51 protein-coding genes (2 of these 51 cut by a window edge) are annotated in these 57671 nt (G+C 71.2%); 20 read left to right on the forward strand and 31 right to left on the reverse strand.

Annotated elements, in window-relative coordinates; genetic code table 11:
* Positions 1-138 carry the final stretch of a cupin domain-containing protein gene (locus tag ACH4ZA_RS24135; RefSeq protein ID WP_398431546.1) on the forward strand. The gene continues 273 nt to the left of window position 1, outside the view, so only the last 138 of its 411 coding nucleotides appear in the window; its start codon lies off the left edge, out of view; the stop codon is at positions 136-138.
* Positions 139-193: 55 nt separating this feature from the next.
* Here ACH4ZA_RS24135 and ACH4ZA_RS24140 read toward each other — a convergent pair whose 3' ends face one another.
* The 14 genes from ACH4ZA_RS24140 to ACH4ZA_RS24205 all read right to left on the reverse strand — a co-directional run bounded on the left by ACH4ZA_RS24140 (position 194) and on the right by ACH4ZA_RS24205 (position 14550).
* Entirely contained in the window at positions 194-1090 is an 897-nt protein-coding gene (locus tag ACH4ZA_RS24140) for a LysR family transcriptional regulator (protein ID WP_398431547.1), read from the reverse strand.
* Positions 1087-1695 (reverse strand): 3-isopropylmalate dehydratase small subunit, encoded by a 609-nt coding sequence (leuD, locus tag ACH4ZA_RS24145; RefSeq protein WP_398431548.1) that lies wholly within the window; start codon positions 1693-1695, stop codon positions 1087-1089. Before leuD ends, ACH4ZA_RS24140 begins: the two co-directional genes overlap by 4 nt.
* A 15-nt stretch (positions 1696-1710) precedes the next feature.
* Positions 1711-3111 (reverse strand): 3-isopropylmalate dehydratase large subunit, encoded by a 1401-nt coding sequence (gene leuC, locus ACH4ZA_RS24150; protein WP_398431549.1) that lies wholly within the window; start codon positions 3109-3111, stop codon positions 1711-1713.
* A gap of 339 nt (positions 3112-3450) precedes the next feature.
* On the reverse strand, positions 3451-4491 hold the full coding sequence (locus ACH4ZA_RS24155) for a TauD/TfdA family dioxygenase (protein ID WP_398431550.1): 1041 nt from the start codon (positions 4489-4491) through the stop codon (positions 3451-3453).
* A 5-nt stretch (positions 4492-4496) separates the two neighbouring features.
* Positions 4497-5636, reverse strand: coding sequence for an aspartate kinase (locus ACH4ZA_RS24160; protein ID WP_398431551.1), 1140 nt, complete (start codon positions 5634-5636; stop codon positions 4497-4499).
* A complete protein-coding gene (locus ACH4ZA_RS24165; RefSeq protein WP_398431552.1) occupies positions 5633-6676 on the reverse strand; it encodes an aspartate-semialdehyde dehydrogenase in 1044 nt (347 codons plus the stop codon). The genes ACH4ZA_RS24160 and ACH4ZA_RS24165 overlap by 4 nt, the downstream gene beginning before the upstream one ends.
* Entirely contained in the window at positions 6673-7665 is a 993-nt protein-coding gene (locus tag ACH4ZA_RS24170) for a DMT family transporter (RefSeq protein WP_398431553.1), read from the reverse strand. Before ACH4ZA_RS24170 ends, ACH4ZA_RS24165 begins: the two co-directional genes overlap by 4 nt.
* 115 nt (positions 7666-7780) lie before the next feature.
* Entirely contained in the window at positions 7781-8719 is a 939-nt protein-coding gene (locus ACH4ZA_RS24175; RefSeq protein ID WP_398431554.1) for a transporter substrate-binding domain-containing protein, read from the reverse strand.
* A 130-nt stretch (positions 8720-8849) separates the two neighbouring features.
* Positions 8850-10196 (reverse strand): methylaspartate mutase, encoded by a 1347-nt coding sequence (locus ACH4ZA_RS24180; protein WP_398431555.1) that lies wholly within the window; start codon positions 10194-10196, stop codon positions 8850-8852.
* On the reverse strand, positions 10193-10660 hold the full coding sequence (locus ACH4ZA_RS24185) for a cobalamin B12-binding domain-containing protein (protein WP_398431556.1): 468 nt from the start codon (positions 10658-10660) through the stop codon (positions 10193-10195). Before ACH4ZA_RS24185 ends, ACH4ZA_RS24180 begins: the two co-directional genes overlap by 4 nt.
* Positions 10661-10866: 206 nt before the next feature.
* Positions 10867-11766 (reverse strand): LysR family transcriptional regulator, encoded by a 900-nt coding sequence (locus tag ACH4ZA_RS24190; protein WP_398431557.1) that lies wholly within the window; start codon positions 11764-11766, stop codon positions 10867-10869.
* A 398-nt stretch (positions 11767-12164) separates the two neighbouring features.
* The gene (locus ACH4ZA_RS24195; RefSeq protein WP_398431558.1) at positions 12165-12728 is read right to left on the reverse strand and encodes a CGNR zinc finger domain-containing protein; all 564 of its coding nucleotides are present in this window, start codon (positions 12726-12728) and stop codon (positions 12165-12167) included.
* A gap of 184 nt (positions 12729-12912) precedes the next feature.
* A complete protein-coding gene (locus ACH4ZA_RS24200) occupies positions 12913-13341 on the reverse strand; it encodes a hypothetical protein (protein ID WP_398431559.1) in 429 nt (142 codons plus the stop codon).
* Positions 13342-13482: 141 nt separating this feature from the next.
* Complete coding sequence (locus ACH4ZA_RS24205; protein ID WP_398431560.1) at positions 13483-14550, reverse strand: alpha/beta fold hydrolase; 1068 nt, start codon at positions 14548-14550, stop codon at positions 13483-13485.
* 460 nt (positions 14551-15010) lie between these two features.
* Here ACH4ZA_RS24205 and ACH4ZA_RS24210 point away from each other — a divergent pair, with 460 nt between their 5' ends.
* The 3 genes from ACH4ZA_RS24210 (at position 15011) to ACH4ZA_RS24220 (ending at position 17702) form a co-directional block, all read left to right on the forward strand.
* Positions 15011-15208 carry a hypothetical protein gene (locus tag ACH4ZA_RS24210; protein WP_398431561.1) on the forward strand — a complete coding sequence of 66 codons (198 nt, stop codon included), beginning with the start codon at positions 15011-15013 and terminating at the stop codon, positions 15206-15208.
* A 252-nt stretch (positions 15209-15460) separates the two neighbouring features.
* Positions 15461-16180 carry a flavodoxin family protein gene (locus ACH4ZA_RS24215; RefSeq protein WP_398431562.1) on the forward strand — a complete coding sequence of 240 codons (720 nt, stop codon included), beginning with the start codon at positions 15461-15463 and terminating at the stop codon, positions 16178-16180.
* Between the two features lie 157 nt (positions 16181-16337).
* On the forward strand, positions 16338-17702 hold the full coding sequence (locus ACH4ZA_RS24220) for a glutamate decarboxylase (RefSeq protein WP_398431563.1): 1365 nt from the start codon (positions 16338-16340) through the stop codon (positions 17700-17702).
* A gap of 155 nt (positions 17703-17857) precedes the next feature.
* On the opposite strand, the gene ACH4ZA_RS24225 is transcribed toward ACH4ZA_RS24220, so the two are convergent.
* The 3 genes from ACH4ZA_RS24225 to ACH4ZA_RS24235 form a co-directional block, all read right to left on the reverse strand.
* Positions 17858-18916 (reverse strand): GDSL-type esterase/lipase family protein, encoded by a 1059-nt coding sequence (locus tag ACH4ZA_RS24225; RefSeq protein ID WP_398431564.1) that lies wholly within the window; start codon positions 18914-18916, stop codon positions 17858-17860.
* A gap of 223 nt (positions 18917-19139) precedes the next feature.
* Complete coding sequence (locus ACH4ZA_RS24230; protein ID WP_398431565.1) at positions 19140-19982, reverse strand: hypothetical protein; 843 nt, start codon at positions 19980-19982, stop codon at positions 19140-19142.
* Positions 19983-20272: 290 nt separating this feature from the next.
* Complete coding sequence (locus tag ACH4ZA_RS24235; protein ID WP_398431566.1) at positions 20273-21148, reverse strand: endo alpha-1,4 polygalactosaminidase; 876 nt, start codon at positions 21146-21148, stop codon at positions 20273-20275.
* Between the two features lie 249 nt (positions 21149-21397).
* On the opposite strand from ACH4ZA_RS24235, the gene ACH4ZA_RS24240 reads away from it, so the two are divergent.
* Both ACH4ZA_RS24240 and ACH4ZA_RS24245 read left to right on the forward strand, forming a co-directional pair.
* Positions 21398-21886: a hypothetical protein gene (locus ACH4ZA_RS24240; RefSeq protein ID WP_398431567.1), complete on the forward strand. Its 489-nt coding sequence runs from the start codon at positions 21398-21400 to the stop codon at positions 21884-21886.
* 41 nt (positions 21887-21927) lie between these two features.
* Positions 21928-22296 carry a hypothetical protein gene (locus tag ACH4ZA_RS24245; protein ID WP_398431568.1) on the forward strand — a complete coding sequence of 123 codons (369 nt, stop codon included), beginning with the start codon at positions 21928-21930 and terminating at the stop codon, positions 22294-22296.
* Between the two features lie 154 nt (positions 22297-22450).
* Here ACH4ZA_RS24245 and pip read toward each other — a convergent pair whose 3' ends face one another.
* Complete coding sequence (gene pip, locus ACH4ZA_RS24250; protein WP_398431569.1) at positions 22451-23419, reverse strand: prolyl aminopeptidase; 969 nt, start codon at positions 23417-23419, stop codon at positions 22451-22453.
* 348 nt (positions 23420-23767) lie between these two features.
* Here pip and ACH4ZA_RS24255 point away from each other — a divergent pair, with 348 nt between their 5' ends.
* Both ACH4ZA_RS24255 and ACH4ZA_RS24260 read left to right on the forward strand, forming a co-directional pair.
* The gene (locus tag ACH4ZA_RS24255) at positions 23768-24742 is read left to right on the forward strand and encodes a glycoside hydrolase family 11 protein (RefSeq protein WP_398431570.1); all 975 of its coding nucleotides are present in this window, start codon (positions 23768-23770) and stop codon (positions 24740-24742) included.
* A 78-nt stretch (positions 24743-24820) separates the two neighbouring features.
* On the forward strand, positions 24821-25801 hold the full coding sequence (locus tag ACH4ZA_RS24260) for a polysaccharide deacetylase family protein (protein WP_398431572.1): 981 nt from the start codon (positions 24821-24823) through the stop codon (positions 25799-25801).
* Positions 25802-25882: 81 nt separating this feature from the next.
* Here ACH4ZA_RS24260 and ACH4ZA_RS24265 read toward each other — a convergent pair whose 3' ends face one another.
* Both ACH4ZA_RS24265 and ACH4ZA_RS24270 read right to left on the reverse strand, forming a co-directional pair.
* Positions 25883-26341 (reverse strand): hypothetical protein, encoded by a 459-nt coding sequence (locus ACH4ZA_RS24265; RefSeq protein ID WP_398431573.1) that lies wholly within the window; start codon positions 26339-26341, stop codon positions 25883-25885.
* Between the two features lie 332 nt (positions 26342-26673).
* Positions 26674-27102, reverse strand: coding sequence for a hypothetical protein (locus tag ACH4ZA_RS24270; RefSeq protein WP_398431574.1), 429 nt, complete (start codon positions 27100-27102; stop codon positions 26674-26676).
* A gap of 366 nt (positions 27103-27468) precedes the next feature.
* On the opposite strand from ACH4ZA_RS24270, the gene ACH4ZA_RS24275 reads away from it, so the two are divergent.
* Genes ACH4ZA_RS24275 through ACH4ZA_RS24285 form a run of 3 tightly spaced genes read left to right on the forward strand, consistent with a single transcriptional unit; the run spans position 27469 to position 30614 of the window.
* Entirely contained in the window at positions 27469-27840 is a 372-nt protein-coding gene (locus tag ACH4ZA_RS24275) for a DUF4333 domain-containing protein (RefSeq protein WP_398431575.1), read from the forward strand.
* Between the two features lie 19 nt (positions 27841-27859).
* Positions 27860-28579, forward strand: a complete 720-nt coding sequence (locus ACH4ZA_RS24280) for an ABC transporter ATP-binding protein (protein ID WP_398431576.1) — start codon at positions 27860-27862, stop codon at positions 28577-28579.
* Between the two features lie 19 nt (positions 28580-28598).
* On the forward strand, positions 28599-30614 hold the full coding sequence (locus ACH4ZA_RS24285; RefSeq protein WP_398431577.1) for an FtsX-like permease family protein: 2016 nt from the start codon (positions 28599-28601) through the stop codon (positions 30612-30614).
* Positions 30615-30818: 204 nt separating this feature from the next.
* Here the strand turns inward: ACH4ZA_RS24285 and ACH4ZA_RS24290 are convergent, their stop codons facing one another.
* From ACH4ZA_RS24290 to ACH4ZA_RS24335, 10 genes are all read right to left on the reverse strand, one after another.
* Complete coding sequence (locus ACH4ZA_RS24290; protein WP_398431578.1) at positions 30819-31382, reverse strand: snapalysin family zinc-dependent metalloprotease; 564 nt, start codon at positions 31380-31382, stop codon at positions 30819-30821.
* 132 nt (positions 31383-31514) lie between these two features.
* Positions 31515-31868, reverse strand: coding sequence for a hypothetical protein (locus tag ACH4ZA_RS24295; RefSeq protein ID WP_398431579.1), 354 nt, complete (start codon positions 31866-31868; stop codon positions 31515-31517).
* Positions 31869-31996: 128 nt separating this feature from the next.
* The gene (locus ACH4ZA_RS24300; RefSeq protein ID WP_398431580.1) at positions 31997-32656 is read right to left on the reverse strand and encodes a DUF5825 family protein; all 660 of its coding nucleotides are present in this window, start codon (positions 32654-32656) and stop codon (positions 31997-31999) included.
* Between the two features lie 92 nt (positions 32657-32748).
* Positions 32749-34701: a RiPP maturation radical SAM C-methyltransferase gene (locus ACH4ZA_RS24305; protein ID WP_398431582.1), complete on the reverse strand. Its 1953-nt coding sequence runs from the start codon at positions 34699-34701 to the stop codon at positions 32749-32751.
* A gap of 92 nt (positions 34702-34793) precedes the next feature.
* Positions 34794-34916 carry a hypothetical protein gene (locus tag ACH4ZA_RS24310; RefSeq protein ID WP_266720057.1) on the reverse strand — a complete coding sequence of 41 codons (123 nt, stop codon included), beginning with the start codon at positions 34914-34916 and terminating at the stop codon, positions 34794-34796.
* Between the two features lie 76 nt (positions 34917-34992).
* Positions 34993-36843: an alpha/beta fold hydrolase gene (locus ACH4ZA_RS24315; RefSeq protein WP_398431583.1), complete on the reverse strand. Its 1851-nt coding sequence runs from the start codon at positions 36841-36843 to the stop codon at positions 34993-34995.
* Positions 36836-38302: an MFS transporter gene (locus tag ACH4ZA_RS24320; protein ID WP_398431584.1), complete on the reverse strand. Its 1467-nt coding sequence runs from the start codon at positions 38300-38302 to the stop codon at positions 36836-36838. The genes ACH4ZA_RS24315 and ACH4ZA_RS24320 overlap by 8 nt, the downstream gene beginning before the upstream one ends.
* A 544-nt stretch (positions 38303-38846) precedes the next feature.
* Entirely contained in the window at positions 38847-40775 is a 1929-nt protein-coding gene (locus ACH4ZA_RS24325; protein ID WP_398431585.1) for an SMI1/KNR4 family protein, read from the reverse strand.
* Between the two features lie 84 nt (positions 40776-40859).
* On the reverse strand, positions 40860-41966 hold the full coding sequence (locus ACH4ZA_RS24330; RefSeq protein ID WP_398431586.1) for a S8 family peptidase: 1107 nt from the start codon (positions 41964-41966) through the stop codon (positions 40860-40862).
* A 104-nt stretch (positions 41967-42070) separates the two neighbouring features.
* Positions 42071-43309 carry a glycoside hydrolase family 30 beta sandwich domain-containing protein gene (locus ACH4ZA_RS24335; RefSeq protein ID WP_398431588.1) on the reverse strand — a complete coding sequence of 413 codons (1239 nt, stop codon included), beginning with the start codon at positions 43307-43309 and terminating at the stop codon, positions 42071-42073.
* A 909-nt stretch (positions 43310-44218) separates the two neighbouring features.
* Here ACH4ZA_RS24335 and ACH4ZA_RS24340 point away from each other — a divergent pair.
* The 5 genes from ACH4ZA_RS24340 to ACH4ZA_RS24360 all read left to right on the forward strand — a co-directional run bounded on the left by ACH4ZA_RS24340 (position 44219) and on the right by ACH4ZA_RS24360 (position 49181).
* On the forward strand, positions 44219-45352 hold the full coding sequence (locus tag ACH4ZA_RS24340) for a sugar ABC transporter substrate-binding protein (protein ID WP_398431589.1): 1134 nt from the start codon (positions 44219-44221) through the stop codon (positions 45350-45352).
* Positions 45353-45682: 330 nt separating this feature from the next.
* A complete protein-coding gene (locus tag ACH4ZA_RS24345) occupies positions 45683-45982 on the forward strand; it encodes an N-acetyltransferase (protein WP_398431590.1) in 300 nt (99 codons plus the stop codon).
* Positions 45983-46122: 140 nt separating this feature from the next.
* Positions 46123-47040, forward strand: coding sequence for a hypothetical protein (locus ACH4ZA_RS24350; RefSeq protein WP_398431591.1), 918 nt, complete (start codon positions 46123-46125; stop codon positions 47038-47040).
* Positions 47041-47257: 217 nt separating this feature from the next.
* Complete coding sequence (locus tag ACH4ZA_RS24355; RefSeq protein WP_398431592.1) at positions 47258-47494, forward strand: DUF5302 domain-containing protein; 237 nt, start codon at positions 47258-47260, stop codon at positions 47492-47494.
* A gap of 472 nt (positions 47495-47966) precedes the next feature.
* A complete protein-coding gene (locus tag ACH4ZA_RS24360; protein ID WP_398431593.1) occupies positions 47967-49181 on the forward strand; it encodes an MFS transporter in 1215 nt (404 codons plus the stop codon).
* A 160-nt stretch (positions 49182-49341) separates the two neighbouring features.
* Here the strand turns inward: ACH4ZA_RS24360 and ACH4ZA_RS24365 are convergent, their stop codons facing one another.
* Positions 49342-51396 (reverse strand): alpha-L-fucosidase, encoded by a 2055-nt coding sequence (locus tag ACH4ZA_RS24365; protein ID WP_398431594.1) that lies wholly within the window; start codon positions 51394-51396, stop codon positions 49342-49344.
* 452 nt (positions 51397-51848) lie between these two features.
* Between ACH4ZA_RS24365 and ACH4ZA_RS24370 the strand changes: the two genes are divergently transcribed.
* The 4 genes from ACH4ZA_RS24370 to ACH4ZA_RS24385 form a co-directional block, all read left to right on the forward strand.
* Entirely contained in the window at positions 51849-52292 is a 444-nt protein-coding gene (locus ACH4ZA_RS24370) for an Lrp/AsnC family transcriptional regulator (RefSeq protein WP_398431595.1), read from the forward strand.
* 65 nt (positions 52293-52357) lie between these two features.
* Positions 52358-55315: an aminotransferase gene (locus ACH4ZA_RS24375; RefSeq protein WP_398431596.1), complete on the forward strand. Its 2958-nt coding sequence runs from the start codon at positions 52358-52360 to the stop codon at positions 55313-55315.
* Positions 55316-55449: 134 nt separating this feature from the next.
* Positions 55450-57216, forward strand: a complete 1767-nt coding sequence (locus ACH4ZA_RS24380; RefSeq protein WP_398431597.1) for a diacylglycerol kinase family protein — start codon at positions 55450-55452, stop codon at positions 57214-57216.
* Between the two features lies 1 nt (position 57217).
* Positions 57218-57671: the 5' portion of a YihY/virulence factor BrkB family protein gene (locus tag ACH4ZA_RS24385; protein ID WP_398431598.1), read on the forward strand. 500 nt of this gene lie beyond the right edge of the window; the window shows 454 of its 954 coding nt (coding positions 1-454); its start codon is at positions 57218-57220; the stop codon falls past the right edge of the window.

Consider the following 57671-nt stretch of genomic DNA (forward strand, 5'->3'; position numbering starts at 1 on the left):
CTCCTCAACGACAACGGCGACTGCTACCGCGCCGGCGACCTCGTCATCGAGCGGCCCGGCAGCGTCCACCGGGTCAGCACCGAGACCGGCTGCACCGTGCTCGGCGTCCGGCACGCGCCGACCCGTCTCGTGACCTGACGATTCGCCCGGCGACCCCGGCGACCCCTGCCCCCGCGGCCCGCGCGCACCCCGGCTACCCGGCAACGGGAAGCCTCCTCCAGTCACTGCGCAGCGCCAGGGACCGCGCCGCGTGCACGAAGGCCCCCACCACCGCGGACTCGTCGGCACCGGGACGCGTTCCGATGCCCAGATGCCGCACCACCGCCGGGGACAGCGGCACCAGCCGCACCTCCGGCAGAGCCGGCGGGAGGGCCAGCCAGGGAACGATCGTCGTGCCGAGCCCGGCGGCGACCATCGCGAGCAGCGCGTTGACGTCCCGCACCTGATGGGTCACCTCGGGCTCGAGCCCGGCCGTGCGGAACGCGGCGCGCACCATCGCCTCGACCCCTCCGACCGGCATCAGAAACGGGTCCCCGGCCAGCTCGGCGATGCGCAACCCGGGCCGGGGAGCCAGCGGATGGTGCACCGGCAGCACCGCGAACATCTCGTCCTGCAGCAGCGGCGCCGTGGCCAGGCCCCGCTTGGGCAGCGACACGATGCCCAGATCGACGCCGCGCGTGCGCAGCCACTGGGCGATCTGCGCGTCGCCGCCCTCGCGCAACTCGATCCGCAGCCGGGGATAACGCAGGTGCAGCTCCGACATCAGCGCCGGAAGCAGCCGTGCCGCGAAACTCTGGCTGGTGCCGATCCGCAGGGTGCCCTCAGGTTCGGCGTCCGTGCCGTGCACCGCCCGCCGCACCCGGTCCGCCTGCGCCACCACGGCCCGGGCGGGCTCCAGGGCACGCCGTCCGGCATCGGTGAGTTCCACGCCGGACCGGTCCCGCACCATCAGCGTCACCCCCAGCTCGCTCTCCAGGCCCGCGATGGCGTGACTGACGGCGGACTGGCTGACGCCCAGCGCACGCGCGGCGTTGGTGAACGTTCCGGTGTCGGCGATCGCGACGAACGCGGCGCACTGGTTGAGCTTCACGGCGCCACCGTCGCCGCGGGGCGCGTCACCGGCAGCGCCGGCCGGCGTCCGGCCTCGTAGCGGGCGATGTCCGCCTCGTGCCGCAGGGTGTCGGCGATGGCGTCCAGGCCGCCCAGCAGCCTGCGCCGTACCTCCGGGTCGATGTCGAAGGCCTGGACGAGACCGGCGCACCGCACCTCCCGGCGCTCCAGGTCGACGGTGACCGCGACCCGCGGATCACTCTCCGTCAGCTCCCACAGCCGCTCCACCGTCCGGGCCGGCACGACGACCGTGAGCAGTCCGTTCATCAGCGCGTTGCCGCGGAAGATGTCACCGAAGCGAGGGGCGACGACGGCCCGGAACCCGAAGTCCTGCAAGGCCCACACCGCGTACTCGCGCGACGATCCGGTACCGAAGTCCTGACCGGCCACCAGAACGCTGGCGCCCGCCCGTTCGGCCCGGTCCAGGACGAAGCCGGGCTCGGCCCGCCAGTCGGCGAACAGCGCGTCCGCGTGCCCGGTGCGGCGGGTGCTCGCGCAGAACCGGACGGGGATGATCTGGTCGGTGTCGACGTCGGTGCGGCGCAACGGTACGGCCGTCCCGGTGTGCACGGTAAACTTCTCCATGGCGGGCCCTTCGTCTCACAGGTCGGCGGGGGAGGACAGGCGTCCGGTGACCGCGGTGGCCGCGGCCACCGCGGGCGACACGATGTGGGTGCGCGAGCCACGGCCCTGTCGGCCCTCGAAGTTGCGGTTGCTGGTGGAGGCGGCACGCTGCCCCGGCAGCAGCCGGTCCTCGTTGAGGGCCGCGCACATCGAACAGCCCGCGCCCGCCCGGAAGTCGGCGCCCGCCTCCGCGAACACCCGGTCCAGGCCCTCGTCGACGGCCTGCCCCCGTACCCGCGCCGATCCGGGCACGATCAGCATGTGCAGGCCGTCGGCCACCTTCCGGCCCCGCAGGACCTCCGCCGCGGCCCGCAGGTCCTCGATACGGCCGTTGGTGCAAGACCCGAGGAACACGGTGTCCACCGCGACGTCGCGCAGCGCCGTTCCCGGCTCGAGACCCATGTAGTCCAGCGCCCGTCGCGCCGCGTCCCGCTGGGCGCCGGGTGCGAAGTCGGCGGGCGAGGGCACCCGTCCGTCCAGCGGGACGCTCTGCGCGGGATTGGTGCCCCACGACACGAACGGACTCAGGGTGCGCGCGTCCACGGTGACGGACCTGTCGAAGACGGCGTCGGCGTCGCCGGCGAGCGAGCTCCAGTACGCGACCTCGCGCTCCCGGTCGGGGCCGTGCGGCATGCCCGGGCAGCGGGCGAGGTAGGCGAAGGTCGTCTCGTCCGGCGCGACCATCCCGGCCCGTGACCCGGCCTCCACCGACATGTTGCACAACGTCATCCGTGCCTCCATCGAGAGCGCCCGCACCCCCTCGCCGCGGTACTCGACGACGTGCCCCTGCCCGCCCGCCGTGCCCACCTCGGCGATCAGCGCGAGCACCAGGTCCTTGGCGCTCACTCCCGCCGGGAGGAGACCGTCCACCGTCACCGACATCTGCTTGGGCGGCCGCATCGGCAGCGTCTGGGTGGCCAGCACGTGTTCGACCTGACTCGACCCGATGCCGAACGCCAGCGCGCCGAACGCGCCGAGCGTGGTGGTGTGCGAGTCGCAGCACACGATCGTCATCCCCGGCCGCACCAGGCCGAGTTCGGGCGCTATGACATGCACGATGCCCTGGTCCCGGTCCCCGAAGCGGTGCAGCGGAATCCCGAACTCGGCACAGTTGGCACGCATCAGCTCCGCCTGCCGGCGGCCCTCACGGTCCGCGATGACCCGGTCCAGCGCCAGCGTCGGCGTGTTGTGGTCCTCGGTGCCCACCGTCAGGTCCGGGCGGCGCACGGTGCGCCCGGCGGCGCGCAGCCGGTCGAACGCCTGGGGCGTGTTCACCTCGTGCAGCAGCTGCAGATCGATGTACAGCAGATCGTCGCCGCCACCGGAACGCCGCACGACATGGGCGTCCCACGTCTTCTGCGACAGTGTCCTGCCCATGGTCTCCCTCACGTCGCTGCGGGCCGCTGCCCGCACGTCGATCATCGGACGCGCGGACCCCGCGGGCACGGGCCTGCGACTGGCCACGAGGGGCCTGACCGGTCCGGGCCATCCGGCGTCGCCTCCCGGCGGGCTCCCGCCCGAGCTGCCATGCCGCCCCCGGCCGACGGGCGGGCGGTGTGCGGCACCGGACGCGTCCCGGCAGCCGACGGCGGAGCCGGGCAGAAGAGAGCCCCGCGCCGCGCCGAGGGTCGCTCGGCGTGACACGGGGCTCCACGAGGCCCGGCGCGCCACCGGATCTCCGCGGTGACGCGGGGCGGCCAGGGCCGGGACGGCCGGTCAGTAGTGGACCCGGCGGTTGTCCTCGGTGACCCGGTAGCGCACGTTCCACAGGCTGCGGCGCACATACGTCCGCTGCAGCCAGCGGTCCCTGCCGTCGTAGCGGGCGGTGAACGTGGACCGCGCGTGCACTCCCTTGCGGTTGTTGATCAGCAGGGCCTGCCCGGGACGCAGCCGCACCTGGTGCGCGACCTCGCCGCACACCGATTGCAGGGTGTCCATCGCGGCGCGGGCGCCGCTGGTGAGCGGACGCACCCCGTTGGCGGAGACGGCGATCTCGGGGTACTCGGAGTGACCGCTGATCAGCGGCACCGGCTCCGACAGCACCTCCAGACCGCCGGCGACGTCCCGGACGTAGCTGCCCGGGGCGTTGAGCCGGAACAGCGGACTGCGCAGTGTCTCCAGGACCCCGGGCGGGAGCGCCGCCGACACGTCGCGGGCGTCGGCGTAGTAGGTGCCGGCGATACCCTCGTGGTCGGCGCGCAGGCAGGACAGCACAAGGAAGTCGGGGTTGGCGACGTCGTAACGGCCGATCACGTCGTGCATGATGTCGCTGTGGAAGTTGAGGAATACCTCGGACCCCTGGTTCGTCTGGGTCCGTGAGCCTCCCGCGACGGGGATGACGTCGTGGACAAGCTGCCCCGCCTTCTCCGTGAGCACACCCATCGGCTCGCCGAGCAGACCGCTCAGCCCGAGCAGCACCCCCTCGGCGACGAACGACCGCTTCTCGGCGCTGGGTCCGCCGTCGGACGGCGTGTCCGGCATCACCGGGTCCACCGGAAGGTTGCTGACGAGGCTGACTCCCGGCGTGTCGATGTGCCGGCCGAAGTCCAGTACCTGCTGCAGCAGTTCGGTCGGCAGCGTGGCGAAGACCTGCAGCAGCCGCGTGGACGAGCGGTCGATGTCCATGTTCGGATCAGGCAGGCCGCGCAGCTGTTCGCCGAGCGCGTCCCGCACCGCGTCGGGCAGGGCGATCTCACTGAAGGTCGGCGCGGCGAGGCCGGCCGGTGCGGGCACACCGTGGTCGGTGGTGGCGGTCATGGGGTTCACACTCCCTGCAGCTCGAGCAGCGGCGCGTTCGGATCGGCGCCCGCGCCGGGACGGTTGACGTGGTCGTGCAGACGCTGCGACAGATGCAGCGCGTCCTCCTCGTCGGCCGCCAGCCGGGTCACCACCTGGCTGCCGCGCACCGCGGTCACCGGCACCCCCGCGTACTCGCCGGGCGTCAGACCGTTGCGCCGCTGGAACTCCGGAAGGTCCACGAACCCCCCGGTGACCGCGACCAGCGGCCCCGAGGTCAGTCGTACGACGTCGATGTTGGCGCCGTGGAAGGCCGTGTACGCGCGGTCGGCCAACTCCTCCGTCTCGTAACGCAGAGCCGCCGAACGCTGGTTGAGCACCACGGCCGCCACCGAGGAGCCGGCACTGCCGATGACCGAACCGGCCGGGAACGGCGGCCTGTTGTAGCGGCAGACGATCTCGATGCGGTTGCGTTGCGCCAGACGCACCGCCCGCCGGTGGAGCACCTTCGCGCCGTACAACGACATCAGCGCCGCCGTGTTGTACGAGACCTCGCCCAGCAGCCGCGACCCGGCGATCAGATGAGGGTCGGAACTGTAGATGCCGTCGACGTCCGAGTGGATCTCACAGCGGGGCGAACCCACCGCCGCCGCGACGGCCACCGCCGACAGATCCGAACTGTTCTTGCCCAGCCAGGTCGGCCGGCCCTCCTTGTCGGCGGCCTGGCCGCCCGGCACCACCACCACGTCGTGCTCGCGCACGGCCGAGCGCAGCGGCTCCGGATCGGTGTGCTCCAGACGGGCCCACATGAACGAGGAGTCGGTGGTGAGCCCCAACTGGTGCCCCGCCAGCACCGTCGAGGTACGGCCCTCCCGGTGCAGGGCCGTCGCCAGCAGCTGCGCGCCCACCGTGTCCGCAAGCGTCAGCAGACCCGCGACGGTCTCGTCCTCGGGATGCGGGTTCACCTTGCTGAGACGGTCCCGGAACTGCTCGGTCTCACCCGGCTGGCCGCTCACCACGACCACCAGACGGGTGTTCTCCTCCTCGACCCGACGGGACAGAGCCTCGGCGAGTTGCCCGTACGCCGCGAGGGTCCGGAAGCTGGATCCCCCGAACTTCACCACCGCCGGCGGACGTTGGGACGGGGCCAGCGGCGGTCGCGTCACAGGGTCCCCCGGGCTATGAGCTCCTCGGCGATCTGGACGGCGTTGAGCGCCGCGCCGATGGTGAGGTTGTCGGCGACCAGCCACAGCCAGAAGGCGCGCGGGTTGTTCGGGTTCACCCGGACCCGGCCGACGTGCACCCGGTAGGGGTCGTCGATCGTGGCGGGGGTGGGGAACTCGTGCGTCGACCGCCGGTCGTGCACCGTCACCTCGGGCAGCGCGGCGAGCAACTCCACCAGTTCGGCCCGGTCCACGACACCCTGCGTCTCGATCCACACTGCCTCCGAGTGGCCGTTGACGACCGGCACCCGCACACACGTGGTGGTCACGTCCAGATGGGGCAGGCCGAGGATCTTGCGCGACTCCTGGAGCATCTTCTGCTCCTCCAGGGTGAAGCCGGAGTCCAGGAAACGGTCGATCTTGGGAATGACGTTGAAGGCGAGCGACGGCGAGAACTCCTTGCCGGGGTACACCTCCTCGGGATGCTCCAGTGTCGCCCGGCTGGCCTCCATCAGCTCCTGGACACCGGGATGTCCGAGCCCCGAAGCCGCCTGATACGTGCTGACCACGGCCTGGCGTACGCCGTAACGCCGTTCGACGCCGTCCAGCAGGCGCACCAGCGGAATCGTCGAGCAGTTCGGATTGGCGATCACCCCCGACCTCGGACGGGTGTCCAGCTCATGGGCGTTGACCTGCGGGACCACCAGCGGGGTGTCCGGGTCCATGCGGAAGGCGATCGTGTTGTCGATGACCACGGCGCCGGCCGCGGTGGCCCTGGGCACCCACTGCTCACTGGCCTCGGTGCCGGCGGAGAAGAAGGCCAGGTCGACACCGGTGAAGTCGAACTCCTCCACCGCGTGCACCGGGTGAGCCACGCCATCCACGCTCAGCTCCGTGCCGGCCGAGCGCGCCGACGCCACCAACCGGATGTCGCGATAGCGCAGACCCCGTCGCTCGATCAGCTCGATCAGGGTGTTGCCCACGGCGCCGGTGGCGCCGACGATCGCGATCCGCGGGGCCGCGGGGTCGGTCACGAGGGTCATCGGGTTCCTCCGGTCTTGATCTCGGTCTTGGACGCGGCCACCGCGCCGGCGGCCGGTGCGGGCTCCTCGGCGGGCACGGCAGGCGCGCGCCGCCCCGTGAAGGACCAGCCGAGGTTGATGCCCAGGCTCGCCGCCACGATGAGCGGGATGCCCAGGGCCTGCAGCAGACTCACGCTGTGCCCGTACACCGCCCAGTCCATGAGCATGGCGACCGCCGGGTACACGAACGCCAGGACGGCGATCTTCGGGGTCGGCAGCTTCTGGTACGCGGAGTACATCAGGACGTACATCACGCAGGTGTGGATCACTCCGAGGCCCACCAGCCAGCCCCAGTCGCCGCCGAGCCCCTTCATCTCGCTCAGCCGGGTGAACGGCAACAGCAGGAAGATGCCCAGCACCAGCTGCACGAGCGCGACCAGATGCGGCCGCACCCCGGTGACCCGCTTGGTGATGACCGTCGAGACCCCGTAGAACACGGCGGCCAGCAGCGCGTATCCCAGGCCCGCCAGATATGCGCTGTCCCCGCCGCCGGTCAGGTCGGCCGCGGACACCCCCGCCACCAGGATCAGACCGACGAACGCGACCCCGAGCCAGCCGAACTTCGCCGCCGTGAGCTTGTCCCGGAAGAGCACGGCGCCCAGCAGCATCACGTAGAACGGTTGCGTGTGATAGACGACGGTCGCCACGGAGATGGAGGTGTCCTCGTAGGACTCGAAGAGGAACGCCCAGTTGAAGACGATGAAGACACCGCCCAGCGCGGCCAGGCCCAGCTTCCTCGGAGTGAAGCCGTGGTTCCTGAAGAAGCCGCGCGCCAGGCAGTAGAGGCCGAGCGTGGCCGTGCCGAACAGGCAGCGGAAGAAGACCACGTTGAACGGCGACGCGCCGGACTCGATGACGAAGACGCCGAGGGTGCCGGACAGCACCATGGCGAGGGTCAGCTCGATCGCTCCCTTCGTCTCCGTGTTCGCCGGCCGGGTGTCAGTACTCATGATGAGACGCCTTTCCAGGGGTGAGGGGGTGCGGGTCGGTGGTGGGGGTTGCGGGTCAGGGGAGTGGGGTGCGGGTCAGGGGAGTGGAGTGCGAGTCAGTGGAGGGAAACGCGGGTCAGTGGAGGGGGACGGCGTACTGCAGACCGCCTCGCGTGAACAGTTCGTTGAGCCCTCGCGGCACGGCCAGACCGGCGGCCGGCCCGAGGTTGCGGTCGTACACCTCCCCGTAGGTGCCGACGGCGGCCAGTACCCGGGACGCCCACTCGTGGTCGAGGCCGACCGCGGGCCCGTGGGCGCCCGCCGTCTCGGCGGCCTGCGCCAGCGCCTTGTCCCGCTCGCCCACCTCGACGACGTGCTGCTCGGCGGAGACGAGCAGGTGCAGCACCCATCGGCACAGCCGGAACCACGCCGGATCGCCGTCGCGCACGGCGGCCGCCATCGGCTCGCGGGAGATGGCCTCGTCGAGGATGCGGTGCGCCCCAGGGTCGTCGAGCGAGGCCCGCTCCCCGGCCAGGGCCACCCGGTCCAGGACGTAGGCGGCGCACTCACCGGCCGCGTACGCCGCAAGCGTCTCGGCCGGCGTCGCATGGGCGACCGGCTCGACGGCCAGCCCTCGTCCGCCGAACCAGGCCGCCAGGTTCGCCGCGCTGGTCGTGCCCGCCTGCACGGCCACCCGCCGCCCCGCCAGCTGCTCGGGCCTGGTCACGCCGCTGTCGGCGGGTACGAGGAAGCCCTCGCCGTCGTAGCAGGTGACACCGGTGAACAGCACCGGCAGGGACGCCTCGCGGCCCAGGGTCCAGCTCACGTTGGCGACGGTCAGCTCGGCCTCGCCGCCGACGAGCCGCGACAACCGGTCCGCGGGATCGGACGGCACCCACTCGACCGCCTCACCGTCACCCACGGCGGCTGCGGCCACGGCCCGGGCGACGTCGGTGTCCAGACCGCGCCAGCGACCGTCGTCGCCGCGCAGCGACAGTCCGCGGATACCGCGGCTCACCACGGCGCGCAGGGCTCCGTGCCGCCGCACCGCGTCGAGAGTGGGAGTGATGCTCACAGGAAGCTCCTCGGACGAGAACGGGCACCCCGGGCGGGACCGGCGAAGGCGCAGATCCGCCGCCGACGGGCACGGCGAAGGCGGGAGGAGGAGAGCAGGCCGATCGGGGCGGCGTCACCCGCGCGTGGCATCACGACCCGTCCCTTCGCCCGGCGGGCGACGCGTACTGCAACTGCCGCAGATGCCCTTGCGTCATCTGCTCACGGTCGAAACGCCGCTCGTTGAACCCGAGCATCGTCAGCAGGCCCCTCGCGCTGACCGGCCGCCTCGATGCGCCGCGTGACACCCGCAGCGGCATCCGTCCCGGCTCCGCCCACCGCAGCATGCCCGCCGGATCGACATAGGCCCGGGACTTGTTGGCGTTGTCCTGGTGGAGGCAGTACGGCACGTCCAGATGACCGCGGCCGAAGGCCCGCACCAACGCCTCGCCGACCGTCGGCGCCATCTCCAGTGTGCTGTCCACCAGCAGCCGCGCCTCGTCGTAGATCCCCGATTCGGTCGCCACGACGTGCGGAGCGCGCTCCGCCTCGTCCCTCGCGATGGACGCGGCGAACTCCAGCGCGTCCACGTTCTCGGCGATCGTGGGGATGCGGTGCGCCTCCGCCGGCGTCTTCACGATCAGCCGCTCGCTGCCGGTGCGCACGGCGAGCCGCACACTCTCCTCGAGGATCCGGTAGGAACCCACCGACGTGCGGGGGAAGACCCCCATGAAGGTGTAGAGCACGACATGCCAGTCGGCCCGCGCCAGCCGCTCGCCGGCCAGCCGGCGCAGCGCGGCGATCGCCTCCATGTCCTGCCCCGGATGCGTCTGTTGCGCATAGCTCAACGAGATGTCGCTCAGACCGTGCTCCCGGAAGAACAACGCCTCCAGCACACTGAGCGCCACCAGCAGGCTCGGCGGGCACAACTGCCCCAGCATGCAGCCGCCGAAGCTCTCCAGATGCATCGGATCGGGCTGCGCCGCGATCAGCTCGCAGCACCGTGCCCAGGCCTTGACCGCCTCGCTGATCGGCGCCCGGCTGTACGGCAGGCAGTACGACACCGGACCGCCCTCCGTGGCGTCCACGCCGGCCTCGACCATCGCCCGGAACAGCGGATACGGCAACGCCGAGCCGTGGCGTACCTGCACCGGGAAGTCCGGGCGCGACACCGAACCCAGTAACTCCCGGGTGGCCTCGGGCCCGTGGGCGACCAACGGGAACCCGTTCAGCTCGGCCCCCGTGCGCAGTGCCTGGCGAGCGGAGTCGTGGTCGTTGACACGGGTGTAGCTGTCCAGGGTGATCGTGCCGATGGCGGTGGCGTGGGCCCCTCTCACGCCCATCAGCCCTTCACGCATGGTGGCCAGGTCGGCGAACCCCATACGAGGCTGCACCACCAGCCGACCCCGGGCGTGTGCCCCTCGGACGTGACGCGAGAAGCGTCCCCGTGGGGTGACCTGCGGCGCGTACCGCTCGGGAATCCTCGCGACACCGCTCATGCGGCTGCCCTCGCCGGCTCCAGAGCGGGGCGCTCGGCACTGTCGAGCGATCCCAGGAAGTCCTGGAAGGCGTCGATCCCGCCGTCGGCCTCGAAGACCGCGTCGAAGCCGCTGAGCGCCAACTCCTCGGCGTAGACGATGTTCTCCGCGCCCCGGACGCCGAGCTTCCCCCCGATCACCACGCGCAGGTCCGCCAGGTCCGGCTCACTGCGGATACGCCGGATGAGCCGAAGGCCGTCGAGGTGGCCGTGTCCGTTGACCGTGCTGATGACGAGCGCGTCCGGCCGCGAGGTCCGGCACTCCTCGATGATGAGGTCGTCGGGCACGCACGCGCCGAGATTGGTGACCTGAGCGCCCTGCTCCTCCAGCAACAGCTGGAGGAAAACGAGATTCCACATATGGGCGTCGGACGAGACGCTCGACACGACGAACCGTTTAGCCGGGAGTACGACCTGTGGGGACATAGGAACTCTCCTTGCCGTATTTCTGGGAGTGCATTTCTGGGAGTGCACAACATTCTTCACATCGCCCGGGAAGGAAGTCCAGAAATCCCATTCGGCTCAGCAGATGACCTTTATCGGATTCGTCGATCGATAAAGCCGACATGTTCATGTGCAGCATGCGGACCGCTCATGAAATCCAGGCACTCCACCGCTTCTCACGGATGCCCTCAGGACTCCTGGTACTCCCGGCTCAGGAAGTCGATGACCTGCTCCACGAACACCCGGCGTTCCCGGGAGAGCTGCGCCCCCTTGCGCCAGGCCAGCTGGGTGAACAGCTCGAAGGGAGGCTCCCACGCGAGCGGCACCAGCGTCCCGGCCGACAGCTCCTGACCGACCGCCATCCGCGGCAGCAGACTGATCCCGAGGCCGGCGCCGACACCGCGCTTGATGGCCTCGATATTGCCGAACTCCAGGAACGGCACCGGCTCGCCCGTGCTGTCGTTGAGCTCCGCCTCCAGCAGCTCCCGGTAGGCGCACCCCGCCTCCGGGGCCAGCACCGACTCCTGCCGCAGATCGTCGGTCGCCACCTTCGCGGCACCGGCGAGGCGATGCCCCGGCGACGCCACCACGACGAGCGGCTCCACGCCGAGGACCTCGCTGTGCACCCCGGAATGCTGCGTCTCGGCCTCCATCAGGAAGCCCGCGTCGAACAACCCCTGGCGCAGCGAGTGCAGCGTCTCCGCGCACAGGCTCGGTCGCAGGGCGATCTGCAGCCGGGGGTAGCGGTGGTGGAAGTACTCGAGCACCGGCGGCATCCGGTAGGAGGTGATGCTCTCCATCGTGCCGATGGTCAGCACGCCCTCGGGCTGCGCGTCCGGGGACGCGGCGCCACGTGCCTCGTCCGCCAGGGCCAGCATCTGTCCCGCATAGGGCAGCAGCCGCGTCCCCGCCGGGGTCAGCTTCACCTTGCCCCCGAACCGCTCGAACAGCTCGCCCCCCAGGGACACTTCGAGACTCTGGATCTGCGCGGTCACCGAGGACTGCGCGTAGTTCAGTTCGGCCGCGGCCCGGGTGAAGCTCCCCAGTGCGGCCACGCGGTGAAAGGTTCGGAGTTGCCGGATGTCCATTTTGGTCTCTCCCGGAGGGACTCGACGGAGACGACCCGCAGTGGTCGACACCCCGAGCCTGCCGACCGCCCTCCTGCCTGGGAAGAACCTTCCGCTGGCACACAGTGCCCACGACACCAATGTGCCGGACGCGGCTCCGGGTTCCGCGGATGACCGCGGCGCGGGGAGTGGAATCGCCCTGCCGGTGAATTACTGAACCCACGCCGATTTCGCGCGGGTCGATTCATCGCCGGTCACACGACGAGACGGGCGCGGGTTCCGGGAATTCAGCCGGTCCGCGTCCGGGCCGTGGCGGTTGGCACGCGGCAGTCCGCATCCGGCAGTCCGCAGGTGGCGAGCCCGGGAAAGCAGCCTCCCCGGTCGTGGGGGAAGGCGCCCGGTCGCGGAATCAGTCGGAGTCAGTGCGCGGGCGCCGCGGGCGTGGTCTTCCTGCGCGCACGATAGGCGGCCGCCTTGATCTTGTTGCCGCAGGAATCCATGCCGCACCACTGCCGGCGCATGCCGCGCGAGCGATCGATGTAGACGCGCGTGCACTCGGGGTTGCCGCATTCCTTCATCAGCGGGACGTCGGGGCCGCTGAGCAGTTCCACGGCCAGCCGGGCCACGGTCGCGAGTGCCTGCCCGGGGGTGGCGTCGGTGTGCCGCCCCGCCAGGGTGAGTTGGGGTGTCGCGGGCGTCTTGCGTGCCTCGGCGTTGACCACGGCCAGTGCTCCCCGGTCGAAGTCCTCGCGGAGGCGACGGTTGGTGATCAGCCGGTACACGGCCTCGCGCAGGACGATCGCCTCGCGGACGTCGTCCTCGTCCGCAGGGGGGATCACGTCGACAAGCCCTGATTCCAGGTACCAGGCGTTGAGCCGCTCCGGCGTCGCGAACATCTCGAAACGGGTCGAGCGCCGGGCCCTCAGGGTGGCCGCGAAGTCGAGGACAGGGTGTCCGCACACGAAGACGTGGTCAAGATTCACGTCACCATTCTGACGGGTGACTGTCCGGTGGGCAAGGGCCCGCCCCCGCTCGGTGCCTCGCTCGGTGTCCGGCCGCCTCCGGCCGGAGCCCGCCGCTCTGTCTCCGTGCGCCTCGCGACGGCCGGCCGGGCCGACCCCGCCCGTCGCGATGCGCGCCCGGCGGACGGCCGTCACGTTCAGGGCGTCATCGTGCTTGCAGGGGCCCGGCGAGGGACCTGCGCAGGGACGTCGGCGCGACGACCGGCAGCAGCGCTGCGGACATCCTGCCCTTGAGCGTGCTGGGCCGGCGCGTCAGCTCCACGTCCACCCGGGTGCCGTCCGGCCCGGCCGTGGTCCGGAAGACCCAGCCGCCGCCGGGTCCGAAGAGCTTGGAGTCGAGAGTGGTGACGATGACGGTGCCGCCGTCCGGTTCCCACTCGTAGCGCGCCCGCTCCCAGGCGGCGGCCGTTCCCTCGGTGACCTCGGCCCAGGTGTCTCCGAGTCCGTGCACCTCGAAGTGGTCGGCGTCGATGGTGGACCAGATGCGGGGGCGCGAGGGGCTGAAGTCGGTCAGGACGTCGAGCACGCCCTTCGGGTCGAGCGTGGAGACGAGGTGGAGGCGTACGACTGTCATGGGGTTTCTCCTCACTGATACGTGATCGCTCCGGCCGGTGACGCGAGATCCCGTGGCCTGCGTCACCGGTCAAGGCGGTGAAGTGTGCGGCCTGGGTAGCGTCGCCGGCGCCGTGGGACCGGTCCCGCCGGCCTCGGTGGCTCAGAGGTGGTCGGCGTCCACGATTGCCTGCGCGAACGCGCCGGGTGCTTCCTGCGGCACGTTGTGTCCGACGTTCGCGAGGGTGCGGTGCTCGTAGCGGCCGGTGAAGTGGTGGCGGTAGGCGGAGCCGTCGCCCGGCGGGGTGAAGGGGTCCAGGGCCGCGTCGAGCGTGAGGGTGGGGACACCGATGGAGGGCTGGGCGGCGAGCTGCCTCTCGTAGCGGTCGTAGCGCCGCTCGCCCTCTACGAGGCCGATGCGCCAGCGGTAGTTGAAGAGGACGACGGCGGCGTGGTCGGGGTTCGTGAAGGCCTCGGCGGTGCGCCGGTAGGTGGCGTCGTCGAAAGCCCAGTTGGGGGAGACGAGCGTCCATACGTAGCGGCACAGCGCGATGCGCTCGGTGACGTTCTCCATGGCCTTCTTGCCCCGGTCGCCGGCGAAATACCACTGGTACCACCAGTTGTGCTCGACGGCGGGAGCGGCGGGCTCCAGCTGAGCCTTGCGGTCGGTGATGAGGTAGCCGCCGGTGGAGAGCAGGGCTTTGACGCGTTCCGGCCACAGGGCGGCGATGATGTCGGCGGTCCGCGAACCCCAGTCGAAGCCCGCGAGCACGGCCTTGTCGATCTTCAGTGCGTCCATGAAGGCGACGATGTCCAGCGCGATGGCGGACTGCTCCGCGGTGCGCGGGGTGTGGCGGGAGAGGAAGCGGGTGCCGCCGTGGCCCCGGAGGTACGGCACGAGGACGCGATAGCCCCGGTCGGCGAGGATCGGGGCGACGTCGACGAAGCTGTGAATGTCGTAGGGCCAGCCGTGCAGGCAGATGACGACGGGTCCGTGGGCGGGCCCGGCCTCGGCGTAGGCGATCTCCAGTAGGCCCGCCTTGACGTGCTTGAGGGAACTGAAGCCGATGAGGGTTCCGGGGGTGACGGCGGACGCGGTGGGAGCGGTCGTGCCGCGCGCCCCGGGCGGCGTGGTCGCGGAGGAGGCGTGGGTCGGCAGACCTGACAGTGCGACCGCTGCCGCGCCGGTGCCCAGTCCGACGGTTTTGCCGAATGTGCGCCTGTTGAACATCTGTACTCCTTCGTCGCGTCGCTGCAGATGGCCGAGGACCGATGCACCGGGTCCGACGCGCGCGGCGCCGATTCACCTGGGACCGGTCGCGGGTCCGCGGCGGACGTCGACGGCTCGACGGCTCGGGCGGTGTGCGTTCCCGCGGCCCTGGATGCGATGACACTCGCATGGCCATCGTCACCAGTCAAACCGGTGACGGCAATTTCGGGCCAACTGACTGCCGGGGAGTCGCGTCGCGGTCCTGGAGGCCTTGGTCGTAGAACTCCGACAACAGGAAGTGCTGTTGATTAGGTGGAATGGGTGATCCCTTCCCTGGGTGCGGTCCCTGATGGGGGCGGGTCTGCCCAGGTGTCGGTCGCCTCCCGTCACCGTCTTGACAGGTGACGAGTGTTGACGCACGCTGAAGGCCCAGCGAAACGCCGGGGTGAAGCGACCCCGGATGGAGAAATGGGGACCGGCCATGAACGAGAGACTCGCGACGGACGCCGACGCCGACGCCGACGCACGTCACGTGCGCTACGGCAGCCTTCCTGAGCGAATCCGCTTCGAGGACATGACCGAGGAAATGGCGACCGCGCCGGGAGGCCGCAACGACCTCTACGACCCCGACGGTTCGTGGAAGTTCTTCTCCTGCCTCGCGCTCGACCTGGGGCTCTAGGCGCGCTTCTGAAGTCCCGCCCACCCGGCGACGCCTGGCGCGCCCGCCCTGGTCGACCGGCCGGGCAGGCGCCGTCCCCCGAGCCGGGACCGAGGGCCCGCTGTCGCCGTCGGGGGAGTGCACGCGCACGGCTGCGCCAGGAAGGCGGGCGTGCCGGCATCCCTGGATCCGCCGGACGCGTCACCGCTTCGTAAGGCGTCGTGGGCGCGTCGAACCGGGACAAAACCGCGTACACGCGAGACGCTGCCCGTCATGAACACACCCTCTCCCCACCGGTTCGACGACCTCACCGCGCTCTACGTCAACTGCACCCTCAAGCCGTCTCCCCAGCTCAGTCACACACAAGGGCTGGTGGACAGGAGCCGCGCGATCATGGACGCGCAGGGAGTGGCGACGGACGAGATCAGGGCCGTCGATCACGACATCGCCACAGGCGTCTATCCCGACATGACGGAACACGGCTTCGCCTCCGACGAGTGGCCCGCGCTCTACGAGAGGGTGATGGCCGCCGACATCCTGGTCCTGGCCGGACCGATCTGGCTGGGCGACAACAGTTCGGTGACCAAGAAGGTCGTCGAGCGCCTCTACGCCTGTTCCTCGCTGCTCAACTCCCAAGGCCAGTACGCCTACTACGGCCGGGTCGGCGGCTGTCTGATCACCGGCAACGAGGACGGCGTCAAACACTGCGCGATGAACGTCCTCTACAGCCTCCAGCACCTCGGCTATACGATCCCGCCCCAGGCGGACGCCGGCTGGATCGGCGCCGCCGGCCCCGGCCCGTCGTACCTCGACCCGGGCTCGGGCGGCCCGGAGAACGACTTCACCAACCGCAACACCTCCTTCATGACCTGGAACCTCATGCACATGGCCGCCCTGCTCAAACGCGCCGGGGGCATCCCCGCGCAGGGCAATCAGCGTTCCCAGTGGGATGCGGACTGCCATGCGGGCGCCGACAACCCCGAGCATCGCTGAGCGGGTGTCGTCGATCCCCCGGCCGGTCATCGCGTGAGCGCGGCGGAGCCCTCACGGGACGAGCTCGCTGATCGGCGGGGCCTCCCCCTGCGATGAGCGCGGGGTGTTCCGTGTGTCCCTCGCCTGCGGCAGACCTCAACGCTGTTTGAATCGGCGCATGACCAAGAGTGATGACTCGGTTCTTTTCGGTAACCGTTTCCTGACGATGCCCTCACCCTCGGAGACCTTCCCCGAGGAGGGCATGACGGCGACCGACGCGATGCGGCTCGTGGACGTGGATCTCGCCATGGAGGGCGACCCGCAGCGCAACCTCGCCACGTTCGTCACCACGTGGATGGAGCCGGAGGCGCAACGGCTGATCGCCGAGAACCTGCACCGCAACTTCATCGACCACGCGGAGTACCCCATCTCCGCGGACATCGAGCAGCGATGCGTGCGCATGCTCGCCGATCTCTTCCACGCGCCGGGCAGGACGACCGGCTGCCGGACCCAGGGCTCCTCCGAGGCGATCATGCTCGGCGCGCTGTCGCTGAAGTGGAAGTGGCGCCAGCGCCGCCAGGCGGCCGGTCTGTCGACCGACCGGCCCAACCTGGTCTTCGGGGGCGACGTCCACGTCGTGTGGGAGAAGTTCTGCCGCTACTTCGACGTCGAGCCGCGGATCGTGCCGCTCGCCGAGGGCAAGTACACGATCGGTCCGGAGGACGTTGAGCCCCGCATCGACGAGAACACGATCGGCGTCGTCGCCGTCCTCGGCACCACGTTCACCGGTCACAAGGACGACGTCGTCGGTATCGACGCACTCCTGAGGGACGTGCGCACCAGGCGTGACCTCGACATCCCGATCCACGTCGACGGCGCCAGCGGTGCGTTCGTGTGGCCCTTCCTCTACCCCGACTCGGAATGGGACTTCCGGCTCGAGCAGGTCCGTTCGATCAACGTGTCCGGCCACAAGTACGGACTGGTCTACCCCGGCATCGGATGGCTCGTCTTCCGCGAGGAGTCCGACCTCGCCGAGGACCTGGTCTTCTACGAGAACTACCTGGGCAAGACCGACGCGACGTTCACGCTGAACTTCTCCACGGGCGCCTCGATGGTGCTCGCGCAGTACTACAACTTCGTGCGACTGGGCCGTCAGGGCTACACGTACGTCATGAAGATGATGCAGGACAACGCCCGGGCGCTGGCGGACAACCTGCGCGACAGCGGTCGCTTCGAGGTGATCGGGAGCGATCTGGAGCAACTGCCCCTGGTGGCTTTCCGGCTCTCGGGCCACCACTCCTACGACGAGTCCGACATCGCCTGGCAGCTCGCGGCCGAGCGCGGATGGATGGTGCCGGCGTACACGCTCCCGCCCGACGCGCAGCGGGTGAAGATCCTGCGCGCCCTGGTCAAGGAGACGCTCAGCCGCGAGCAGGTCGATCGCCTGAGCCAGGACATCGCCGACGCGTGCCGCACCCTGGACAAGAAGGGCGCGACCCACGGGACCGAGCGCGACCAGATCAAGCGCGGCACCGGCTACTGACGACTCGCGGGCGATGCGGCGCCGACCCACCCGTGTCAGGGCTCGGACCGTCAGCCCTGCGTGTGCCGGCGCCGCCTTCGATCAACCGGCCCCACGACTCACCGGCGCCGCATGCCGAGGGTCGCAGGCGTCTCGACCGTCTCGTCGCACGGGATTCAGGACGCCGAGCACGTGGCCGTCACCGACGGCGTGTCCGCCGCTGTCGGCGTACTCGCGAGGAAGCCGAACGTCGTGCCGGCCCCCGCCGTCACCGTGCCGTTCCACCCGGCGTTGCGTACGGTCGTCCCGGTCAGCGCGCCGTTCCAGACCTGGGTGATCCGACTGCCCGCCGGGAGCGCCAGGTCCACCGCCCAGGAGGAGATCGCCGCCGTGGACGAGGTGTTGGTGACCGTGATCTCGCCCTGGTAGCCGCCCTGCCACACCGACACCGCGCGGAAGCCGGCGGAGCAGCCTCGGCTTCCGGGGTCCCCGGGATCTCCGGGGTCTCCGGGGCCGCCCGGGGTGAGCAGCGCCGACAGGGCCGGGTACCAGCGGGCCGCCATCTTGGCGTCGCCGGAGGCGTTGGGGTGGACGCCGTCGTAGGTGTCGGTGGCGCTGTCGAAACCCGTCCACTGGTCGACGACGGTGACCGGCGACTGCGCGGTGCTGATTCCTCGGGCCCAGGCCGGAATGCGCTGGTTGAACGCAACGGTGCGGGCGGCGCACCCGGTGCAGTTGCTCGGATCGATCGGGATGATCTGGGCCACCAGCACCTTCATCGACGGGTTGGCGGCCCGCATCTGGCCGACCAGTTTGGTGAACGCGGCGAGCACGGTGTCCGGTGCGATGCTGCTCCAGACGTCGTTGGTGCCGAAATGCATGACAACGATGTCCGGTCGGGTCGCCGCCAGCCATCCCGGCAGGAGGTTCTGGTCGGCGGTGGCGGTGGCCTGGAAGCCGCCGTGGCCTTCGTTGTCGGCGTCGTGTGTGAGACCGCAGCTCTGGGCGTTCAGTGTGCCGACGAAGTCGATGTCGGTGTATCCGGCGTTCTGCAGCTGGTTCCAGAGCAGGGAGCGCCAGCAGCCCGGGGAGCCGGTGATGGAGTCGCCGAGCGGCATGATCCGTACCGGGGTCGCTGCGGCGGCGGGCGGAGCGCCTGCCAGGCCGAGGCCGGCGGCGACGAGCAGGGCGGCCAGGAATGTGGCGAAGAACGGGTGACGTCTGCTGCTGCGCACGGGATGTCCTTCCCGAAGTGGGGCGGGAGCGGGAGTGCGGTGCGGCCGACTGTGGGAGCGCTCCCACAGATGCGTACGGTTCATCAAGCCACCGTTGCGCCAGCGCGTCAATATCCAGGACGGGCCAACTGCAGGAGGCTGCCGGAGCCGCTCGGGAGCCGGACCCTGTGCCCCCTTGGTCCCGGCGTCGATGCTCTCGTCGTCGACGGCCGGCGCTCAGGCTCTATGAGTGTTCCCCCAGTTGGAGGACGCCTGCGAGGGAGAAGCACAGAGCGCCGGTGAGCGTGCCCCAGTTGGCGATGTCGGCGTTGACGAGACTGCCGGTGGCCGGGCGGGTGTAGGCGGCGATCGCCGAGACCATGAACAGGACGGACCCGAGCTGGTTGACGGCGACGATCCACCAGCCGAGGTCACGCGGCCGGACGCGGATCCGTCCGTGGCAGATCTCGACGAAGGCCAGGTGGCCGGAGATCAGGAAGAGGACGCAGCCGATCACGTCGGGCGCCCAGATCAGTCGGTTGACCTGCTGGGCGCTGAGGCCTTCCAGGAAGGAGTCCAGCAGGTCGACGGCGAACACGAGCGTGCCCGCGAAGAGGACGAACGTGCTCAGCCAGTCGACCCGCGCCGGCTCGTAGCTCCACCACCGCCAGGGGCCCGTCACCAAGTGGCCCTCGCCGCCGGGAACGTGACGAGGTGCGTTGATCGCCTGGAGCAGCGAGGCGTACCCGCCGGTGGTGAAGAAGAGGCCGCCCGCGAAGTAGATCGAGGCGCACTCGGTGGCGTCGGCGGCGCCGAACTGCGCGACGGCCGCACCGGCCGTGAAGAGGGCGCCGCCGATGACGAACGCGATCGCGGCGACGGCGTTGAGCCGACGCAGGCGAGTGCGGGAGACGGCGTCGGCGCGGACGTGATGAGTGGCCGCGCCGTGCAGGGGACGGACGGCGAGCACCCCACGCCGTCGCGCGAGCCGGGACTCCCAGACAGCGGTACCGCCGTCGGAAAGACGCCAGGTGAGCCGGGTGGTGAACGGTCCCGCGCCTTCGGCGTGCTGCTCGGATTGCCCCACGGGCCGAGCCTAGAACGGCGGACAGGACCGAGGATGAGTGAAACGCCGTCGGGGCGGCCGGTATGCGTGGACCGCCCCCGAGGCTCTGTGAGGCTGTCAGGCCGTCAGAGTCACGGATGCTCCGGTGCGGCGCGGTAACCTGATGGCTCGTCAAGGCTTCGTCGTGCGCCTGCACGCCGCTCACCGAACCGTTCGCCGGTCGTCCCGGCCGCCCTCTCTCGGTGCGGGCGCGTCGCCCCGAGCCCCGCGGCGAGGCCGTGCACCCGGGACCCGGACCGACGCCGGTGTGATCAGCAGGCACGGCGGCGGTAGGCGGCGCTGCCGGGCGCGCTCACGTCCCGATCCCGCTCGACGATCGACAGCGTGCCGCCCCAGCCCGCGCAGGCCTGCCGGTAGCCGCTGTCGGTGTATTCGACGGCGTATACCCGGTCGGCGTACGCGAGGGCGTAGTCTCCGCACTCCTTGTACTGACCGCACTCCTCCGTCACGGCGAAGTCGAAGCCGATCGCCGTGCGTTCGGGCAGCAGGTCGACCGTGTTCTTCTGGCCGACGGCGAGCCCGGCGGCATGGGCGCGCCGGGTCAGGAGCCGGGCGAACGCAGCGTTGTGCTGTTTGGTCAGTCGGTCGCCGGAACGCTCGTAGGAGTCGAGGTTGTCCGGCTCGACCGCCTGGAAGCCACTCTCGGCGCAGCCGTCGATCCAGCCGCCGACGATCTCCGCGAGCCGGGTCCGCTTGCTCGCGGTGGAGGTGTCGAGAAGCGCCTCGCCCCACTCCTCGTCCTCGACGAGCTCGTGGGCGCCGTCGCGCAGCAGCAGGTCGGGATGGTGTTTCTGCCACCAGCCCAGCGCGTCCGGCTGGGCCTGGAAGGCGTTGACGTAACAGATGTTGTACAGGCCCGGTGCGGGCGTTGCCGTGCGGTCGCGGGAGACGGCCTCGACGTCCTTCGGCGGGGTGTACGGACGGCCGATCTGGTAGTCGAACCGCTGGTTCGGCGTCGGCAGGGCGACTTTCGCCGTGGGCGCCTTCGGGGTGTGGGGCGCCGGGTCACCGGAGGTGGCGTCCTGGCAGGACAGCAGACCGGCGCCCAGCGCGGTCACCGTACCGAAGGCCACGGCGACCCGCACGACGTTCCTGCGGCGGATCGGTACGGGGGAATGCGTGGACACCACGGGCTCCAATGCGGGAAGCGGAAGGCTCGTCCCGCACGGTGCGGGTTCGATCGCCCGAACCATGATGCGGGGGGGCGCGGACGCGGTCGCGCAGTCGTCTTCGCCGTGACACCGACGCCCCGCTGAACAGGCGGCCGGCCGACTGGCGCAAGGTTTTCGCAAGGTCGGTGCTTCAGCGTTGGCGTCACGAAAGACGGAGACGGTCGCGCCTGGGGTGGTGCCGCCGGACAAGGAGGGTGTGTGGACATGCAGATGCGAGGGTACGCCAAGCGGCGCGGTACCGGGCGGGTCCGCTCGGCCGCCGTCGTCGCCGCGCTGGGCGCCGCCGCCGTCGTGGGCGTGGCGCCGAACGCCCAGGCGGGGACGGGCTGCACGCTCACCCTGTGTTCGACGACGGTGAACGACAGCGCCTACGGGGTCACCGCCTACTACAACTGGTGCCGGGGCGGCGACAGCACCGGCGACTCGACGGCCACCGAACCGAAGTGCGCCTCCGACGGGGAGAGCCAGAAGACCCAGAACCTCACGGCCCGGGGCGGCCACACGGCGTACAACCAGGACTGGGACGCCTTCCGCGTGGACGCCGGCTGGTGCTACAAGGTCAAGTTCATCCGCACCGGACAGCCCGAGTTCACCCGCACCTACGACCGGCGTGGCAAGTCCGCACTGTGGGTGAAGGTCGCGGACAACGCCGACGCGCACGTCCTCGACCAGGGAACGGCGTCCTGCCCCTGATCCGCCGCACACGCACCCGCCTTACGCGGAAGGAGACGCACATGACGTTCAGAGCGCAGGCCTCGGTGCCGAAACGGCTGGTGGTGGTCGCCGTGTCGGCCGCCGCGGCCCTGGTCGGGTTCTCGGTCGGCCCCGCCCAGGCGTTGACCTACGACATGAGTACGACGGGCGCCGTGGGCACGGCCACCCACGTAGGGAACGGCGACTGGTCGCTCCACGCCCGCGACCCTCTCACCGACGGTCACTGTGCCCGATTCCAGGTGAAGGACACGGACGACACCAGCTGGCGATGGTACGGCGACATGGTCTGTTCCTCCGCCGACCGGTACGTGACGGGAGCCCGCTCGCTGTGGTCCGTCCGTATCTGCCGGACCGGAATCGGGAACTGCTCCGCCGCCGTCAGGCTCTGACCCACTCGGCAGGCGTCCTCGGCGACGCGTCCCGGTTCGGGGTTGTCCCGCTACAGGGGGCAGGACAACCTCGAACCGGGCGGCCGGGGGAGGGGCGACGACTCCCGCGGTCCGCGCCCCACCGCCGTTCCTCGACCGTCCCGAAGGGCCGGCCTCACAGGCCTCGGGCGGGGCGGAACCGGTCCGTGGCCGCCACGACGGCCTCCGTCGTGCCTCCCCCGCCCAGTCCGTGACCCTCGTCGCCGATCAGCACGAGCTCCGCGTCCGGCCACACCTGCGCCAGCCGCCACGGGACGTCCGCAGGACTGCTGATGTCCATGCGCCCGTGCACCATGACGCCGGGGATGCCGGCGAGCTTTCCGGCGTCGCGCAGCAGCACGCCGTCCTCGAGGAAGCCGGCGTGCCGCCAGTAGTGGGTGACGAGGCGGGCGAAGCGCAGCCGGAAACGCGGGTCCTCGTAACGGGCGTCGGGCTTGGACCCGGGATGCGCGGACACGTGCACGTCCTCCCAGCGACACCACGCGCGCGCTGCCCGCTCCCTCACAAACGGATCGGGGTCCGCCAGCATCCGGGCGTACGCCTCAGCCAGGTTGCCGTCGCGCTGCGGCTCCGGGACGGCGTCGCAGAAGCGTGCCCATTCCTCGGGGAAGATCCGCCCCATGTGCCGGGTGATCCACTCCACCTCGCGTGCGGTGGTATTGGTGACGCTGAAGAGCACCGACTCCGACACCCGTGAGGGCTGCTGCTCGGCGTAGGCCAGGGCGAGGGTCACCCCCCACGAGCCGCCTACGACCAGCCATCTCTCGATGCCGAGGCGCTGCCGCAGCAATTCGATGTCGGCGATCAGATGCTGTGTGGTGTTGCAGGCCAGCGACGTCCGTGGATCAGCGGCATCGGGGGTGCTCCGTCCGCAGCCACGCTGGTCGAAGAGGACGATCCGATAGGCCGCGGGGTCGAACAGTCTGCGCCAGAACGGTCCCGCCCCGGAACCCGGACCGCCGTGCAGGACGAGGGCGGGCTTGCCCGCGGGATTCCCGCAGGTCTCCCAGTACACGTGGTTGCCGTCGCCGACATCGAGAGTGCCGTGCTCGTAGGGCTCGATCGGTGGATACAGCTCGGCCATGTGGGGTGCACCTCGGCAGTCCGGGTCCGTGGAGTCGGGCAGCGACCATGATCCATCAGCGGGTTCTCCCGGAACAGACCGGAAGCTTTTCGAAACATTCGAGATGATTGAAAGAGATCTAGATCTTGGAGTCCGCGACCCGTGCGGGCTCCTTCTTTTTTTGTGAGTCGCTGTAAGCCCGTGAGCTGGTCATATCCTCCTCTGTCGCGGTCAATCCGTTCACGAATGTTTCGGGATCATTGCCGAAAGGATTGACAGTTGGCATGCCCATACTAAAACTGACGGTCAATCCGGGGGCCCTGCACCCGTCGCCCCCGTCGACCTCACGAGACGAGGAGGAAGCGCGACATGAACGCACCCGCACGTCTCAGGCTGTTCATGAGCGGTGTCTGCACCACGGTCCTGGTCGCTCTCGCCGCGCTGACACTGCCCGGCACCGCCCATGCAGACGTCGTCGTCACCAGCAACAAGACCGGTACCGACAACGGTTACTACTACTCCTTCTGGACGGACTCGCCCGGCTCGGTCTCCATGAACCTGGGCTCCGGAGGCAATTACGGCACCTCCTGGCGCAACACCGGGAACTTCGTCGCCGGAAAGGGCTGGAGCAACGGCGGACGGCGGAGCGTGTCCTACTCGGGCACCTTCAATCCGTCCGGCAACGCCTACCTGGCCCTCTACGGATGGACGGCCAATCCGCTCGTGGAGTACTACATCGTCGACAACTGGGGCACGTACCGGCCCACGGGCACGTACAAGGGCACCGTGACCAGCGACGGCGGCACGTACGACATCTACCGGACGACGCGGTACAACGCGCCTTCCGTCGAGGGGAACCGGACCTTCGACCAGTACTGGAGCGTCCGGCAGCAGAAGCGGACCGGCGGCACCATCACCACCGGAAACCACTTCGACGCCTGGGCGCGCGCGGGGATGCCGCTCGGCAGCTTCAACTACTACATGATCCTCGCGACCGAGGGTTACCAGAGCAGCGGCAGCTCCAACATCACGGTGGGCGGCACCGGTTCGGGTGGCGGAGGCGGAGGCGGAGGCGGCAGCGCGTGCAACGCGACTCTCTCCGCGGGTCAGCAGTGGGGCGACCGGTACAACCTCAACGTGTCGGTCACCGGATCGAGCAACTGGACGGTCACGATGAACGTGCCCTCGCCCGCGAAGGTCCTCTCCACCTGGAACGCCAGCGCCGGTTTCCCCAGCCCTCAGGTGCTGACGGCCAAGCCCAACGGCAGCGGCAACACCTTCGGCGTCACCATCCAGCCCAACGGCAACTGGACCTGGCCCACCGTCTCCTGCGCCGGCGGCTGACCCACGTCCGCCGCCGCGACCCCGCTCCCGCCGCCGCGCCCGTCGCCACCCCTGCCCCCGGTTGGAGGACCATCTCCCATGAGTACCGGACCACTTCGCCCGTCCCGCGCTCTGACCGCAAGGCTGGTCGTCGTCGCCCTGGCCGCCGCGGGCGCCCTCGCCGGCCAGGCCGCCGCCCCGGCGCAGGCCGCGACCTGCAACGGATACGTCGGGCTCACGTTCGACGACGGCCCGTCCGGCAAGACCTCCGCCCTGCTCAACGCCCTCAGGCAGAACGGGCTGCGGGCCACGATGTTCAACGAGGGCCAGTACGCCGCCTCCAACCCCTCCCTGGTGCGGGCCCAGATCGACGCCGGCATGTGGGTCGGCAACCACAGTTACAGCCATCCGCACCTCACCCAGCAGAACCAGGGGCAGATCGATTCGGAGATCTCCCGGACCCAGCAGGCCATCGCCAACGCGGGCGGCGGTACTCCGAAACTGTTCCGGCCGCCCTACGGTGAGACCAACTCGACCGTCCGGGCGGTCGAAGCCAAGTACGGTCTGACCGAGATCATCTGGGACGTCGACTCGCAGGACTGGAACGGCGCGAGCACCGACGCGATCGTGCAGGCGGCCGGCCGGCTCACCAACGGCCAGGTCATCCTCATGCACGACTGGCCGGCGAACACCCTCGCCGCGGTCCCGCGGATCGCACAGGGACTGGCCGCTCGTGGCCTGTGCGCCGGAATGATCTCCCCGCAGACCGGCCGGGCCGTCGCCCCCGACGGCGGTGGCCCCGGGGGAGGCGGCAGCGCGTGCAACGCGACTCTCTCCGCGGGTCAGCAGTGGGGCGACCGGTACAACCTCAACGTGTCGGTCACCGGATCGAGCAACTGGACGGTCACGATGAACGTGCCCTCGCCCGCGAAGGTCCTCTCCACCTGGAACGCCAGCGCCGGTTTCCCCAGCCCTCAGGTGCTGACGGCCAAGCCCAACGGCAGCGGCAACACCTTCGGCGTCACCATCCAGCCCAACGGCAACTGGACCTGGCCCACCGTCTCCTGCGCCGGCGGCTGACCCACGTCCGGCGGTCACCGGAACTCAGGTGACCGCCGGACGTCGGCAGGTGTCATGCCGGGGCGTGGGCGGAGCCTGGGTTCACGCCAGGCCGTAGGCGGAGCCGCACTGCGACTTGCTGCCCTTCACGGCGCAGACGTTGACGACGATCGGGGTGCCCTCCGCGATGTTCCCGGTCTTCCAGGGGGAGACGTAGACCGCCGCGTGACCGCGCGAGGACACCTTGCGGTAACCCAGGGCGCCGTCCTGCGTCGCCGCCTCTGCTTCGATGCCCCAGCCGTCGCCCAGGATGTCGCGGACCTGAAGAGCGTCCCCCGGTATCGGCGGGTCGACGGTGTGGTCGGGGTCGGCGTTCCAGTCCGCGAAACCCGCGCGCGTGTGGTTGTTGTAGACCTCGATACTGAAACTCTTGCCCACCCTGTCCACGCTGAAGGTGAAGTTCGGGTCGGCCGAGGCGTTTCCGGCCCCTGTGATGACCGCCGTACCGGCCAGGCCGAACACGGCGACGGACGTGCCCAGGAATCGTCTGAATTTCCGCACTTCGGAGAATCTCCCGTGGTGATGGGCGCCTTGGTCAAAGGGCCCGAGAGGGGCAGATGTTTCGTGGGTCCGATGCGTGGGCCCACTGCGCGAGCGGGTGTCCCGGTCGGCGCCGACCAAGCATGCCCCAGGCGGCGTCCGGACGCCATTGGCAGCCGGTCCACAATGAGTTGGCATTGCGTGCACCCCGCCGTCGCGACCGCGGGCCGGCGGCCTGGACGGGGTGCCGGCCATGGCAGATGTCGGGCCTCCACCTGGGAGACCCGACATCTGCCCGTCGCCGTCCGGCGGTCCACCGAAGCGTGTGCCGTCCGACGAGGTGAAACCCGCACCTACAGGACGGCCGTCGCCACGTTGTCGGCGTACCTGAACCCGTCGTTGTCGAAGTAGAAGACGGTGGCCTCGACCTTGTCGCCCTTGTCGAAGTGCGAGCCCGCGGCCGGGCGCAGGTTCACCGACGCGACATGGTCCTTGTAGTCGCAGACCAGCTGGTCCTTCTTGATGGTGCCCGCAGCGATGGACTGGTCGTGGGAGCTGTGGTTGAGCGTCTTCGCGTTGGCCACGAGTTCATGGTCCATGCCGACGTCGCAGGAGTAGGTGACCTTCACCTGCAGCCCCGGGCTGCGCAGCGACACCTTCTCGATGGACAGCAGGTTGGCCTTGGCTGCCGCGGCGGGTGCGGTCGCCAGAGCGCCGGCACCGATCAGAAGAACGGTGGCTGCGGTTCCGGCTACGCGTCGACGCAGACGGGATGACGTCATCTCGGTATGTCCTTCCCCCTTGCGCGGTCACCCTTGGTCGTGATGCGGAGATTTCTCCAACTAGGCGGGCAACCACGGCAGTTGACTGATTCGGCCTGAATGTTACGGGGCTCGGCAGCGGTCTCGGAACCGAATCGCCGCACACTGCCTCGTGAGGAACACCGCACCCCGGCGGATGAACCGATCCCGGTCCGACGGCATCAGCGGACGGGCTGTCCCGGTAGGGAGCTCCGGCGGCGGGATCGGCCGAACGGTCGAGGCCCGGGCGGGCCCGCAGCGCGATCCTGACCGTTCGGCCGAGGTGGGGGTCCGGGGCCGCGGGCGAGGGTGGAGCCACATCCTCACCACGGACATCAGGAGTACGCCATGCAGCGCAGCACCTCTCTCATCGGCATAGTCGGCGGCGCGACCGCCGTCGTGGCGCTGGGCGGAATCGGCACCTGTCTGCTCTCCGGCACCGAGTCGACCACCGGCCTGGACGCCTACACCACCGTGTCGGTGGACGGCCATCGGGCGCTCGCGGCGTCCATCGTCGCGGGCCGCACCGAGAGCAAGTACCACCCGCTGCCCTGGGTCGGCGACAAGCTCTCCGGCGTCACCTGCCCGACGGGGCTCAAGGCCGTCGCCGGAGCCACCATCACCTGCACCGGCAAGAAGGGCGACGGCCGGACGGTCGAGATCCCCGTGCGAGTGACCAAGGCCGGCGCCAAGAGCGTCACCTGGGCCTTCGAGCGCTGAGAAGGAGACACGACACACCATGAGCACGGTATTGGCCGGACACGGCCTCGTGAAGAAGTACGGCTCCACCACCGCCCTGGACGGCGTGGACGTCGAGGTCGGCGAGCGCGACTCACTCGCGATCATGGGCCCCTCCGGGTCGGGCAAGTCGACCCTCCTGCACACCCTCGCCGGCATCATCCGTCCCGACGCCGGGCAGGTGCTGCTGCGCGGCGAGCGAAGCGAGGCCGGTCCCGCGGCCTCGGGCCTGCAGCGGATCGACGACCTCGGCGAGAACCGGCTCAGCGCACTGCGCCGCAAGCGCTTCGGGTTCGTCTTCCAGTTCGGCCAGCTGCTGCCCGAACTGCCTGCCGAGGAGAACGTCGCGCTGCCGCTGATGCTGGAGGGCGTGCCCCGCAGGGAGGCCGTCGCCCGCGCCCGCACCTGGTTCGTGCCGCTCGGCCTGGCGGGCCTGGAGCGCCGCCGCCCCGGCCAGCTCTCCGGAGGGCAGGCGCAGCGCGTCGCCATCGCCCGCGCGCTGGTCGTCGAGCCGGACGTGGTCTTCGCCGACGAGCCGACCGGCGCCCTGGACCAGCACACCAGCACGGAGGTGATCCAGCTGCTGACGTTCGCGACCCGGGAGACCGGCGCCGCCCTGGTCATGGTCACCCACGACGCGGACGTCGCCGCCCATTGCGGGCGGATCCTCCAGGTCCGCGACGGCCGTGTCAGCGGCCACACCCAGTACACCGTCGTCTGATCCCGCAGGAGTGACTCCCGTGCGTTCTCCCGTCCTGTCCCTGACCTGGCGCCTCGCCAGGTCCTCCGGCCGCCGCGGCCTCCAGTCCCAGCTGCTCGCGGCCGGCGCCGCCGCCGTCGGCTCGTTCGTCCTGCTGGTGATGGTCGCCGCCGCACTCGGCGCGGGCGCTCGCGCGGACCACACGACGTGGCGCACTCCCGTCGCGGCATCGGCGCAGCGCGCGACGGCCGTGCAGGTCACGACCGTCACGTACGCCCGCGGTGAACCCGTCACCGTCGTGAACCTCGCCCAGCTCGCCGGCCGTCATCCGACCCCCGCGCCCCCCGGCCTGACCGCCTTCCCGAGGCCGGGCCAGGTGTACGTGTCACCCGCCCTCGCGGTGATGCTGCACGACCTTCCCGGCGGCCGGCTCGCCGACCGGTTCCCGGAGGCGGGGTCCTACGGGACGGTCGACCCGGCCGGCCTCGCCTCGCCCGACGAACTGGTTGCGGTGGTCGGCCGAGCGCCGTCCGACCCGGCGGTCGCCGTGACGGCCGGCGCGCAGAACTACTACGACGACGGGCTGACCGAGCGGGCACTGGTCTCCGGCTTCGACGGGGCGAGGGCGAGCCTGTTCACCGGCAGCGACCGGGGGGCCGTCCTGCTGGGCGTGGTGCTTCTGATCATGCCGGTCGTCGTGCTGGCCGCGGCCGCCGGACGACTCGGCGCGGCCCGGCGTGAACAGCGCCTCGCCGCGCTGCGGTTGGCCGGGGCGACCCCCTGGCAGATCCTCGCCATGACCGCCGTCGAGGCGGCGGCCGTCGGCGCGGCCGGCGCCCTGACCGGGGCGCTCGCCCATATCGCGCTGCTGCCCGCGCTCGCCGAACTGCCGTACGGCGTCGGCGGCTGGTACACCGGGCAGTTGTGGGTGGGACTGCCCTGGCTGGCGGCGGTGGTGGCGGCTGTCACCGTGCTGATCACCCTGAGCGCGGTGACGATGCTCCGCCAGGTGGCCACCTCCCCCCTGGGCGTCGCCCAGCAGGCGAACCCGCGCCGCACCCGCGCGATCCGCCTGGTGTTCTTCGTCGCGGTGCTCGCCTACATCTGGACGACCACGGCCGACGGCGGCCAGCTGAAGACCCGGCAGCTGATCGCCCTGCTGGTGCTCTTCTACGGCGCGTTCTGGTTGTTCGGCCCGTGGGTGGTCGACCGGCTGGGGCGGATCGCGGGTCGCTGGGCCGAGCGCCCGGCCACGCTGCTCGCCGCGCGCCGGCTCAGCGACGACCCGCGCGGGGCGTGGCGCACCGTGAGCGGTCTGGTGCTCGCCGGCTTCGTGGCCGGGTTCTTCTCGATCAGCGCCCTCGGCCTCGACGGCGCGAACCACGAGGGACAGGTCGGGGTGATCACCGCGAACGCCGCAGACGCGCGGCACGCCGCCGTCGAAGCCCGCACGCTCCTGAAGAGGGCGGGCGTCACCGCGACCGTCACCGTGACGGACGAGGACGACTACGACGGTCTGCTCGGCGGCGTGGACGGCGTGATCGCCCGGGTCTCCGGCAGCCGGGAGAGCGTGGACACGGCCGTCACCGCGCTGACGCCCCTCGGGTCGGGCAGGTACCCGATCACGCAGGAGTACGTGTCCGCGCCGGACGACGTCATCAGCGCCCGCGTCGCCACCGCCAGTACCGCGACCCTCGTGCTGGGCTTCCTCGTCGCCGCCGCCTCCGCCGGGCTGACGGCCGCGGCGAACGTCCTGGACCGGCGTCGGGTGTACGGCCTGCTGCGACTGGCCGGCACCCCGCTGAAGGTGCTGGACCGGGCCCGGATCCACGAGACCGTCATCCCGTTGGTCGTGCTGGCCGGCGGCACCACCGCCATGGGCGCCTTCGGCGCCGCACAGGTCAACAAGCTGGCCGGCACCACCATGAACACCGCCGGCGCCGTGCAGCTGGTGATCTGCCTGGCCGTAGGGGCGCTGGCCGTGCTCGCGGCGATCGCCGGAAGCAGGCCGCTGCTGCGCAGGGTGACGCAGGGCCCGGCGCAGACGGCGGACTGACGCCGTGCCGACGGCCGGACCGCCCCCTGGGCACGGGACCGGAGCGCCGCTGCGCCTGCCGGTCCGGCCCGGGGGCGGTCCTGTCGTCGTCCGCGAGGCGTCAAAGTCGTGCGGCTCGCGAACGTCACCCTGTCCCGTCGCCCACCGCCCACCGCCCACCGCCGGGCGCCTGCGGCGCGCGGTATGCCGGACAGGTCGGGCGGGTCAGTCCACGATCACCTCGCCGTGCGCCGCCGGAGCCCGGCCGAGGAGGGCGCCGCCGAAGTTCCGCTCGACCTCCGCCTTCTCCGCGGCGTTCGGGTACCGGTTCGTGCACGCCGTGCCCGCGCTGGAACCGGACATCAGGCTCGAGCACGGACCGGGCTTGCGATCCGGCAGGCCCAGGATGTGCCCGAGTTCGTGCGCGGAGATGCGGACCGTGTCGTAGCCCTGGTCCACGGCCTGACGCCCGATGTAGACGGTGCCGCTGCCCAGGGTGGCGGGCAGGGCACGCGGCCAGCCGTTGTCCGCGAGGACGCGGATGTTCGCCCGTTGCCCGGCGGCGGCGGGCCGGAGTTCCACGGCGTCGACGCTCTCGTTCCAGATGGCCGCGCCCCGGTCGACGGCGCTGCGGAACTCCGCGGAGCCGCCGGCGTCGTAGGTCAGGACACGGGCGGCGGCCGCCGGGGCGCTCGCTGCGCGGGGGGCGGCCGAGGCGTGGGCGCCGGTCAGCGCCAGAGACATCAGACAGGCAGCGGCCAGGCCGCCGGTGAGCGTACGGACGTGCATGATCGACCTCCTCGTGGGGGAAGGGCAGTCGTGCTCATGACATTCACGAGTCCACTGCCCAACCGGAGGCCGGACGAATCCGTCGATGTGAGGCGCGCGCCCGAACATGCCGGGGAGGAGGGCGTCAGAGGACTACGCGCGGTGGACGGTGACGCCGCCGACGAGACCCCACGCGTCGATGCGCACCGTGGGGCCGCCCGGCTCACTCGGTCCGTCGTCCCTGACACCGCCCAGCCGGAGCCCGCGGACCTCCACCTGCACGTCGGGGCGGACCTTGAGGCTGACGCCGCCGATCAGGCTCAGTTTGGTGATGCGCAGCTCGGAGCTGTCGGGGATCTCGACGTCCGTGAGGTCGATGTCCGCGCCGCCGATGAGCGAGGCGGTGACGGTCCGTTCGTGCAGCGTGGCTCCCGCCAGGCGGTGACCGCCGATCAGGCTGACCTTGACGTCCGTCTTCTGCGGGCTCTCCCCGTTGTTCTTCGTCATGTGAAGTACCGTACTGACGAGGCCGGTTGATGTGTCAGTGCCCGCCGTCCGGTGTTGGGCATGACAGGTGTCATGTCGTCAGCGGCCCGGCGCCCGGCTGAGGCGACGGTGTCGGGGGCTCGCGCGGCTCACACGGCCATGGCCTCCTGGAGCCAGCGCGAGACCCGGTAGGGAAGCCACCAGGCGAGCTCGCCGACGCGCAGCACGAGGTGCTCGTCCGTGAACTCGCGCAGGACGTCGGCGTCCACGTCCGCGTGGTGCACGCCCGGGCCGAGGAGCGCGATGGCCTCCCGGTAGCGGGGTTCGTCGGCGGTGAAGCGGCGCAGATCCCCCCAACGGCGGTCCCGGATCTGGACGAATCCCGGCCCCTGGCGCCAGACGAGTTTGCACAGGTAGTGCCGGGTCCGCCAGGCGTGCAGTGCCTCGTGCGCGTCTTCGAGGCCGGTGATCGTGCGCGGCGGCTGCAGGTGGGAGAGGACCTTCCACTGGTGAGCGGACTCCCGTGGCGGAAGGCGAAGGTCCCAGTCGACGGAGACGGCGCGCGCGGTGAGGTCGCGGACCAGGCACAGCCGGTCGACGGCCCGGCGATGGGCCGCCGGATCGCCGGTGGACAGGTCGACGTCCGTGTCGAGTTCGGCGTGGCGCACGCCCAGGTCCCAGAGCCGGTCGACCTCGTGGGTCTGCGCGGTCACCGGGAGTGATCCCAGCGACATGCCCGGCAAACCGCGGGCCTGCGGGTCCAGGTCGCGCCAGGCGCGTATCGCGAAGTCCGGTGCGGTGGCTGTCATGCGTGGTCCTTCGTCCGGTTCGGGTACAGGGCGGCGGGCGTCAGCGGTGGGCGTCCGGAGAACGGGGCCGGGGCTCAGTGCGGGGCGGGAGCTCAGGACGGGACGGGCGCGGGCCGCGTTTCGGCACCGGTCTCGGCCGTGGTCTCGGCCCGGGTGTGGGCGTGGCGCATGTAGTCCAGGCGCAGCAGGTCCTGGTTCACGGCGGCGGGGGCGATGTGCACGTACTGGCCCGCGTCGGTGAACACCACACCGTGTGCGACCCACTCCTTGAGCAGGGCCTCCACGTCCGTCGACGTGCCCGGCGCGCCGTCGGCGAGGCCGGCGGCCGAGGTCAGCTTGCGGTGCAGCGCCGTGACGGTGTGCGGCTGGTCCAGGAGCCGGAAGGCGGCGGTCTCGAACGGATCGGTGAGCTGCATCGTCCGCCAGGGGAACGACGGCCGCCTGCTGACCAGCAGGATCCGGTCGCCCAGGTCGGTGTGGGTGAGGCGGGCGTCGGCATGGTGCTTCTTCCAGGCGGCGATGGCGTCGTTGAGGAGGGTGACCGTCGGCTCGCCGATGCCGCGCTCCGGGGCCTGGAAGACGTACGCGAGGTCGTGCAGTTCCGCCTCGGGCAGGTCGTAGGTGAACAGGTAGTGCTCCTCGGGCCGCAGTCCGGTGAAGCCCAGTTCCGGGCGCTTGAAATACGGGCTGAAGCGTTCGATGGCGATACGGGCGGAGAGGTCGACCGGCGGGTTGAGGTGTTCCAGGGCGGGGAGCTGACGGATCACGGGTTCGTAGTCGTCCGCGGTCTCTCCGGGAAAACCGTGCAGGTAGTTCCACGACACGGACAGTCCGGTCTCGGCCGCGTCGCGCAGCATGCGGACGTTCTGGCAGCCGCTGACGCCCTTGTCCATGAGGTCGAGGACGCGACTGTTGAGGCTTTCGATGCCCGGCTGGACGTAGATGAGGCCGGCGTCCGCCAGCACCTGCAGCTGGGGGCGCCGCATGTTGGCCTTGATCTCGATGTGCATGCGCAGGTCGTAGCCGCTGTCGACGATGCGGGGCAGGACGGTGGACAGGTAGCGCATGTCCAGGATGTTGTCGACCACGTACATGTCGAGCACCCGGTGGCGCTCCGCCAGGTCCATGATCTCCCGGTAGAAGGTGTCGGGGCTCTTGCTGCGGAACTCCATGAAGGAGCCGTTGAGGCCGCAGAAGGTGCAGTGGTGCTTCTCTCCCCACCAGCAACCGCGCGCGCCCTCCACGACCAGCTTCGGCTCCACCCAGTTGCGCGCCACGGACGCGGCGAGACGCTCGAAGTAGCCGCTGTAGTCGGGCGGCAGGATGGCCGCGGGCGGCAGCGGTCCGGTCGGCATCGGGTTGGCCTGGTGCCCGTTGTCCTGCGTGCGGTGGCACAGCCCCGGGACGTCGGCGGCGGCCGACGGGTCGCCGTCGCGCAGCGCGGTCAGCAGCCGGGGGAAGGCGTCCTCGCCCTCGCCGCGGACCACGTAGTCCACGAAGGGGAAGTTGCGGTGGACCGCGGCACCCTGCTCGGCGTCGCAGTTGGCCCCACCCATGACGGTCACGACGTGCGGGGCGAGACGTTTGATCTGCCGGGCCGCCGCCAGCGCCGCGGTGTTCTGCTGGAAAGTGGAGGTGAACCCGACCACGTCGGGCTGCAGATCCACCACACGGCGGGCCACGTCCGCGACGAACTCGGGTACGAGACGGTGCAGTTCACGGGTCATGCGCATCCGGGAGCGGCGCAGCTTCGACGTCATCACGTCGGTGAACTCGGACTCCCTCCACGTCGGGTTGTCGTAGAGCGCCGAGGAGAACACCCAGTCACCGCAGCCGAGGAAGTAGGAGGACAGGGCGTAGTACTCGTAGTCCTCGGCGGTGAACTCGGTGCGGCTGGTGATCCAGTCGGTGAACTCCAGATTGGCGTGCAGCACCTCGCACGTAGCGTCCGCGACCTTTTCGTCGACGCTTCGTTTCAGGATGCCGAGTGCCAGTGAGGGCAGGTCGATCGGGGACCAGGGCATGTTGACGAGAAGAACGCGCACGGTGGGCTCCTTGCGCACGGGCGGCCGACGGGAGAGGAGGAACGGGGGGAGCCCGGCCGGCCCTTGTCGCGTCGGGCCGGCCGGGCCGTGGGTCACTCCTCGTCGTCGCTCTCGGCGGCGTTGCGGAACGGGATGGTGATGGTGATGCCGATGCCCGGCTTGCGGTTCTCCTCGTCGCCCGCGAGCGGGTCGTTGTGGATGATGTCCTTCTGCATGGTCGTCCTCCTTCTCGGGTTCATGACGTGTGCTTCGGGCGGGTGGTGCTGTGCAAGCCCGGTCCCGTCGCGTCGGTCAGCGGCGGGACCGGGGTCCACCCGGCTGCGCCGGGGGACGTGAGGGGGCGCGGGGCGCCGGTGCGGGCAGGTGCGTGCGCAGGAACGTCAGGGCACGGCGCAGGACGGCGACGTGCGTCGCCCCGTCGTAGCCGTCGTGACCGGTGTCGAGCCACATCTGCTCGTGGGCCACTCCCGCGGCGGTCAGGGCGTCGAGGTAGCTGCGGATCTGTTCGGGCGGGCACTTGACGTCCCTGTCCGCGCCGACCACGAGCAGGGGCGCCGTGACCTGCGGAGCGTACGTGAGCGGGGAGCTGTGGGCGTAACGGTCCGGCACCTGCTGCGGAGTGCCGCCGAACCAGCGCACGTCGAGAGCGCGCAGCGCGGGTGTGGTCGACCGGTGGGCGGTCACCCAGTCGGCGACGGGCTTCACCGCGACGCCGGCCTGCCACAGCCCCGGGCGGGTGCCGAGGGCGAGCAGCACCAGGTACGCCCCCCAGGAGACCCCCCACAGGGCCGTGGCCCGGTCGTCGGCGAGCCCGCGACGGACGAGGTCGGCCCGGACGGCGGCCAGGTCGTCGACCTGTGGGTGACCGACGCCGGCTGCGAGGGCCCGCCGCCAGCGGGGGCCGTATCCGGTGGAACCGCGGTAGTTGACCCGCGCGACGGCGTAGCCGGAGGCGACCAGGGAGTGCACGGTGGCGTCGTACGCGTCCCTGTCGTGGTCGGCGGGCCCGCCGTGCACCAGGAACACCGCAGGCGGCGGCACGGGGTCGACGTCGTCGCTCGCGGCGGAGTGCGGGTGGCCGTCGGCGGACGAGGGGCCGCCGGGGTGCGGCAGGCTGAGCAGGGTGTGGACCGGGCCGTGCGGGGTCGGCGTCCACAGCTCGGTGTGCCGTCCCGGCACGCGGGGCAGCAGACCGGGCGTCGGCAGCGCGGCGCCGTCGGTGGCGCGCGGCACGGGCGGATGGGCGGTGTCCGTCCACAGGTAGTGCAGTGCCCCGGCCGCGCGCGGGGCCGCGTCGAGCAGGGTGCCCGGGGGAGTGGGGACGATGCGGCGGGTACGGCCGTGCAGGGACACCCGGTGCAGCAGCGAGCGCCCGTGGCGCTCCTGACGTACCAGCACGTCGTCGGCGTCGGGGTACCAGTGGGCGGTGATCTCCGTGTCGAAGTCGCACCAGGAGTGGGTGACCAGGCCGCGGTGCGGTGTCCACGTGGCCAGCTGGTAGCCGTCCTCCACCTCGTGCACCAGCAGCAGTTCGGACCGGCCGGGCCGCGGCGAGAAGCCGCGGCACCAGAATCTTCCCGCGGGGCTGCCCGTCTCCGGCAGCTCGGCGACGACCCGGCCCGTCGAGGAGACCACGGTGACGCTCGCGTCGCCGTCGGAGACGATCGCGAGGGCCACCAGGTCGCCCTCCGGCGTGACGCCGCCCAGCCGGCCCTCCCCGGCGACGCCGAGGACGTCGCGCGGAGCCCGGCCGCGCCGGCCCAGCAGGAGCCGCGTCCCTCCGTTGCGCGGCGCGATCGCCGCGGCGACCGTCCCGTCGGCCGTGACCGCCAGTCCGCGGGGGAGGCCTGCCGGGGCTCCCGGCAGGCCGGGCAGCCGGCAGCCACCGTCGAACGGCTGGAACCACCAGTGCCCTCGGCCCTCGGCGTCCTCGTCGAACCACCACACGTACGCGTCGGAGTCGACGGCGCAGTGCACCGTGCCCCCGGGCCGGTCGGTGACCTGCCGGGTGCGTCGGGTGGCCGCGTCCCAGGTGAAGACCTCGCACCGGCCGTCGGCGTCGGCCGTCAGCACCATGCGCCGGGCGTCGCGGGGGCACACGTGGGGCAGAGCGCTGAGGTAGACCCGGAAGGCGTCACCCACGGCCGTCTCCCGCCTTCGCGGTGTCGTGGGCGCCGGCCGACGCGGCCGCGCGCAGCACGGCGGGCGCCTTCCGCTGCGTGTGCACGGCGAGCGCGGCGAACAGAGCGGTGCACAGCAGCGGCGGCGTGCGGAGGCTCCCGGCGGTGACGAGGACGCCGGCGATCGCCGGTGCGCCCGCCGCCGCCAGCGCGGAAAGCGAGCCGAGCACACTCGCGGTGCGCGACTGGAGGGCCAGGGGTGTGCACGCGACGGCGGCGCTGGACAGGACCACGGTGATCAGCGGCACGAGGAAGGACAGCCCGGCGAACGCGGCCCCCCAGCCGACCGCGCCCTGCGCCCACACCAGCGAGCCGCAGGGCAGGGGCAACAGCCAGGCCGTCAGGGCGAGCAGGCGGGCCGCGCCGAGCCGTCGCACCAGCGGGGCGGCGACCAGCGAACCCAGCAGGCCGGCGGCTCCGGCCGCGGCGAGGACCAGCCCTGTGGCGGTGCTGCGCGCGTCGCCGCCCAGCTGGAACAGCGCCGTGTAGAACAGCAGCGTCAGAGCGCCCCCTGCCGTCGACGTCCAGACCAGGGCGAGGCGCAGCACCGGCGATGCGGCCACCGTCACGACACCGGCCTTCGCGGCGTCCAGCCGGTCTGTCCAGGGTGCACGCCGGCCGGCACGGGCGCCGGCGTCGGAGGCAGTACCGGTGCCCGACGGCGGGTGCGGGGCCGGGGCGGGCGTGTCGAGCGGAGTGCGCATGGCTCGTACGCCCAGCGCCGCCGCCGCGTAGGTGAGGGAGTCGGCCAGGAACGGCACGGGCCGGGCGAGCTGGAAGAGGGCGCCGCCGAGCGCCGGACCCGCGATCAGCGCCACCTGGTCGCCCACCTGCATGCCGGCTGCCGCCCGCGGCAGTTCCTCGACGGTGGCCAGGCGGACGAGGGCTCCCCGCGACGCCGCCTCGTAGGCGACGGCGCACAACCGCTCCGCCAGGGCCAGCGACACCACCACCCACAACGCGGGGCGGCCCAGACAGACCAGGCCCAGTGTCCCCGTCGCGAGCGCGGCGAGCGCCGCCGACCACGTCATCAGGCGTCTGCGCCGCCCCCGGTCCGCAGGTATCGCGATCAGCGGACCGAGGACGACCCCGGTGAGCGCGGCGGCCCCGGCGAGCGAGCCCGCGGCGCCGGGGCTGTGGCCGAGTTCCAGGAGCAGCAGCGGAAGGACCAGCCCGGAGGCCTGGCTGCCCAGCCCGTCGACCGCGTTGACCCACCACAGGATCCTGAGGTCGCGGTGCGCCCGGGCGGGCGGATCGACCGGCGGATCGGCCGGAGGGCCGTGCTCTGTCGTTTCGCTTGGCCGCTCGGCGGTGGGTGAGTGCTCGTCCTGCGCTGGTACGGGCCCCCGGGGAGGCCGGCGGATCGGTGACGCGTCGACGTTCCCCACCCCCTCGTACGCCCTGGACGCCGCGTCATGCACCGCGACATCCGGGGGTGAAAGTGTGTGAGTTGTGAAAGTGAGCGGGAGCCTAACCATTGCTCAGCGTCAGCGACAAGTGCCGCACAGTGCGCAGTCGCCGTCCTGCACGGCGACAAATGGCCGACGACCGACTGTTCACGAACAGGCGCCCGTGCAGGCCCTCGGTGCGGTACGACGGGGAGGGCGCCTCGCCGGGGTGAGGGATTCCGCTTCACATCCGCATATCGACGGCGGCGCCCTCCCGACGGCGCGTCACGCCGCCTTCGCCGGACGGGACGTGTCCATGGCACGGCACGTGTCCGTGTTCCCCGGATCCCACGCCCCGGACCGGCCGACGGCACCGGGCGGGCAACGGTTGCGCAGCCGAACGAGGACGCCCGCCGGCATCGCCGACGAGGCGCGGGACACTGCGCCGAGGGGCTGCCGGGGACCGCGACGCGATCTTCCGCTAGGGCGGCGCGTGTGCGAGGTATTGGCCGACATCCGCTGTGCGTGCCCGCTCACGGCCGCCCCGCGCGTGCCCGCCCTCTCGCCTGGTCCGGGCTCAGGGCCGGTGCTGGTGCCGGTGCCGCACGAAACTGAGGGAGGCGTACGGCTCACCCTCTTGAGGCGCGCGGGTCCAGGACCTGGTGGTGAAGGTGTGAAGTCTGCCCCGTGTCAGCGCGAAGCGGGGCAGTGACAGACCGAGTTCGAGGTGCAGGGCCTCCAACACACGCAACTCGTTGCCCAGTTCACCGGCCTCCGGACGGAACAGCACTTCGGGATCCAGGCGCTCGGGTATCTCGCCGGAGCGCTGGATCTCCGTCCCGCGCACGGTGAACGCGTACAGCTCCCGGCCCCGCTCCGCGACCGAGAGGTGGAACGCGGCATGATGTCGCGGGGACGAGACCCTCGGCTCGCGCCACACCACGGCCGCCCGGCCCGACACGGAGGCGGCCGCAGCGGGCGACGTGAACCGGTTGTCCAGACGGCGACCGGAGTGGCCGTCGAAGGCGAAGGCCCAGCCCTGCGCGGTGCGCCCGACGGCGACCACGGCACGGTCCTCCCCGTGTCCCGCACGTGCCGCGCCGTCCTGCACGCTCGGCCTGAACGCCCGCCAGATCAACTCGCGCGCGGTGGTGGGCGTGCCCAGTTCGGCGCCCTCCTGCCCTATCAGGGCGGGCAGCGCGGCAGGGTCGGCGCCCTCGACCCAGACACAGCGGTATCCCTCGAGCGGCTGCCCGTTGATCGCGGGCTCCGTCAGCCAGGTGAGGCCCGGCGGGTCGACCTCGGGGGCCGGGTCGGGTGCCGGCTCTCGGACGTGGTCCGCCTGCCCCGCCCGCGGTGTGGCGAGGATCTCCCGTCCTCGTTCGGGCGTGACCAGGGGGCCGAGGAACGGATCGGCGAGGAGCCCGATCGGGGCGATCAGCGCCGGTCCCGGTGCCTCCCACTGTGCGAGCGCGGCCCGCAGCGTCCGCCACGCCGCGTCGGTCGCGCCCCAACGGGCCTCCTCCCGAGCCTCGGCGACGGCCCGGCCCCACTGCCCGGGCGGCGCGTAACGGTGGACACCGTCCCGCAGCGCGCTCAGCACGGTCTCGGCGGTGGTCCGGTCCACTCCGCGGGCCGCCATCATCCCGAGCCAGTGGTCGTCCCCGCCCAGCCGCCATTCGCCGCGCGCCGGCGTCATGGCCTCCACCGGCAGGATCTCCGCGAGATAGCGCGGGTCGGCCGAGAGGAAGCCGTAGTCCGGGGCACTGCCCGGGGTCGTCAGGTGCTGAAGCTGGTGGAGCAGGTGGCGGCTGTGCGGCCGTCCGAAGGAAGCCGCCTCCTCGAGGAGGAGCCGGGCCTCCTCGTGGCGTCCGCGCAGTGCCAGCCGGCGGGCCTCCTCCACCCGCGCGTCCTGGGTGCGCGTGGTCGTGTTGACGAAGTCGGCCCTGCCCGCCCGGCTGCCGTGGAAGCCGCGGTACATGGCCTCCATGTACGCGCGGAACGACGGGTAGCGCTCGGGCGGCTCCCCGCTCCACCCCTTGTGCACGTAGAGCGCCCACTCACCGTCCTGGTCGACGTCGCCCGGGTCGAGCAGGGCGCTGGACATGTCCGAGTCCGTCTCCAGGCGCAGCGCCCGCTGCCACATACCGGCCCGAAGGACGTCTTCCGCGCGGGGGTCGTCGTCCAGCGCCTCCTCGTACAGCGGGGTCAGGTCGTGCGGATCCTGGAACCAGCCGATGTCCGCGATGCCGCCGAGCACGTAGACGCCGGCCGTCTGGTCCACGCGCCAGCCGTCGCTGACGGACAGGAAGGCCCGGTACGACGGCGGCAGCCGCCGCCCCAGCCGCTCCTCGGCCGCGCTGATCGCCGCCTCGTCCGCCCCGGGTCTGCCCAGGGGGACGCCGCGCCCGCTGTCCTCGTCGTGGTCCTCGTCCGCCTCTTCCGGGACCCACTCCTCCTGCCAACGTCCGAGGAAGTCGTGCCAGTTGAAAGACTCACCGCTCATGCCCCGATGGTGCCACCCGGCACTGACAACAAGGCAGAAGGGCAGGAAGGCGGACAGACAGGCGGGCGGGCAGGGGCGGGACGGTCAGATGCCGCCCGTGTTGAGCAGCCGGTTGGGAGTGTCGGAGCGGACTCCGTGCAGGACGCCACGGGTGGCCGTGTGGTCCAGCCACACGTGGACCTGCTGTGCCGTGGCGTGCGGGTGCGCCGAGAGGTACAGGGCGATCACACCGGTCGCATGCGGTGCGGCCCAGGACGTCGCGCCGCCGTCCTCCGTCGCCGTGCCGCCGCCGGCGAGGGCGGCGGTCACCTTCTGCCCGGGTGCGTACAGGTCCACGCACCGTCCGTAGCCCGACCCGTAGGAACCGCTGTCGTTCCACGTGCGGTCGCTGGGAGTGGAGGCCGCGACGACGATCGTGCCGGGGACGCCGGCGGGGGAGTGCTTGCAGGCGTCGTCGTGGTAGTTGCCCGCCGACACCACCGTCGGGATGCCCGCGTCGACCATCTGCTTCACCGCGGTCTCCAGGGCCGCCGACCGGTGGTCCAGGTTGAGCGACATGTTCACCACGGCGGGCTTCTGCGCGTGCGCGGTGACCCACTTGACCGACTTCACCAGCGCCGCCTCGGCCGCCGCGGGGGAGCTGCCGCCGCCCTCGCTCTCGCACACGATGCCCTGGACCCGCACGAGATCCGCCTTGGGAGCCACCCCGTACTTCGTCCCGCCGATGACGCCCGCGACGAACGTGCCGTGGCCGACCCCGTCTTCGCCGAAACAGTCGCCGGAGTCCTTCGGCCCCACGAAGTCGGCGCCGAGGCGGGCGCGTCCCCCGAACTCCTTGTGGGTGATGTCCATTCCGGTGTCGATCACGTACACGTGGACGCCCTTGCCCGTGGCGGTGGTGGTGAGCTTCCCGTTCAGCGGCCGGGACCGCTGGTCGAGGATGTCCAGGTTCCACGGAACGTGCCGGCTCAGGGACGACGCCGTCTGCGCGTTCGCGGACAGCTTCTGCACCGTGGCGGGGGAGGCCGGCGTCGCACCGGACCGCGCCCCGTCCCCGGAGGGCGCCGCGGACTGCCCCTTGCCCTGGGCGGGATGCGCTCCGCCGCTCCCGGACGTCGGGCCCGCCCCGCCGCAGGCCGAAGCCCCGAGCATCGTCGCCGCGGCGATCGCCACGAGACCGGTCCTCTTCATGTTCCGTGCCACAGCGTCCCCCAGATCCCAGCCCTGTACGCAGTCGGCGCAGAAGACGACCACGGGCAGCGCGCGGTTCCCGGCGGGGCGCCGGCCCGGCTGCGCTATCCGGTGACCAGGGTCGTCACGCTCTGAGCGGGGAGCTGGGCCGTGAAGGCGCCGTTCGACACGGTGATTCTGCTCTGGGACGCGAGGTTCCGGCTCGTGTCGGTCAACCAGGACGACACGCCGGACGAGCCGTTGTTCCGCAGGGTGAACTGCTGACTCACCTGCGAGGAGCCCTTGTTGACGGCGACGACGACCACACGGTTGCCGCTGCCTTTGTAGGCGGAGACGTAGACGTTCGGCTGGGGATCGGGGGTCACGGCGATTCGTACGTGCCCCGGGCGGACGAACTTGGCGAAGTGCGCCATGCCGGCGCCGCGCTTGCTCATCCGCCCGTCCTCCCGCATGGGCCCGTAGCCGCGCCGGATGTACCACCACACATAGGCCTGGAACTCTGCGTCCACCATCGCGCGGTGGATGTGCTCCGCGACATTGAGGGCCTGGGGCCACAGATCGCCAGAGTCGCTGCTGTTGGGGTAGTACACCTCGGTCATCCAGAGGTCCTTGCCCCCGCCCTTCTGCTTGAACAGGGGGTAGGGGAAGTTCGCGAACGAGGTGCCGTAGAGGTGTGCCCCGAGGATGTCCAGGTTGGCGAGTGCCGCCGCGTCGTTGAGTATGGGGTCGGAGAAACTCTTCACGTACTGGAAGGACTCCGGGGCGATCACCCTGGTGCTGATGGATCCGGCGTTCTCCCGCAGGAACCTGGTCATCTCGCTCGGAGTCCACCACGTCCAGTCCTGGGCGTAGTCGGGCTCGTTCTGCACGGAGATGGCGTACAGGTTCACTCCGTTGTTCTTCATGAACGCCACGAAGTCGTTGAGGTGTTGCGCGTAGGCCCCGTACATGGAGTAGCGGAGGCGCTTCGCGTTGGTCTGCTGGCCCCGCACGAACGTCTCGACCATGTTCGCCGGGGGGTTCCACGGCGACGCGAACACGGTCGCCCCGAGTTCGGAGGCGCGCCTGGCCGTCGCGACTTCACGGTTCCAGTTCGCCCGGTCCTCGGCCACGGGGATTCTCAGCATGGAGAAACCGAGCTGACCTTCGCCGGTGCCGAAGGCCGTGTCCCTCTGGGCGGCTGTCAGATCGCCGATCCAGAGCGAGTGGTTCATGCCGCCGAATCCGCGGACCGTCTGCCGCGTCGCCGACGGGTCGACGGTCACCGGAGTCGCTGCCGCGGACGGCGTGCGCGACGCCCCGGCGGCCGGTGTCGCGCCGACGAGAACGGGCAGGGCGCTCATCGTCGCCAGAACGGCGCGGCGGCTCGGTAATTCCGGCCCGGTGCTGCCGGATGCGCGGTGCTGTGACGTCATGGTTCCTCCTGGACTCGGCGCGGATGTGCCTTCTCGTCCCCGTCCGGGTGACGTTGCTCGATCTCGGTGCGCTGTGGTGCCACGGCATGGTGACGGCGTGTCGAAAATTTCGAAGCCGCGAGTCGATCGAGGGTCTGCACGAAGAGTGCACGTGGCAGGCCTTCACATGACCCACTGACACGCAGGCGGAAGCAGATCCCGACCGGTGTGGGAGCGCTCCCTCCAGCGAATGTTTCGGAAGGTCGATCGATCGTGCAGCGGTGTAGAGGACCGTAGGTGCACCCTCCTGCATCGTCAAGCCTCAAGGAGCCGCTGCCGCGCGACCGGGAGGGAATCGCCGTCAGCCTGACGTCGATTGCGACACGGGCGCTGTCACCGCGCTGCTCGATACCGGCCGGGCGGCGCGGACCGACCGGCGGGCGGCGTCTCCCGTGTCGCCCGAGGGGTGACCGCCGCGTCGTGTCCGCCGGCGACGCTCGGCACGAGGACGATGTCGCCCTCGATGTGCCGCGAACGCAGCGGGGCGATCTCCTGAGGGTCGGCCGAGCCCCACCGCGACCTATGACGTCCAAACGGTCACGACGTCCGGTCATGTGGTGATGTGGGCGACGATGTTCGGGTCCGGTGACCAGTTGGTGAAGGTCGCGTTCATGGCCGTGGTTGCGGGCCCGCAACGCCGCCTCGACGTGTTCCCGGGCCGCTAGAGTGCCCGCACCGACGCCACAGTTCCGGACTGCGCCGGCCGCCCCACGACGCCGGTGCGCCCCTCCGGGCCTGGCCAGCGCGGCGTCCGCACGGGGACCCTTCCCCGCCCCCCTCGCCCGGAAGGCGCACGCCGTGACCAGCCGCACCACCCGCACCTCCGCTCCCGCACGTCGTCTCGCCATAGCCGTCGTCGCCTGCGTCTCTCCGCTCTCCCTGGCCGCCTGCGGTCTCGTCGACTCCGTCGGCGACGACGCGAAGGCCCCGTCCAGGAACGACGACATCACGGTCGGTCTGCTCCTGCCCGACACCGAGACCAGCCGCTTCGAGAAGTTCGACTACCCGCTCATCAAGAAGGACGTCGCCGCCCTCACCGACGGCAAGGGCACGGTGAAGTACGCCAACGCCGGAGCGGACGCGGACGTGCAGCTGAAGCAGCTCAAGGAAATGATCACCGCCAAGGTGGACGTGATCCTCGTGGACGCGGTGGACGCCCAGGGCATCAAGAGCGGCGTCGAGAAGGCCGAGGAGGCCGGCATCCCCGTCATCGCCTACGACCGGCTCGCCCAGGGACCGATCGACGCCTATGTCTCGCACGACAACGAACTCGTCGGCGAGGTGCAGGGTCGTTCGCTGCGGGAGGCGCTCGGCGACAAGGCGGCCACCAGCAAGATCATCATGATGAACGGCTCGCCGGAGGACCCCAACACCGCTCTGTTCAAGGAGGGGGCGCTCAACGAGCTCAAGGGCAACGTCGTCATCGCCGAGACCTACTCCACCTCGCGATGGCTGCCCGGCGTGGCGAAGGCCAACATGAAGAAGGCGATCCGAGCCGTCGGGCTGAACGGCATCGCCGCCGTCTATTCGGCGAACGACGGCATGGCGGGAGCCGTCATCGACGCGATGAAGGAGGCGGGCGCCACCAAGCTCCCGCCGGTGACCGGGCAGGACGCGGACCTGGCCGCCGTGCAACGGATCATCTCGGGCGAGCAGTACATGACCGTGTACAAGCCGTTCCTGCTGGAGGCGGAGCAGGCCGCGAAGATGGCGGTGGCCAAAGTGCAGGGGCGCTCACTCGAGTTCGACGCCCTCACCCGCGACAAGGTCGACAGCCCGACGCAGAAGGGGATCCCGGCGAGCCTGGTGCCGGTGGTCGCCGTCACGAAGGACAACATCGAGGACACGGTCGTCCGGGACGGCGTCTACACCGTCAAGGAGATCTGCACCGCCGAGTACAGGGCGGACTGTGCCGCCATCGGCCTGAAGTAGCCTCCACGGCACGTCCCGTGAGGCGGCCGTGCAGCACGTCGCCGCATCGTAGGAGGGCGGGTCGTCTCCCGGCCGCCCCGCACACGGTCCGAGTGCGGGGCGGAGCCGGTACGGCGGGTGTGTGGTGGATCGGGTGTCATGGGACCGGTGGTGTGGGGCACCCGCCTCGGCATGCAGGGACCTGAGACCTACGCCATGAGCGGCTCGCACGGCAGTCCTGCGCACGGGGCGCGGTCCTCGTCGCAGCGCGTCGGGGGGAGGCATCGACGCCCCGGCAGACGGGAGGGCCGGTGGCGCCGCAGGATTCTGGCCTATCGCGATGTGCGGCTGATGCCCGCCGTCTCGCCTCGAGGGCCGGACGAGGAGTGTCTGCTGCTGGTGCACGTGCGCAAGGTGGTCGGCCAGGTGACGTACCGGGTGTGCAGCGAGTGCGCGGACGGCGTGATCACCGAGGTCGTGCTCGACGAACCGTTCCGTACGTGCGGGCTGGGTACGAGGGCGCTGTCGCATCTGCGCGCCAGGTACCCGGGACTGACATGGCGCACCACACTCGACACCCGCCTCACGCGTGACCTCGTGCACCGGCTGCGCATTCCCAGGGCGGGCGCGGCGGGCGGCGGTCTCCCCTGAGCGGGCGCTGCCGTGGGGCCGGTCGGGGCGTGGCCTGTGCGGCGTTCCCGGGCCGGGGGGCGCCAGCGGATACGCTCACGCTGTGTGAGGGGGCTGCTGGGGAAGGAGGGCGCGGGCCGGTGCTCCGTCGTGAGCGTCTCTTGAGGACGCTGACCTTCTGTCTCCGACCCGCCTTCGCCCTGCGCGTGATCGGCCGGTTCCAGGCGGTCATCGGGTTCGACCGTTCGATGGCGCTGGCGTCGAGCGCGTTCACCGCGCTGATCCCGCTCACGGTCCTGGCCGGGGTGGTGGTGGGCGGCATGGTCCAGGTCGACGCGGCGCAGCGGATCATCACCCGATACGACCTGGACGGGGCCGGGGCGGAGGCCGTGACGTCCCTGTTCTCGCCCGCGCAGGAGGAGAGCGCCGGCACCGGCGTGCTCGGCGTGCTGTTCCTGACGCTTTCCGTGCTGAGTTTCGCGCGCGCGGCGCAGCGTCTGGTGGAGCAGACCTGGGAGCTCTCGCCGCTCAGCGTGCGCAACTCACGCAACGGCCTGTGGTGGATCCTCTCCCTCGGCTGCTATGCCCTGGTCAGCGGATGGCTCTCTGCTGGGCTCGGCGGCTGGGCAGGGGGTCTTCCGGCGGCGTTGTGCGAGGCGGCGGTGAGCGCGGTGTTCCTGGTGTGGAGCGGCCGGCTGCTGTCGGCGAAACGGGTCCCGGGCGTCGAGCTGATCCCGTTCGGGATCACCGGGGCGGCCCTGATCGGCGTGTACTCGTGGGCGGCTCCCCTCTACCTGCCGCGTCTGTTCAACTCCTACGCCGACCGCTACGGAGTGGTCGGCGCCGTCTTCGCCATGCTCTCGGCCCTGTTCGCCGCCATGTTCGTCATCGTGGTCTCGGCGGTGCTGGGGCGCGAGATCAGCGAGGAGCTCGCGCGTCTGCGCCAGGGGATGCGCCCCTCCGAGCACGAGGTCCGCAGGCAGTGGGAAGAGGTGCTGGAACAGGCGCGTTCACGCTGGCGCACGGCACGCGGGGACGCTGCCCGTCGCCGTCGAAGGCGCGGCTCGACGGGACGGTGAGAGGGGCGGACACGGCCGGGAGGACCTGCCCGTCACCCTCGGCCGACGACCCGAAGGGCGTCGGCGCCCTGGCGCGAGACGGCCGGGAAGCGGGATTCCGGCCGGTGTTGCCCGCGCGGTGAGTGCCCGGCAGCCGCGGACGGCGCGGACGTGCGGCCTCGAGCCCTGCTCCGCATGACAAGCTGTCCTTTCCACTGCCCGGTCCCAGGAGGTCACCATGGCTGGAGAGTCTTCATCGCCCGAAAGCACGGAGCCGGTCGACAGCGACCAGGACGCCCTCGCGCCCGACGGCGGCCAGGACGACTTGAAGCGCAAGTTCCGAGAAGCCCTGGCACGCAAGCGGGGGATGCAGGCTGACGCCGCCGACGTCGCTGCGAACACCGACACGTCCAAGATCCACGGAGCGCACGGTCCGGCCGCCAGCCAGCGGTCGTTCCGCCGCAAGAGCGGCTGAGTTCCGGAGGTCGCTGCGGAAGCGGCTCCTTGGAGTGCGTCGTCCCCACCGCCCTGGGGGGTGGGCGTGGGGACGACGGAGCTCGGCGGCCGGGGGGAGGGCCTTGTTCCGAGCTGAGACGCGCATGCTCGCGATCGAAGGATGTACACCTGGAAGTTCGCGGTTGTGTCATAGATCACACCGTGCGGGTGCGTGCTCGGCGCGCGGAGCGAGGCCGGACGCCCCTTTCCGAGACCGGGAGGACGCGGCGACGGGCCACGACCTGGCCGGGGTGTGACAGGTGCCATACCCCCGGACGGGCCGATCTTGGAATGCATGCCCTCCCGTCGTCGCTGCACTCGTTGAAGCCCCCTCTGCGCGGGGGAGCCGGGCGATGGCGGCCGGCCCTGGACGGCCACGACCGCAGTACGGCTGAGTCGTGCGTCTGCTCCGTCGTTTCCGGACCCGCCCCGGTGAAAGGTCTCCTCGTTCCATGCCCCTGGCTCTGCTGGCTCTCGCCCTTGTCGCGTTCGGCATCGGCACCACCGAATTCGCCACCATGGGGCTGCTGCCCCAGATCGCCGACGGCATCGGCGTGTCCGTGCCGCAGGCCGGCAACGTCGTCTCGGCCTACGCGCTGGGCGTCGTCGTCGGCGCCCCCGTACTGACGGGCCTCGGCGCGCGCGTCTCCCACAAGCGCCTCCTACTCCTGCTGTCCGGGCTGTTCGTGGTCGGCAATGTGGCCTCCGCACTGGCTCCCGACTTCGGCCTGCTCTTCGCGGCGCGATTCCTGGCGGGTCTGCCGCACGGAGCGCTGTTCGGCGTGGGCGCTGTCGTGGCCTCCCGCCTGGTCGCCCCCGACCGGGCCGGGCGGGCTGTCTCCAGGATGTTCCTCGGGCTCACCGTCGCGAACATCGTCGGGGTTCCGGCCGGCACGGCGCTCGGCCAACAGCTGGGCTGGCGCTACGCCTACTGCGCGGTCGCCGTCATCGGCCTCGTCGCCCTCGCCGCGCTGGCCGCCTTCGTCCCCCACCAGCCGCGCGGCCACCAGGCCGGCATCCGGCACGAGCTGCGGGCGATGGGGAACCGGCAGGTCGTCCTCGGTCTGGTCACCGCGGTCGTGGGATTCGGCGGCTTCTTCGCCGTCTACAGCTATCTGGTGCCGATGCTGACCCACCTGACGGGCTTCACCGACGCCTCGACGACCTGGGTTCTCGCGCTGTACGGCCTCGGTATGACGCTGGGCACGCTGGTCGCGGGCCCGCTGACGGACCGCGCGCTGCGCCCGACGTTGTACGGAGGGTTCGCCCTGCTCGGCGCGACGCTCCTGACGTTCTACCTCACGGTCCACAGTGCCGTTCCCGCGCTGTTGACGCTCGTCGTCATGGGCGCGATGGGTGCCCTCGTCACGACGCCCCTGCAGATGCTGCTCATGGCCAAGGCGAAGAACGCCCCGACGATGGCGGCGGCGTCCAACCACTCGGCTTTCAACCTCGCCAACGCGGGGGGCGCCTGGCTCGGCGGTCTGGTCATCTCGGCCGGCTGGGGCTGGGCTTCGCCCGCGCTGGTCGGCGCCGCTCTCGCCGCCGCCGGCCTGGGGCTCGCCGTTCTCGGGGGCGTCATGGACCGTGGGGCCGGGGCCTCGGAACTGGTCGCCTCGTCGGGGGCCGAAGCCGAGGCCGGGGCCGGACACGTCCCGACGGTCTGACGAAGACCGGCGGCGCCGGCGCCCACCTCACCACGAGAGCGTCAGCCGGCGGCACCCGCCTCGGTTTCCTTTCGAATGATCCCGTGCGACGTTCCGGCCGGCATCGGCCTGTCGGCCGACGGGCGGTCGACAGGCCGACGACGGGCAACCAGGGAGCAGGTCAGACCGGCTTGATCGTCCACAGCAGGTTGGTGCTCTGCTGCCACGTCCACTGCTTGGTCACGGCCCCCGAGGCGACCTTTCCGCCGCCGTCGAGGACCAGTCCCGTGCTGCGGTTGGCGATCGAGTACTGGCCCTGGCCGCGGTGGGTGATCTGCCACTGCTGGGTGACACCGCCGTCCCAGGCCTTCTGCCGGGCGGGGTCACCGTCGGCGGTGGAGCCCCAGCCGTCGGCGACCATGCCGTTGGTGCGGTTGACGAGTCGGTAGTACCCGTTGCCGAGTTCGACGGCCTGCCACTGCAGATTGGCGGAGTTCACCGCCTCCCACTGCTTCAGGTTGGAACCGGCGGCGACGTTGCCCCCGCTGTCCAGGACCAGGCCGTTCGTGACGTTGGTCAGGCGGAGGTACGCGGTGGGGGCGAACGTCACCTTCAGGGAGGCGATGGCGTCGTTGTTGCCGGTCACGCGCAGGTCGGGGGCGTCCGAGGCGAACGTCCAGGCGGTGCCGGTGAAGTTGTCGCCGGAGTAGCCCGTCACCTGGAATCCTGCGGGCACCCGGAGGGAGGAGGCCATGGCGGGCCCGAGGCCGGCGGCGGTCAGCTGGGAGGACGTGTAGCTGCCGAGCGGCAGGTCGGCGCGAGTGCCCTGATAGTCGACGTGCTGGAACACCGCCGGCGCGGAAAGGCTCACGGGCATGCCCTGGACCTCGACGCACACCACGGAGACCCTCGCGTCCGGCGCGGTGGCCGGCACGGTGACGCTGATCTGGTCGGAGACGGTGTACGGCAGCGAGACCGACGGGTTGTTCATCAGGTAGACGCGGCTGATCGTGTTGTCGATCGCGGGGATCTGGAGTTTTCCGTCCGTCGGCCAGGTGAACACGTGGGCGAAGAGCTTGCCGCTCTTCTTGGTGACCTTCCCCCATGCGGGTTCGGTGGCCGACGGGCTACCGCTGGTGCCGTGGATGCTGTCGCCGTACGTCGACATCCAGGACGCCAGGCCGTTCAGCACGGTCTGCGTTCCCGCGGTGACCGAGCCGTCGCCCTTGGGGCCGATGTTCAACAGGAGGTTGCCGTCCCGGGAGACGACCGTGACCAACTCCTGGACGACGTCCTTCACGGACCGGTACGAGTTCTCACTCGACGCGTTGTAACCCCAGGCGCCGTTCATGGTGGCGCACCGCTCCCACGGCCGGCTCATCGGCGCGGTGGGTATCCCGAACTCCGCGACGGCGTAGTCGCCGAGGCCGCGGTCCCGCTTGACCCTTTCGTTGACGATGAGGCCGGGCTTGCGGGCGATCAGCCAGTTGTAGAGGTCGACGCCGTCCGACGCCAGCCACCAGTCCTCGAGGGTGGGGCTGGACGGCTCGTCGAACCAGTCGCCGTCGAACCACAGCAAGGCCGGGTCGTAACGATCCAGCAGTTCCTGGAGGTGTGCCTTGAGGTCGGCGATGTAGGCGGTGCGGGCGGCCTGCGAGGACATCGTGGTGAGACCGCCCTCGTGACGGTCGGTCTGCGAAGGGTGGTTCCAGTCGAGGATCGAGTAGTACAGGCAGAACTTGATGCCACGGCTCTCGCATGCCGCCTTGAGGTCCATCAGCGGGTCGCTCTGCACGCCGTGGTAGTCGTGCAGGTTGTACCGCTTGGCGCCCGTGGTGTCGGTGAAGCCGGCGACGTCGGAGTCCCACATCGCGAAGCCCTCGTGGTGCTTGGCGGTGATCACCAGGTACTTCATGCCGGCGTTCTCGGCCAGCTCGGCGATGGCGTCGGCGTCGAACTGCGTCGGGTCGAAGTTCTGGGTGACCTGGGTCTGGTAGTTCGCCTTGCTCCACTGCTGGCTGTCGAACGCCCACTCGCCCCGGCCGAGCTGGGAGTAGGACCCGAAGTGGATGAACATCCCGAACCTGGCCTGGTACCACCAGTCCATCTTCGAGGGGACGGTGTACGCCCGGGCGGCGGTGGGCCAGAGGCCCTGCGGCAGACCGAAGGCAGCGATGCCTCCGGCGAGGGCGACGGCCTTCATCAGAGAGCGTCTGCTGAGGCGAGCTGACGACATGGTGCGGCTCCGTGTGTCGGGGGGCAGGGCGTGCGGGAGCGGACTGCCGACCGGGACGCGGTCTTTCCGCCGCCCCGGACAGGAGACATCGGATGGATTTATAGAGGTACAGCGACGGTCACGTCTAGATGTGGGCGGGACGGGCCGCCGAATGGCGCATCATTGGTCCTTTTTGTAGGGTTTTATCTCCGCGATGGCAAGGTGAAGGTCGGCGGAAGGGGGTGGATACATCGGATCTATCGTCGGTGAGCTGTTGTGGGTGCGGCGGAAGGGCGGTCCGCGGAGGAGCGCGGTGACCGTGCGACGGGCTCCGATCGCAGGCGCCTTGATGGTCTCCGCTAGCCGTGCACGCTCGATTCCTTCGTCCAGACGCTTGATTCGAGCGTACAGAACCGGCATGGTGGCGGAATCGGATGCGCATTCAGTTGTTTCGGGCGAAGGGGAAGTGTTCGATGGATGACATCGACCGGGCCATCCTGAGGGAGCTCCAGGTCGACGGCCGTATCCCGTACGCCGACCTGGGGCCCAAGGTGGGGTTGTCGCCCTCGGCCGCGCGGCTGCGGTTGCAGCGGATGATCGACAGCAAGGTCGTTCAGGTCGTCGGGGTGACCGATCCGATGACCATGAACCGGCAGACGATGGCGCTCCTGGGCCTGAGCGTCGGGGGCGACTCCCGCGCGGTGGCCGACGAGCTGTCCCAGCACGACGAAGTCGTCTACACGGTCCTGACCTCCGGCCGCTACGACCTGTTCACCGAGGTCGTGTGCAGCAGCCCCCGCACTCTCCTGGACTTCGTCAACGACGTCGTCCGGGCCGTCGACGGCATCACGTCCGTGGAGAGCTTCCCCTACTTCGGGATCCACACCCACCGCTTCCTGTGGGACGTCGACCAGTGACACCCGCAGCCCCGCACATCCGCGCCTCGAACCAGGGGTCCGTCCAGTCAGCCGAGGAACCCCGCATGCCGCACGACGAACACCGCGCCGTCGACTTCTTCGCCCACGGCTCCCTTCCGGTACCGCAGGTGACCTGCGCCGAGGCCGAGCGCATCGCCGCACGCCACCTCGGCCTCACCGCTCGTGCCACGCCCCTGGGCAGCCAGCAGGACGCCAACTTCCTGCTCCGCGCGGACGACGGGACGGCACCGCTGATCCTGAAGATCGCCAACCCCGCCTTCGGCCCGGTGGAGATCGACGCCCAGGACACGGCCGCCGATCTGATCGCCGCGGCGCATCCGGAACTGCGTGTCGCGACCGTGGCGCGCCACCCCGACGGATCCCCGCGCCGCGCCACGGTCGACGTCGGCGGGCGACCGGCCGTCGCCCGGCTGCTTCGCTTCCTGCCGGGCGGACCGCTCACCGGCTCCCGTCACCTCTCCCCGGTCACGGTGGCCGGCATGGGCGCCGTCGCGGCGAAGGTCAGCAGCACCCTGCGGGACTTCCGGCACCCCGGCCTCGAGCGGGTGCTCCAGTGGGACGTGCGGCACGCGCCCCGTGTCGTCGCCGACCTCGCCGGGCACATCGGCGACCCGGACCGGCGTGCCGCCGTCCGCACCGCGACCGCCGAAGCCTGGGCCGCGGTGGAGCAGCACGCGGCCGCCCTGCCGTCGCAGGCCGTGCACCTGGACCTCACGGACGACAACGTGATCTGCTCCCTCGTCGGACACCCGCCGAAGCCCGACGGCATCATCGACTTCGGTGACCTGACGACGAGTTGGGCGGTGAGCGAACTGGCCGTGTCGCTCTCCTCGATGCTCCACCACGACGGCGTCGAACCCCACCAGGTGCTCCCCGCCGTCCGGGCCTTCCACGCGGTGCGGCCGCTCTCCGTGCAGGAGGCCGAGGTGCTGTGGCCCCTCGTGGTGCTGCGCGCCGCCGTCCTCGTGGCCAGCGGCCATCACCAGGCCGCCGTCGACGAGGAGAACGCCTACGCCACGGCCGCCCTCGACCACGAGTGGCTCATCTTCGAGCAGGCCACCCGGCTGCCCCACGAGGTGATGACCCACCTCGTCAGGGACGCGATCGGTGCGTCCGACGCGCCGGAGTGGGCCGAGGCGTCCGCGCACGGTCTGCTGCGCGGCGTGACGGCCGCCGACATCGGCTTCCTCGACCTGTCCACCGGCGCTGACTCCATGGACCGCGGGGCGTGGCTCGCCGCGGACGCCGAGCACCGGTCCGCGCTCGCCGCGCTCGCGGACGGAGCCCGCGTGGTGGCGACGCGGCACGCGCAGGCGCGGCTCACCCGGGCTCCGGCCCTGTCGGCGGAGTCCCCCGCCACCGTGCCCACCGGGATCGACCTGTGGCTTGGGCAGGCCGTGGTGGCGCAGGCCCCGTTCGGGGGAGAGGTCCTCGCCGCGGGTCCGGGCCGCGTCGACATCGCCCACGGCCCCGTGGTGCTGACGTTGTCCTTCCCGGACACGGTCCGGCCGGTGGTCGACGCCGGCGCGACGGTCGACGCGGGGGAGGACCTCGCCGTTCTGCCGGCCGGCGCAGCGGTCCACGTGGCGCTGCTCCGCGCGGGCGGCCTCGCCGTGCCACGCCTGGTCCGTCCCGAGTACGCGGCCGGATGGCTCGGGCTCACAGCCGACCCCGCCCCCCTCCTCGGCCTCCCGCCCGCCGGCCGCGCGGAGTCCGCGGACCTCCTGGAGCGGCGCGGGGCGGTGTTCGCGACGGTGCAGGGGCACTACTACGCCGACCCGCCGCGCATCGAACGCGGTTGGCGTCATCATCTCCTGTCCGTCGAAGGCCGTTCCTACCTCGACATCGTGAACAACGTGACCCCGCTGGGCCACGCCCATCCCCGCGTCGAGCAGGCCGTCGCCCGTCAACTGCGGCGGCTCAACACCAATTCACGGTTCCACTACGCCTCGGTGGTGGAGTTCACCGAACGTCTCGCGGCTCTCCTGCCCGAGCCGCTGGACACGGTGTTCCTGGTCAACTCCGGCTCCGAGGCCGTGGATCTCGGCCTGCGCCTCGCCGTCGGAGCGACCGGACAACACGACGTCGTCGCGGTCCGCGAGGCCTACCACGGGTGGACCTACGCATCCGACGCGGTGTCCACGTCGCTCCAGGACAACCCGAACGCCCTGACGACCCGGCCGAGTTGGGTGCACACCGTGGACTCGCCCAACCCTTACCGCGGGCGGCACCGGGGGGTGCGGGCAGCGCGATACGGGCCGGAGGCGGCAGCGGTCATCGACGAGCTGGCCGCGTCGGGTCGTCCGGCCGGAGCCTTCGTCGGCGAGACGTTCTACGGCAACGCCGGGGGAGTGGCCCTGCCCGACGGCTATCTCGCGGACGTGTACGCCGCCGTCCGCCGCCACGGTGGCCTCGCCGTCGCCGACGAGGTCCAAGTCGGCTACGGCCGCCTGGGTCACTGGTTCTGGGGATTCGAGCAGCAGCAGGTGGTGCCCGACGTGGTCTGCGTGGCCAAAGCCATGGGCAACGGCCACCCCCTCGGCGCCGTCATCACGTCCAAGGCGGTCGCCGACCGCTATCGCGACCAGGGGTACTTCTTCTCCTCCACCGGGGGCAGCCCCGTCTCGAGCGTCGTGGGCCTCACCGTCCTGGACGCTCTGCGCGACGAGGACCTCCAGGGCAACGCGGTACGGGTCGGAGGCCGCCTGAAGAGCCGGCTCCGGGCGCTCGCGGAAAGCCACGGCGTCATCGGCGCCGTCCACGGCTCGGGCCTGTATCTAGGCCTCGAACTCGTCCGCGACCGCGACACGTTGGAGCCCGCCACGGAGGAGACTGCCGAACTGTGCGATCGCCTCCTCGACCTCGGCGTGATCGTCCAGCCCACCGGCGACCACCTCAACATCCTGAAGATCAAACCCCCGTTGTGCATCGACTCCGCCGCCGTCGACTTCTTCGCCGACATGCTGGACCGGGCCCTGCGGGAGCTCGGCCACGGCGGCTGACACCCGGGGGCGCGATTGACGGAGGGCGAGTTGCCCGCCGGCGTCAGGTCTGCGCGGCGATTTCGGGGGCAGACGGCGGTGCGTCGGACTCCATGCCCTGGTCCGACGCGCCGTGCCTACCCGTGGGAGACCTGATGCCGACCGCCGCCCAGGAAAGACCGGCCGAGCTTCCTGGCCACAGACCAGGGGCCGACCGGACCAGCCGCTCGTCCGCGCTGCCGCGGGGCGTCGGCCGGGCCGCCGCGCGCATCTCGGCGCTGACGGTCTGCCAGGGCGCGGTCATGGTGGGATGCGGACTGCTGATCACCGGACCGGCTCGTGGACTGTGGCCGATGACGGTCGAGGACGACGTCAACGAGCGCTTGGAGCACATCCGGACCGGCGCCCTGACCACCCTGTCGTCCTTCGGGTCGGCGGCCGGCGACACCCTCACGGTGATCGCCGTCACCGTCCTGGCCTGCGCGGGTCTGATCCTGATCCCCCGGCTGCCGATGTGGCGCCAGGCGGTCTTCCTCGCCGTCGCCGTGTCCCTGCAGTCACTGGTCTTCCTGGTCATCACCGAGGCGGTCGACCGCCACCGGCCCGAGGTGCACCGCCTCGACCCCTCTCCGCCCACCTCCAGTTACACCTCGGGTCACACCGGCGCGGCCACCGCGATCTACGGCGGACTCGCGGTGCTCGCGCTGTCCCGGCTCCGCGGGCCGTGGCGGCGGATCGTCGGCGGTCTGCTGCTGGTCGTACCGGTGGTGGTCGCCCTCGCCCGCCTCTACCGCGGCATGCACCATCCGACGGACGTCATGGGCGGGCTGGCCAACGGCAGCCTGTCCCTGCTGATCGTCGGCCGCACCCTGCTCACCGACGCCACCGTGACCGCCGCCGCCGACGTGACCGCCGCCGAGGTGAGCCCGGCGCCGTCCACGGGTACGCGAACGAGCCCGGGGACGGCGGACGAGGGGCACGCGGCGGTGATCTTCAACCCCACCGTGATGGGCGAAGCCGATCGCGAGGCGCTGCGCGGGGTCCTCGACAGACACGGCTACCGCGCACCGACGTTCATCGCGACCACCGCCGAGGACCCGGGCACCGGTCAGACGGCCGACGCGCTGCGGAGCGGCGCGCGGCTGGTCGTGGTCTGCGGCGGCGACGGCACCCTGCGTGCGGCCGCCGACGCGCTGGCCGGCAGCCGGGTACCGCTCGCCGTCGTGCCCTGCGGCACCGGCAATCTGCTGGCCCGCAACATGGGACTGCCCCTGACTCCCACCGACGCGCTCGACGCCGCACTGCGCGGCACGCCACACTGCCTCGACCTCGGCCGCATCGAGGGCGACGCCCTCCCCGCCACCCACTTCGCCGCCATGTCCGGGGCGGGACTCGACGCGGCGATCATGGAGCGGACCGACGACCGTGCCAAGTCCGTTCTGGGCTGGCCCGCCTACGTGCTGGCCGGCATCGGCGCACTGCGCACACCCCGGATGCGTCTGACCGTCCGGCTCGACGACGCCCCCGCCCTGCGCCGCACGGCCCGCATGGTGCTCATCGGCAACGTCGGCACCGTGCAGGGCGGATCGACGCTCCTGCCCGCCGCCCGTCCCGACGACGGCCTCCTCGACCTGCTGCTCCTCGACCCGCGCGGCGTGGTCGGCTGGACGCGTGCGCTGGCGACGCTGGTGCGCGGCGGAGCGAAGGGGCCCCGGCCGCCGGCCCCGGACCCCGCCTCGGCGGAGCATGGCGACGGACGCGGCGCACCGGTGGAGTTCTTCACCTTCCGGCGGGCCGAGCTGACCTTCGACTCCGCGCAGTCTCGAGAGCTCGACGGAGATCCGGTGACGCAGGGCCGCCGGCTCACCGCCGAGGTCAGGCCGGGCGCGCTGACCGTGCTCCTGCCCGCTGGAGGTGAGTGACGTGGGCACCGCGACCAAGGTTCCCGAGACCCGTGACATGCGAGGCGACGAACTGTCCGCCGACGAGGCGCTGACGGCGTTGCGCCGCTACGGCCGCTGGGCACTGCTGCGGGACTCCTTCGTGCGTTTCCGGTACGCGGACGGCTTCACCCATTCCCGCGCGCTCGCCCTGCAGACCGTTCTGTCGGTGATTCCGCTGGCCATCGCGTTCGTCGGTCTCTCCACGACGCTGCACACCGAGAACATCGGCCGGATGGCCGAGCTGACGATCCATCGGATCGCCGAGGGGCCCAGCGTCGACGTGGTCGACGACGCGCTGAGCCGCAGCCGTCGCACGGCGGGCGACGGCGCGCAGGTCGCGCTGTGGTTCGGACTGGTCTTCTCTCTGGTCAACACCACCACCGCGATGTGCCAGATAGAGCGTGGCGCCAACCGCATCTACGGCAACGAGCGCG

The organism is Streptomyces sp. NPDC020597, assembly GCF_044335095.1.
GTDB lineage: Bacteria > Actinomycetota > Actinomycetes > Streptomycetales > Streptomycetaceae > Streptomyces.

Coding starts and splice junctions, on each gene's coding strand:
- leuD (WP_398431548.1), bottom strand. CDS start 1,695: ATGGAGAAGTTTACCGTGCACACCGGGACGGCCGTACCGTTGCGCCGC.
- leuC (WP_398431549.1), bottom strand. CDS start 3,111: ATGGGCAGGACACTGTCGCAGAAGACGTGGGACGCCCATGTCGTGCGG.
- ACH4ZA_RS24155 (WP_398431550.1), bottom strand. CDS start 4,491: ATGACCGCCACCACCGACCACGGTGTGCCCGCACCGGCCGGCCTCGCC.
- ACH4ZA_RS24165 (WP_398431552.1), bottom strand. CDS start 6,676: ATGACCCTCGTGACCGACCCCGCGGCCCCGCGGATCGCGATCGTCGGC.
- ACH4ZA_RS24170 (WP_398431553.1), bottom strand. CDS start 7,665: ATGAGTACTGACACCCGGCCGGCGAACACGGAGACGAAGGGAGCGATC.
- ACH4ZA_RS24180 (WP_398431555.1), bottom strand. CDS start 10,196: ATGAGCGGTGTCGCGAGGATTCCCGAGCGGTACGCGCCGCAGGTCACC.
- ACH4ZA_RS24185 (WP_398431556.1), bottom strand. CDS start 10,660: ATGTCCCCACAGGTCGTACTCCCGGCTAAACGGTTCGTCGTGTCGAGC.
- ACH4ZA_RS24190 (WP_398431557.1), bottom strand. CDS start 11,766: ATGGACATCCGGCAACTCCGAACCTTTCACCGCGTGGCCGCACTGGGG.
- ACH4ZA_RS24200 (WP_398431559.1), bottom strand. CDS start 13,341: ATGACAGTCGTACGCCTCCACCTCGTCTCCACGCTCGACCCGAAGGGC.
- ACH4ZA_RS24205 (WP_398431560.1), bottom strand. CDS start 14,550: ATGTTCAACAGGCGCACATTCGGCAAAACCGTCGGACTGGGCACCGGC.
- ACH4ZA_RS24210 (WP_398431561.1), top strand. CDS start 15,011: ATGAACGAGAGACTCGCGACGGACGCCGACGCCGACGCCGACGCACGT.
- ACH4ZA_RS24215 (WP_398431562.1), top strand. CDS start 15,461: ATGAACACACCCTCTCCCCACCGGTTCGACGACCTCACCGCGCTCTAC.
- ACH4ZA_RS24220 (WP_398431563.1), top strand. CDS start 16,338: ATGACCAAGAGTGATGACTCGGTTCTTTTCGGTAACCGTTTCCTGACG.
- ACH4ZA_RS24240 (WP_398431567.1), top strand. CDS start 21,398: ATGCAGATGCGAGGGTACGCCAAGCGGCGCGGTACCGGGCGGGTCCGC.
- ACH4ZA_RS24245 (WP_398431568.1), top strand. CDS start 21,928: ATGACGTTCAGAGCGCAGGCCTCGGTGCCGAAACGGCTGGTGGTGGTC.
- pip (WP_398431569.1), bottom strand. CDS start 23,419: ATGGCCGAGCTGTATCCACCGATCGAGCCCTACGAGCACGGCACTCTC.
- ACH4ZA_RS24255 (WP_398431570.1), top strand. CDS start 23,768: ATGAACGCACCCGCACGTCTCAGGCTGTTCATGAGCGGTGTCTGCACC.
- ACH4ZA_RS24260 (WP_398431572.1), top strand. CDS start 24,821: ATGAGTACCGGACCACTTCGCCCGTCCCGCGCTCTGACCGCAAGGCTG.
- ACH4ZA_RS24270 (WP_398431574.1), bottom strand. CDS start 27,102: ATGACGTCATCCCGTCTGCGTCGACGCGTAGCCGGAACCGCAGCCACC.
- ACH4ZA_RS24275 (WP_398431575.1), top strand. CDS start 27,469: ATGCAGCGCAGCACCTCTCTCATCGGCATAGTCGGCGGCGCGACCGCC.
- ACH4ZA_RS24280 (WP_398431576.1), top strand. CDS start 27,860: ATGAGCACGGTATTGGCCGGACACGGCCTCGTGAAGAAGTACGGCTCC.
- ACH4ZA_RS24290 (WP_398431578.1), bottom strand. CDS start 31,382: ATGCACGTCCGTACGCTCACCGGCGGCCTGGCCGCTGCCTGTCTGATG.
- ACH4ZA_RS24295 (WP_398431579.1), bottom strand. CDS start 31,868: ATGACGAAGAACAACGGGGAGAGCCCGCAGAAGACGGACGTCAAGGTC.
- ACH4ZA_RS24300 (WP_398431580.1), bottom strand. CDS start 32,656: ATGACAGCCACCGCACCGGACTTCGCGATACGCGCCTGGCGCGACCTG.
- ACH4ZA_RS24310 (WP_266720057.1), bottom strand. CDS start 34,916: ATGCAGAAGGACATCATCCACAACGACCCGCTCGCGGGCGACGAGGAG.
- ACH4ZA_RS24325 (WP_398431585.1), bottom strand. CDS start 40,775: ATGAGCGGTGAGTCTTTCAACTGGCACGACTTCCTCGGACGTTGGCAG.
- ACH4ZA_RS24330 (WP_398431586.1), bottom strand. CDS start 41,966: ATGAAGAGGACCGGTCTCGTGGCGATCGCCGCGGCGACGATGCTCGGG.
- ACH4ZA_RS24335 (WP_398431588.1), bottom strand. CDS start 43,309: ATGAGCGCCCTGCCCGTTCTCGTCGGCGCGACACCGGCCGCCGGGGCG.
- ACH4ZA_RS24345 (WP_398431590.1), top strand. CDS start 45,683: ATGCCCGCCGTCTCGCCTCGAGGGCCGGACGAGGAGTGTCTGCTGCTG.
- ACH4ZA_RS24355 (WP_398431592.1), top strand. CDS start 47,258: ATGGCTGGAGAGTCTTCATCGCCCGAAAGCACGGAGCCGGTCGACAGC.
- ACH4ZA_RS24360 (WP_398431593.1), top strand. CDS start 47,967: ATGCCCCTGGCTCTGCTGGCTCTCGCCCTTGTCGCGTTCGGCATCGGC.
- ACH4ZA_RS24365 (WP_398431594.1), bottom strand. CDS start 51,396: ATGTCGTCAGCTCGCCTCAGCAGACGCTCTCTGATGAAGGCCGTCGCC.
- ACH4ZA_RS24370 (WP_398431595.1), top strand. CDS start 51,849: ATGGATGACATCGACCGGGCCATCCTGAGGGAGCTCCAGGTCGACGGC.
- ACH4ZA_RS24375 (WP_398431596.1), top strand. CDS start 52,358: ATGCCGCACGACGAACACCGCGCCGTCGACTTCTTCGCCCACGGCTCC.
- ACH4ZA_RS24380 (WP_398431597.1), top strand. CDS start 55,450: ATGCCGACCGCCGCCCAGGAAAGACCGGCCGAGCTTCCTGGCCACAGA.